The sequence below is a fragment of the Trichocoleus sp. DQ-U1 genome (assembly GCF_039961925.1).
In the GTDB taxonomy this organism is placed as follows: Bacteria; Cyanobacteriota; Cyanobacteriia; order Cyanobacteriales; family FACHB-T130; genus FACHB-T130.
In genome coordinates, this window is sequence record NZ_JAMPKB010000032.1 from 1 (window position 1) to 57,671 (window position 57,671).

The following is a 57,671-nucleotide window of genomic DNA, read 5'->3' on the forward strand; positions in this document are numbered from 1 at the left end:
ATCCCGATTAGTGAGAAAGACATTATCGTTCTCTAAGAAGTTAGAGAATCATATTGGTGCCGTGTGGTACTTTGTCCACTATTACAATGCATCCTTACTTGTTTAGGACTACCATATTTTTTATCGCTTCGTGTTTTTAGCGTTTTTGCGGTCAAATATTTTTTAAACTATTATGCTTTCAATCAAAAAGATAGTTTGTTTTTTAAATAAAGTTGCTACTTATTTTCAGTATTTTAGTTTCCGCCGTTATTTAAAGTGGAATTCAAAGAATAACTATAGTCAGCGTAAGTTCCAACTGCTATTAGTAACAGTTTTAACAATTTGTATCGTTTCTGCCTGTGGGATTAATGCCAAAAAGAATGGGACGAATAACAGTATTAATGTTCCTCTAAACTTGCCTTCTCAAGCTGTACGAGTAGTCAAGCACGCAATGGGAGAAACCAAGGTTCCTGTTAATCCGCAGCGGGTAATTGTGCTGGGAAACTTGGAGAACGTCTTAGCTTTAGGTATCAAACCTATAGGTGCCACAACCTTAGGAGATGGGGAGTTTCTCTCCTATCTCCGGAATCAAACCGAAGGAATTACAAAACTTGGCATAAATGGGCAACCAAGCCTGGAGAAAATTTTGTTCTTGAAGCCAGACTTGATTTTGGGTTGGTCTTGGGATGAAGAAATCTATGAAAAGCTATCAAAAATTGCCCCGACAGTTTTTGTTGAAGGGAGTATTACGTGGAAAGAGTGGGTGAGAACATTTGCCGAAGCGTTGGGTAAGACGCCAGAAGCCGAAAAGCTTTTAAGGAATTATAATCAGCGCGTCGAAACATTTAAAGAGCAAATGGGCGATCGCTTCTCGCAAATTCAGGTATCGGTGGTTAATTTTTGGGCAGATAAAGTCCGAATCTACATGAAGCGTTCCTTCAGCGGACTCATTCTCAATGATATCGGTATGCTTCGTCCATCAGCGCAGAATAAAGATAAAAACTCGGAAAATCTTTCATTAGAGCTAATTCCCAAAATGGAAGGTGATGCGATTTTCTTAGTACTCGGAGAAGGTAAGGAATCTAAGTTAAATCAATTTACAAATCATCCGCTTTGGTTCCAATTGAATGCGGTTAAACAAGGTAAGGTATACCAAGTCAATAGCGATGCGTGGATTAGCAGTTGGGGGATTATCGGAGCCAATCGAGTTCTCGATGACTTGTTTAAATATTTGGTAACAGAGAAATCAAGCAAGGGCAAGGAATTCCCTAAAGTTGCAGCTTTGACTCAATAGTTTAATCCCTAATCAAGATTCATCCAAAACCGCCCACAATCGATAAAACACTACATTCACCAATGGGAGGGATATTCTACTCGGATGGAAACCGCCTTAACAAAACTAATATGCGAACCTTCTTCATCATTTGGATCGGTCAGCTAGTCTCAACGATCGGTAGCTATATGACCAGTTTTGCCATCCAAATCTGGATGTGGGAACTGACTGGTCAGGCGACGGCACTTGCTTTAGTGGGTTTCTTTACCCTGGTGCCGAGTATCTTAATTACACCCATTGCTGGGCTAATTGTAGACCGCTGGAACCGCAAATTCCTGATGATGATTGGCGACACGGTGACAGCTTTGTGTACTGTGGTAATTCTTTGGCTGTACCTGACCAACCAATTGCAAATCTGGCATCTTTACGTCGGTGGCGCGGTTAGCGGTGCTTTTAGCGAAATTCAAGCGCTGGCGTATTCAGTATCGATTGCAATGCTGGTGCCCAAACAGCATTACACCCGTGCCACCAGTCTGGATTCTGCGATTCATTACAGTTCGATTATTATTGCTCCCGCGCTGGCGGGTGTACTTTACTACACGATTGGATTCGCCGGGATCTCGCTCATCGATATCGTCACATTTGCGATCGCGATCGGCACCGTTCTCAAGATCCATATCCCCCAACCCACAAGTAGCGAGACATCCTCTCACGATAAAGGGATCTTCCAGCCGATTATCTTCGGCTTCCAGTATATTCTGGTGCGTCCCGGTCTGCTCGCCATTGTAGTCGCGGCGTCCTTGTTCTGGTTTGCCCACGATCTGGGCGCTGCCTTGTATGCACCGATGATTTTGGCACGCACGGGAAATGATGCCAGGGTCTTAGGCAGCATCGGTTCAGCAGCCGGATTCGGTGGGGTAACGGGAGCGTTTCTTTTGAGTGCCTGGGGCGGTTCTAAGCGCCGCATCCACGGCTTTTTACTGGCAATGGTAGGGGCGGGCCTGAGTAAAACCGTTTTTGGTTTGGGTCAGATGCCAATGATTTGGCTTCCCGCTCAGTTCTGCTCATCGCTGAATTTTCCCTTATTGAGCAGTTCCAACACAGCAATCTTACTCAGCAAGGTAAGACCGGATGTGCAAGGACGGGTTTTTGCTGCTCGGTCGGCGATTAAGCAAGTCGTTAGCGCGATCGCTCTATTAATCGCTGGGCCACTTGCCGACCACGTTTTTGAACCAGCGATGATGCCAGGAGGTGTTCTTGCACCCATCCTCGGCAGGCTATTCGGCACGGGATCGGGTGCAGGGATGGCGCTTTTGTATGTCATCACTTCCATCAGCTTATTGCTGATTGGTTTGGGTGGGTATGGCTTCCGCGTGTTGCGCGACGTGGAAATCAGCTTACCTGACCATGATGTTGAGCCAGAAGTTGAGGACTCCAGATGCGGAGGCTGAGGGTGAGGTTTTTTAGGTGCAAGCCAGGTAAGCGGAAGCGGTTAATGAACGCTTCCGCTCTCAGTATTGCTGCATTATTAGAACTTGTGGCGCTAGTCGCTAGCTGTTTACCTCAGCGCTACCCAGCGATCGGCGCTACTGGTCGCTCTTCCGGTTCTATCGAATTCAGCAACGTCTTCTTAGCTAAATATTTTTTACTTTCTTCAGGATCGAAAAACCACGGAGACAGATTGGGTGGATTGTTGATGCCATTCAAGTAATCCCTGGCAACTTCTGGATTTTGAGCCATTGCGATCGCAATCTCTTGCAGATGAGCTGGAGGCGTCAACAAGCAATCCGTTAAGGCGTGCCCATGCTGACAATATTGCCAGAATTCATCGAAGACTTCCTGCATCCATGACTCATCAAAGCGTTGGTTGCCATGTTCGACAATCCGTTGCGCGACCAGATGTGCCATCTTCGTCGCGTTATTCGCTCCCTGCGCTCCAACGGGATCGTGCAAAATCACTGTATCGCCAATCCCCATCACCGTTGCACCTGATGGCAAACGACCAATCGGCTTACGCACAGTCGGTGTAATTGCCCCACGAACCCATGCTTGCTCGTCGATCAATTCCATATCCTTGACTGTTTCGTAGTTCCACGGGGTCAATTCTTGGATGACTTGTTTGCTGAGTTCCACTAATTCTTGACCGGATTGCACCTTGCCAAACCGATCCATTGCTCCACCAGGGTAGGCTTCAAAGGCAACAGTGTAAGCGGAATCTTTGCTGTTGGTATAAAACGGAAACTGGAGCATCTCTCCAGCGCCGGGTATATTACTGACCTGAAAGGTGCGTCCCTTCATCGGATCTCCCTTGAGTCCGGTGTAAATTCCGCCAGCTAAATGGCGCTTTGGCTGGTCGTATTGGGATTTTTGCTCGTCCCGCTCAAACAAGGTCGAGAAGGAGCCACGACCAGCAGATACCACGACCAGATCGTAGTTTTCAGCAGACTCTTCCAAGTCTTGTAACGTTGTTGCCTGAACAACTAATTCGCCGCCTCTGCGGACAAACTCCTGCATCCAAACGGATAATTTGAGGCGTTGATCCACACCTCGCCAGGGCTTTTCTAGAGTGGAGGAGACAACTAAGGCAACATTGCCCTGTGGGTCGCACAGGTTGTTATGAAATTGGTCGCAACCCAGAAACTGCTCATCCCAGAAATTGAGTCCCAGGTCACGCTCAAGTTGTAGCGCATCTGGAAACAACAATGGCATTGCCATTATTTTGCCATTGAGGATAGCTTCTGGGGTGCGATCGCTAAATAGAGTCACTGCATAGCCTGCATCCACCAGACTAATGCCTAAGTAAAGACCCGCTTGGCCAGCACCAATAATCGCAATTCGTTTCATGGGAGATCCTCCGGAGTTGAGTCGGTCTGAGTTTAAATAGCGATCGCTTTCAAAGAGAACTCAGCAAGTTACTTTAATAAATTAGCCGATACGAATCTATCTAATATCGGGACGCAGGCTTCTAAAACGAAGCGTGGCAAACGCTTCCACTTCCTACGCAGCTAATCGGTTTCAACCAAAACGGTAACAGCCGCAACAGCGATGAGCATTTCGTCATTCTTATCATTGAGTGAGGCAATTGCTCGACCTTGAACGACCATTCCGCCAGACTCAACAGTGAGAGTTTTGCGCCCAAAAGGTAATACAGCTAACACCTCCGCTTCCCGTACTTGCTCTGGGTAAGGCACTGCCACCTGTACTTCAACAATCATTTGATCGGGATCGCTTAAACCTGCAACTTCCCAGACACCCGGCAAAGCATTGTGAGCGATCGCATTCCTGACAGCTCTGGCTGCGGCGACAGTCGGTTCCTGTCCGTGCTGATCGATTCCCATCCCCATCTCGATAATTAAGCGTTTACGAGCCACCGTTACTCCTCTGACGACACTTTATGTTTTCAACTGACCTGCAATATATTCTCTGACTTCTTTGGCTGAATCTAACTGCAAGACAGCAGATGCGATCGCTTCCGCTTCATCCATCCTCAACTTTGAAATTGCTGCTTTTACTGTAGAAATGGCTGGGGAGTTCATACTGAATTCATCAACGCCCAATCCGACTAAAATAGGTGTCGCTAACTCTGATGAAGCTAATTCGCCGCACACTCCCACCCAAATCCCAGCATGATGAGCTGCGGTAACAGTTTGCTGAATCATTCGCAGCACTGCTGGTTCAAAGGGATCAGCGAGAGTCGCAACTTTGGGATTTGTGCGATCGCTTGCCATGACATACTGGCTTAAATCATTGGTGCCAATACTAAAAAAATCTACCTCTGCGGCTAGTTTGTCAGCCATTGTCACCGCTGCTGGTACTTCCACCATGATTCCGACTTCCATTGCTTCATCAAAACTCATCCCCAAAGAGCGCAATTCTGTCTTAGCGGCGGCTAAAATCTCTTTGGCGGCGCGGATTTCTCTCACGGATGCCACCATCGGAAACATAACCTTAATAGAGTGTTGGTGACTGGCGCGTAAAATTGCCCGTAGCTGAGTTTTCAGTAAATCTGGGGAATCTAGTAAATAGCGAATTCCCCGCCATCCGAGGAAGGGATTGGCTTCTGGTGGCAAGTTTAGGTAAGGGAGGGGTTTATCTCCGCCAATATCGAGAGTGCGAATAATTAGGGGATGGGGAGATAGGATAGATGCGATCGCTTCATACGCTTCTCGTTGTTCTTCCTCAGTCGGGACGCTGACTCGATCGAAATACAAAAATTCACTCCGCAGCAATCCCACCCCTTCTGCACCCGTATTTACAGCAATTTTGGCCTCTTGTATTGTCAAAATATTTGCCATCACCTTAATTTGATGTCCATCGTGGGTGATAGCGGGTTGCTGTGCAGCAGCTTGTAAGGCTTGTTGTTGCGCCTGCTGGCGATTGCGTTTTGCTTGTAATTCCCGCAACTGCGTGTCGTCTGGTTGCACCCACACCTCGCCAGTTTCCCCATCCAAGGCGATGAGCGTGCCATTCTGCAAGCGCAGCAACTCAGCACCCACGCCCACAACCGCCGGAATGCCGAGCGATCGCGCTAAAATTCCACTGTGAGAAGTTGCACCGCCAGCAACCGTACAAATTCCCAAAACTTTGCCGGGATCTAATTGTGCCGTTTCAGAAGGAGTCAAGTCAGTCGCCACCAAAATCCCTGGTTCTGGCAAATTTATAGAAGCGGGTGCTGTACCTGTAAGCGATCGCATCACTCGCTGTCCCACGTCAAAGACATCAGCGGCGCGTGCTTGTAAGTACGAGTCTGGCAATGCTTCGTAAGCTGCAACTGTCTCATCAATGACACTCTTCCAAGCTGCGGCGGCACTAAAATTCCGATCGAAAATCAGCTGGCGCGTGCGATCGATTACAAAGGGATCTTCTAAGCAAAGCAAATGAGCATCAAAAATCGCCGCTTGTGCTTCTCCCGCCGTAGCAGATATTTGGTGGCGGAGGGTTTGAATTTGATGACGAGTTTGCTCAATTGCTGTCTGTAACTGTTGCCATTCCGCTTCGGGATTGTCTGCTTGCTGTTGTACGTTGAGAACGGTGGGTTGATAGATCGCAATATTGCCGATGGCAATACCCGCAGAGGCAGGAATCCCAGAAAACTGAGAATTGGAAATAGGGAATTGGGGTTGCTCCGGAAGCGGGGTTTCCCCACCTCGAACGTCTGCGACTGATTCCCCGAAGTTGGCTTCTACTAGCTGTTGCAAGGCTGCCAAGGCGGCTTGGGCATCCGCTCCAGAGGCAGCGATCGCTATCTCATTCCCTTGGCGGATGACCAGCGTAACGACTTGATTGATGCTTTTAGCATTGACCGATCCGCTGCTAGATGTGATGTTTTGTAACATAATCTCAGATTGAAACTGGGAAGCGGTAGCAACAAATTTGGCAGCCGGACGGGCGTGCAAACCCATCTGATTTCGGACGGTGAGATGGATTACCTGACTTTGGGCACTTATTGGGGCACTTACCAATGCCCCGGCGGACTCCGAAGGATTAATACCGGATAACTGGGAGGCTTTCGCTGCTAATGCTCCTCGTGCTTCGCGGATGACTTGCTCAATATTTGCACCGGAGGCTGCTGTTACCGCTGCGGCGATCGCTCCCTCTACCAGCGGTGCCTCGCAGAGTCTCACTTGATGCCGCCGTTCTTCTGGCAGAAACTCCAACGCCATTTCCGCACTCAGTACAGCACTCCCTAAATCCATCAAGATGAGGACGCCATCCTCACTGTAAACCGACTCAATCGCTTGATAAACCTGCATTACATCCGTACCAAAGGGATTTTCCGGATCGTCAATTCCTGCGGCTAGAGCCAGCGACACGGCACCTTGAACCATTTGCTGCACTAACGCTTGCACTCCCTCTGCCAGCTTTCGACTATGCGATACGATGACAATTCCCACCATCTCTCCACCACTTCCTGAGATAACTCGCTCAATTATGTTAAGATTTATTAAAGAGCTTAGGATTTTATGACTCATCCCAGCTTAGAAAATATTGGTGCCCAGCTAGAAAGTCCAAATTCACGCGATCGCATGTTGGCGCTTGCCTCTTTGCGTGAAGTATCGGCAGATGACGCTGTACCCCTGATCAAAAAGGTTTTAGACGACGACAACTTGCAAATTCGCTCGATGGCGGTGTTTGCACTGGGTCTTAAACCGACCGAAGAATGCTTTCCGATTCTCGTGAAATTGCTAGAAACTGACCCCGACTACGGGATTCGCGCTGACGCCGCCGGTGCCTTAGGTTACTTGTGCGATATCAGAGGATTTGAACCCTTGGTGCGGGCGTTCTACGAAGATACCGATTGGCTTGTGCGTTTCAGCGCCGCCGTTAGTTTGGGCAATTTAAAAGATCCCCGCGCTTTCGACGTACTGGTTCGGGCATTAGATAGCGAAGAAGTCGTGTTGCAACAGGCAGCGATCGCGGCACTCGGTGAAATTAAAGCAGTAGGAGCCGTCGATCAAATTCTCCGCTTTGCCCAAGCTGAGGATTGGCTTGTCCGTCAGCGGCTTGCCGAAGCCCTAGGACACTTGCCCAGCGCCAAGAGTATCTCCGCGCTCAATTACCTGGAAAAAGACCGTCATCCCCACGTTGCTACCGCTGCCACCATCTCCCTGAAGCGGCTATCTGAAAACAATTAAAAATTAGAAATTAAAAATGGGGGATTCTCCATTTTTAATTTTTAATGGGAACATTTTTAATTGCTTACAGCCAGTGAGCGACGGAAAACAAGCCATCTTCTACCTGAATATGCTCCACACCGCGCATCTTGACGATGGGCTGACCCTGATAAGATACGCACAGCCAACCACCGATGACGAAATCAACCGTAATCTCATTCGAGAAGATTTCGTCTAATCGTAGGATATCGATTCCCGACTCATCCTCAATGGTGTCAAAACCATCGCCGGGAGCGTAAATATAGACATCATTGCCGGGACCCCCATCTAAGCGATCGTCCCCTTCGCCGCCAACCAAGACATCGTCGCCGTTGCCTCCGAATAAGCGATCGCGCTCCGAACCCCCCAGTAAAAAGTCATCCCCACCTTCGCCATACAGGGAATCCTCGTCCTCTCCCCCTTGAATCAGGTCATTTCCTTGCCCACCGTGGATGATATCGTTGCCTGACTTGCCAACCAGGGTATCGTCGCCAGCATACCCAAAAATAACATCGTCGCACTGGGTGGCTTCAATGTAGTCATCGCTGGGAGTGCCATGAATTCTAGACATGATGCAGGTTTACTCATCCAAAAACTCTTTAACCTTTTATAAAGTAGAGGTCAGCGGTTATCACTCTCTCTAGCGACTGGTCAATCTAAGATATTGAAAGTGATGTTAAAAATTATTAGTCCAGAAGAGTTTGATTCATGGATATTCAAGAGTTTTTCCAGCTGAGTGCAGGCAAATGGTTTTCCCAGCGTACTAGTCACCATCTGGCTTTCAAGCAAGCAGAAAGTGGCAAGTCAGACATCAAGATCGAGATGCTCTCGGCAGAAGATCCGGAAGTGATCAAGCTCTGCGAACAGTACGAAGTTGACCCAGGCTTAGCTTGGGGAGGCGCTCGCGTTAGCTGGGATGGCACGATGGAATGGGATCAAGAAAAGCACGCGGGTTCTAGCGTTCTCGTCCCGATTCCCGACCCGGAGAAGCCGAACGAAGGTCAGTTGCTGCGCGACATGGGCTATGCCGAGAAAGCATCGGTCGCAGGTCGCTATGTCATCGGTAGCGATAATTCATTCACGCTGATTACCGAGTATGAAACGATGTACTCGGAAGAACGCATCTGGTTTGCTAGCGAAAACTTGCGGCTACGAGCCAGTATTTTAAAGCGATTTGGCGGCTTCTCAATGGCTTCTTTTTGCTCGGAAATTCGCATGGGCGTCGCAAAGCCACAAGAAAAAGCCGTTGACACCGTCGCCAACACTTAAAAATTAAAAATGAGGATTGTTCATTTTTAATTTTCCGTTTTCAAGGGCTTAAGTCTCTTCATCACTCTGGGCAACGGCTTTGAGTTTTTGGTAAAACTCAGAATCATCTGCCGTTGGGATGAATTGGTGTATTGGTCGCTTGCTGACATCCCAGCGCGACCAATTTGCTTGATAATTTTTGTGGCTAGAACGCAGCGCAAGGCTGGCGTTGGCGTCTTCTGAATTGGCAACGTCCCTAGGGTTGTCCGTGTTTGTCGGTTCTGACAGGACGGAAGCAGCAGCCTCCTCTGGGGAGGGCGTCTGGGCGATCGCAATTGGGTGGGCGATCGCGATCGCCTCGTCACTGGCACCCACAGATGCTTCCGTTGAGGATGAATAAACTGGATTTATCGCGTCTTTCGCCTTGACTCGCTCTAAACTTGGCTCAGGGTTAGAAGCTAAGGTTGCTGGTAGCGGATCGGCTGCTTCCGTCAAATTTTGGGGAAAATTGCGGCAAACTAAGCGCTCAAAATCATAGTTAAAGTGATACAGGGCTTGACCGCGCCGAGACCAGAAATTTAAGATTTGCTCGACAGAAATCGCTTTGTAACGTCCCTGATAAAGCGCCTCAATCACGGCTAGAGGCACCCAGTCGGCACCAAAGTCGCGAACCCAATGGGCTACCAATTCCTCAGCCGTGTAACCCCTAATCAGTTCAAAACAATAGTAAAGAAGCAGCGTCGTTGCGTAGGCAGTAGCTGAGTCTTGTGTTGACTCTGTCATCAGAAGTTAACTTGGCAGACCAGAAATAATATTAATCGCAGATTAGCGTTTAGCTGTCATCGGTCATTAGTCAGTGGTGATATTTATATCTTGCACTCTCAGCACTCGTTCAGGAGAAGTATTAGACAAAAAGGGCATTTGCCTACGGGCGATATATTTATTGCGATCGCCCAAGATTTTTTGTCCGAAGGCGAAAGCCCCTAGGAAGCAGGCAATCGCCCAGTGGCAACTAATGCTTGATAAACCATAGCAGCTGCCTCGGCTCGTGTGGCTTCTCGATTTGGGTTGAGTTGTGCGGGTGCCGGGTGGTTCACAATGATACCTCTTTGTGTAGCAGCAGCAATAGCAGGGCGGGCATAGGCTGGAATCGCTGCGCGGTCTTCGTACTTGTCTAATAGTTTTTCATCCCCAGAGGCAAAGCCCAATCCACTCACCAGAGAGACAATCAGCTGGACTCTCAGAACCGGCTGCTGAGGGCGGAAGGTTTGGTCGGGAAATCCGGTAATGAAGCCACCGCTATAAGCTTGTTGAATCACCGCCTGCGCCCAGAAAGTCGGGGGGATATCGGTAAACTGAATGGCTGGGCGTTTGGAAGTGGGGTTAAAGGCTTTAACTAATAAAGCCGCGAATCCCGCCCGATTGAGTCGATCGTCTGGCTTGAAAGTGCCATCGGCAAAGCCACCCAGCAGGTTTTGATTTGCCAATCCTCGAATAGAATTCTCTGCCCAGTGTCCCTGAATGTCGCTGAAGCTGGGAAGGGAGGAGTCGGGATTCACTTCCGGATTGACAATATAGGGAGAAGCGATCGCCTTGACTTCCCCAGTGGTGACTAATGCCTGATAGATGAGTGCGGCAACTTCGGCGCGGGTAATGTCTCGCATCGGTTCGAGTTGTTGAACTTGGGGATAATTCACCACCATGCGCCTCGTGGTGGCAACAGCGACGGCATCTGTGGCGTAGCTGGGAATTTGAGCGCGATCGCCATAAACTCCCAAGACGCTAGAATTGCCCCCCGTAAGTGCCAAACCACTGACTAAAGATGCGATCGCCTGTACCCGCGTTAGATTTTGCCCCGGTCGAAAGGTGTTATCTGGAAACCCAGAGATAAAACCCATCGATGCCGCCTTCGCGATCGCCCCCGCCGCCCAAAAATCTGCTGGAATATCCTTGAAACTGCTCTGATTTCCCGGTCGTGGCGGCAAGTTAAAGGTTTTCGCGATCGCTGCGGCATATTGGGCGCGAGTCATTGCCGCTTCTGGCTGAAACGTCCCATCCGGGAAGCCACTCATCAGATTTTTCGCCACTAGCGCCTGAATAAACGCTTCCGCCCAATAACCGGCAACATCGCTAAACTGGGCGGGTCCCATTGTAAAAGTAGCGGCAACCGTCGCCGCCACAAATTCCACCGTTCCCTGCACCCGCACTGGATTCAGCTGATTTCCCGCTGAGACGACCGCGAACCGCGTCAGATTTTGCAGATCGACTTCCCCGTTATCCCGCAAAATATTACCCGCTGGCTCTTGACGGCTCCCTAGCTGTGGTTTTGCCCCATCATTGATAATTAGCCCCGCTTGTGTATTTTTCTCAATGAGATTGCGACGCAGCACCGGGGTCGCGTCACGAGACAGAAAAATCCCCGCCCGATTCGCAAAAATCTTATTATCGGTAATTAGGGGAGCCGCTTGATCTCCAATCAAAATTCCGTAACCCGTTCTCTCTGCCACATTCCGACGCACTTCCCCCTTGGCATTGCGGACGAGAGAAAGACCTGTGGAGGCATTTTGGGTAAATACATTATCTAAAATTGCCGGTTTCGCAGTACCCGTGACAAAGACGCCATCGCGACTGCAACTGGTAAAGGTATTATTCGCCAGCCTTGGCGATGTCGATTCTATCCAAACCCCTGTCCCCTTCGCCCCCCGATTCGTCACTGAGACTCCCCGCAGTTGGGCATCCGTTTCCAGCCGCAGGGTAATATTTTGGGAGCCAAAGCTTGGGCTAATATATTCCCCACTGCCTTCGATTTGAATTCCCTTGCCTTTGCTGGATTCATTCCCTACCACCGTCACCCCAGCCGGGATTACCAGAGGAAATACTTCTCCCCCTGCCGCATTGTAAATCCCAGATGCCAACTGAATCGAAGTTCCGGCTTGAGCCTGCTTCAGGGCACGAGTCAGCGTCTTCAGTGGGGCAGATGAGTTCCCGACACTGTTATCTTTGCCAGTTGCTGGGTTGACATAAAGCATTGGTTGACCCATAAAGTAAAGAGTTTTGAATTTAGTCCTTTGTCATTTGTCCTTAGTTGTTTGCTTTTGACCAATGACCAATAACCAATGACCAATGACTGATGACCCATAATGATCGAAGTTGAAAATTTAAGCAAAATCTATGGCGCGACCCCAGCCATTCAGGATGTCACCTTTAATGTGGAACCTGGGGAAATTTTGGGCTTTTTGGGGCCGAATGGTGCCGGAAAAACGACAACCATGCGGATTTTGGCGGGATATCTACCCGCTTCCAGCGGGACTGCCCGGATTGCTGGGTACGATGTGCATGAAGATTTAATGGCGGTACGGCGGCGGATTGGTTATTTACCGGAGACGCCACCTTTGTATCCTGACATGAGCGTGGAGGGATTTTTGCATTTTGTGGCGCGGCTGAAGGGGGTTCCCGGACGCGATCGCAAATCCCAAGTAAATTCAGCAATGGAACGCTGCAACCTCACCGAAAAACGCAAGGTACTCATCCGCAAGCTTTCTAAAGGCTTTCGCCAACGGGTTGGCATTGCCCAAGCGATCGTCCACGACCCACCCGCGATTATTTTAGATGAACCCACGGTTGGTCTCGATCCTCGCCAAATTATCGAGGTTCGCAACTTAATTAAAAGCCTTGCCGGTAGCCACACAATCATTCTCTCCACCCATATTTTGCCGGAAGTTAGCATGACTTGCAGCCGAGTGGCAATTATCAATCGCGGTCGGCTTGTAGCAACGAATAGCCCGGAAAATCTAGTAGCACAGCTAGCGGGCGGATCGGGCTATGAGTTGGAAATCGACGGGGATGTAGAAGCTGTGCAACATATGCTCTTAGTTTTGCCCGGAGTTCGTTTTGTCGAATCCATCCCCAGCCAGGAATTACCGCCCAATCGCACTCTTATCCGTGTAGTATCAGAACCGGGTACAGAACCGGCGCGTGATATTGCTGCGGTTTTAATTGGGGCGGGGGTGGCATTGTATGAAATGCGACGCACTCGCGCTAGTCTTGAGGACGTGTTTATCGAACTGACAACCCAAGAAAAGGTCGTCGATATGGATACGGATGAAACCGATGGCAATGGGACATCCCCTCCCTCGCCAGCAGAAGCTGCTGCCATTGTTGCCACAGATGAGCAATCTGGAGGAGTTGAATAAATGGGCGTAATTATTAGTAATATTTTGGCGATTTATCGCAAGGAATTGCAGGGCTATTTTGCTTCGCCGCTGGCATATATCGTCGCGGGTGCTTTCTGGTTTTTAGCTGGATTATTCTTCCTCACTGCATTGCAAAGTGAGAGCGATCGCGCTTTGGATATTTATTTTCAAGGGCAGCAAATCGGCGCACCCGTTCCCCCCATCGATGTCGCCTATAACACCCTCCAAAGCTTTCTTGGGGCAATGTTCTTTTTATCGTTATTTATTCTGCCCATTCTCTCAATGGGGCTGTATTCCGAGGAACGCAAGCGAGGGACTTTAGAGCTATTAGCCACTTCGCCAGTCACCAACTGGGCGGTGGCGGTGGGTAAATTGTTGGGGGTAGTGACATTTTTTATCACAATGGTGCTGCCGTTACTGGCATACGAAGCGATCGCTTTTAATGCATCAAGCCCACCCCTACCCCCGGCGGTGCCGCTATTGGGTCATGCAGCATTAATCTTGGTTGCCGCTGCGATTCTTAGCTTGGGAATGTTTATTTCTTCCCTCACCGAAAGCACAATTTTGGCAGCAATTCTTACCTTTGTGCTAATTTTATGCTTCTCGCTGATCGAGCTTTTAGCGAAACTGACCGGCGGCGTGTTAGGAGAAGCATGGAATCATTTATCCTTAGTCAAACATTACAACACCCTAGTACAAGGTGTGGTTGATACCAGCAGTTTGATTATGTTTGCAAGCTACATTATCTTAGGCGTGTTTCTGACTGCTCAATCTATCGATGCCTTGCGCTATCAGCGTTCTTAAATTGACGAATGGCGAATCGCGTATGGAGTGGTTGCGATGGGAAGACTGAATGCATGAGATGCAAGTAGCCCACACCTTAAAGGGTGGGGCTTGCGTCTACAAAGACCGCCTTCGAGGTTTCCTGCATCTCGATTGAACAGATCGGCACCCGCAAACCTACCATTAACGAACTGTTACCTAAGCTAAACACTTACCTAAAATCTATTGGCAGCAATTACCAATTACCAATTACCAATTACTGATTAGCCAACATGAAAACCATTAATTGGAAGTATTTAAAATATCTCTTTTTGCTTGGCCCAGTTCTAACAATTACGGGTCTAGTTGCTGGATTGGTATCCAGTAGCTGGGGTTCTGTGCCCGTAGGTTTAATCGTTGCTGGAGTTGTAATTATTGGGTTATGGCTGCTATCTTTGGGCGGTTCGCCAAATGGCTTTTGGGGACGCCGGTCAACTCAGGCGGGAACCAATGCTCTAGCAGCAACACTGGCGGTTTTGGTGATTTTGGGGCTGATTAATTTTCTGGGTGTTCGCCGTGTTGTGCGAGTGGATTTAACGGAAAATCAGCTATTTACCCTTGCCCCCCAGTCGCAGCAATTAGTGCAAAATTTATCGCAGCCAGTCAAGTTGTGGGTATTTGAAGAAAATCCGAATCCTCAAGACCAACAATTGTTGGAAAATTACCGACGATATGGCTCTCAATTTAGTTTTGAATTTGTCGATCCGCAACTGCGACCCGGACTGGCTCAAAGGTTTAACCTTCAATCTCTAGGGGAAGTTTATCTGGAATCGGAGGGACGACGAAAGCTCATCCAGACAGTGAATCCGCAGCGCGGGGAGAGCCTTTCAGAAACAGTGGTGACGAATGCGATCGCCCAAATTACGAGCGATCGCGTTGGCAAGGTTTACTTCCTCCAAGGTCACGGCGAACGTCCCTTACAAGCGGCGCAAGGAAGCATCTCTCAGGCGGTGAGTAGCCTGGGAGAGAAAAGCTACACCACTCAACCCCTAGATTTGGCGAAAACTCCAGGAATCCCCCAAGATGCTGACCTCATCGTCATTGCTGGCCCCAAACGGGCGCTGTTTGCCGCTGAAGTCACTGCTTTGAGCGATTACCTGAAGCGCGGCGGTAGGCTACTGGTGATGGTAGACCGGAATACCAATCCCGGTCTGGATAACTTGCTCAAAGATTGGGGCGTGAGGCTGGATAATCGTCTTGCCATTGACTTGTCCGGTGGTCAGGCGGGACTGAGTCCGGCGGTGATTATGGTGACGCGCTACGGTCAACATCCGATTACGAAAGATTTTCAGGATGGTCGTTCTTTCTACCCGTTTGCACGACCGATTGAAGTGACTCCCATCGCCGGTATCCAGGCGACGCCTTTGCTGGTGACAAACGACCAGAGTTGGGCTGAGAGCAATCCCGAAAGCGATCGCTTGCAGTTTGATCCCGAAAGCGATCGCCAAGGGCCTTTAATTCTCGGCGTCGCCCTAAGTCGCGTCTATCCTCCCCAAAGTGTGTCTGCACCATCCCCAACTCCAACAGCAACTCCAGGGGCGACTCCAGGAGCAACCGCTAGCCCCACCCCCAGTGCGTCCCCAAGCCCAACAGCGACGACATCAGCTTCTCCCTCCCCATCAGCAACTACTAGCCCCAGCCCGTCCCCAACTCCAACGGCGACGACATCAGCTTCTCCCAGCCCAACCGCAACTACTAGCCCCAGCGCGTCCCCAAGCCCGACGGCGACGACATCAGCTTCTCCCAGCCCAACCGCAACTGCTAGCCCTAGCGCGTCCCCAAGCCCAACCAACTCACCGGCAAAGACGGCAAATGCTGACCAAAAACCAGCAGAATCCCGTCTAGTTGTCCTCGGTAATTCTGATTTTGCTAGCGATGGTTTATTCGAGCAGCAACTCAATGGAGATGTATTCCTCAACTCCGTCAGCTGGTTAAGCAAACAGGATGAGCAACTTTTATCCATCCGTCCCAAAGAAGTAAAAGACCGTCGCATCAACTTGTCCCAAGACCAAGCCAATCTAGTGGGTTGGATAGCTGTGTTGATTATGCCCTTAATCGGGTTCATTACAGCCGGACTGGTTTGGTGGTTCAGACGTTAGTAATTTCAGATTTTGGATTTAATCTAAAATCAACTCGCGTGTTGATTATGAAGCTAAAACGAACAACTTGGATTCTGATACTATTGGCGCTGAGTTTGGGGGGATTCGTTTATTTTTATGAAATTAAAGGTGCCCCCCAGCGAGAAGCAGCACAGGCAAAACAAAAGGAAATCTTTTCTTTTGAAAAAGACCAGATACAGGCTTTGACAGTTAAAAGTCAGGAACAAACGTTGAAGTTTGAGCGAGTCACGCAGGAAGCTGTGGACAAGACGAGTATTTCTCAATGGCAGATGAAATCGCCCAGCGACGTCCCAGCCAGCGATCCCTCTGTTTCATACTTGCTAAATTTACTGGTAGATGGCAAGAGCGATCGCACCCTCTCCATCTTCCCTAACCAGCTACAAGAATATGGACTCGACAAACCCCAAGCGACGGTAGAAGTAAGGCTAAATAATCAGCAAACTCATCAGATAATTTTGGGTAAGCCTAACTTCAATAGTAGTTTCTTGTATGCTCAAGTTGACCCCCCTGCACAGACCCCTCAGCAGCTAGAGGTGCTTTTAGTCCCGATAGACTTTGAGTATGGTGTAAAACGTCCTCTGTCAGAATGGAAAGCCAAGGAAGCGGTTCAAAAAAATAGTCCGGATAAAACCTCTGACAAAGCAACACCCTCTCAGTCACCTCAGCCTAGTCCGTCTTCTTCTCCAGCAAGTAAAAAAGATACTTCCGGCAAAAATTCAGACAAAGCAACACCCTCTCAGTCACCTCAGCCGAGTCCTTCTCCTTCCCCGGAAATTAAGAAAGATACTTCCGGCAAAAATTCAGACAAAGCAACACCCTCTCAGTCAAATAAACCTAGTCCCTCCCCCTCTCCAAAAACTACTAAAAACCAGCCTGCTGAAAAAGCAACACCGTCTAAGTCAGATAAGCCGAGTCCTTCTCCTTCCCCAGCAAGTCAGAAAGATACTTTAGACAAAAAACCAGACAAAGCAATACCCGCTAAGTCACCTCAGCCCAGCCCCTCTCCTTCACCAAAAAATAGTAAAACTGAGACTTCAAAAACCGAAAAGTCACCTCAGCCTAGCCCCTCTCTCTCACCATGAACAGCCCCACCGCAACGCTGCTAGTTTCCTGCCCCGATCGACGAGGATTGGTGGCAAAAATTGCTAATTTTATCTACGCTAATGGCGGTAATATTATTCATGCCGATCAGCACACCGATTTTGCGGCTGGGTTATTTCTCACCCGAATTGAGTGGCAGTTAGAAGATTTTAATCTACCGCGTGAGTTGATTGGCCCAGCATTTAACGCGATCGCGCAACCTCTACAAGCCCACTGGCAGTTGCACTTTTCCGACACAGTACCCCGGATTGCCATCTGGGTAAGCAAACAAGATCATTGTCTCTTTGACCTAATTTGGCGTCATAGAGCAAAAGAATTCTCCGCCGAAATTCCACTAATTATCAGCAACCATCCCGATTTACAAGATGTAGCCGCTCAATTTGACATCGACTATCATCACATTCCGATTACCAAAGAAACAAAATCACAGCAGGAAGCCAAACAATTAGAATTACTGCGGCAATACAACATTGATTTAGTTGTGCTGGCAAAATATATGCAAATCGTCAGCCCTGATTTTATCAGCCAATTTCCGCAAATTATTAATATTCATCACTCATTCTTACCTGCATTTGTAGGAGCTAATCCCTATCACAAAGCCTACGAACGCGGCGTCAAAATTATCGGTGCAACGGCTCACTATGTCACCGCCGACTTGGATGCAGGCCCCATTATTGAGCAAGATGTAGTGCGAGTCAGTCACCGGGATGAGGTTGAAGATTTGATTCGCAAAGGCAAAGATTTAGAGCGAGTGGTATTAGCGAGAGCAGTGCGATCGCATTTGCGAAATCGCGTGCTGGTATACGGGAATCGCACGGTAGTCTTTGAGTAAAAATCAAGAAGCTCTAAGATGATTTTTTGTATGCTAAGAAAATCTAATTAATGCCTTATGACGACTACTATAACTAAAAGTAAAAACAGCGTTTTCCTTAAAGATATTAGCTAGCAAACTTATGAAGCATTATTACCTTATAGCAGTATTTCTACGCATAATTTTATAACAAAGCTGTCAACTTCCACTATATAGCAATCCTAAATAATTCGCTAAAGGGATATCCTCGACTTCTCGAAGAAGTCGGGGATGTAAACCTCTGGCATCTCACAATTCAAATAGGATGGCTATACATAGCATCACAAGAACGAGAAGAGGATTTCTGCTTAAACTGTACTATATTTTTGACCAATTTCTCTAAGTAACGTAGTCAGATTATTCTTTTCATTTTCATCATGTAGCATATTTATAACTTTGTTCAATTGAGATAAGTCCTTCTTGTATTGCTCGTCAAATAACTGCGAACTTAATTGCGGTGTTAAAAATTTTACTAAGTCAGGCTCCCTCGATACAGTATCTACAACATCTTTCAACTTGGATAAATCATTATTTTTTCCATAAAATAAAATTTCTACTACTCTTTTCAATTCTGGTACTTTATTCTTGTACTTATCATTAGAGATAAGCTCGGCTAAATTATAATCATTAGATGCAATAGTTACTAGCTCTTTCATCTTAGACAAATTGGTCGCGTACTTTTCATCTGACAAAATATCTAATACCTTTTTCAACCTATATAATTCCTTCTTCTGTTTTTCTTCAGATAGCAGTGAGGTTAATTTAATTTCCGAATTGAAAAATCTTGCTAAATATTCATATTCATATTCATGATCGAGTGAGTCGATTGTGTCCTTTGTCCAGACGAGCCTGCGGTTAGTAAAAACAACACCCACATTTTTCCAGAAACTGCTAGTATCTATCAAAGCGATTAGCTTTTCGTCAGGATTAACATATAACCAAGTAGACAGCGCATTTGACAACCTATCCAAGGGAATATTAGGAGCAGAAAAACCTTGCTTAAAACTGTATTTCTGACGCACGTTCCTTTGAAGGAATTCTCCCAAAGAGTCTGGTAATGGATCTTCAGTCAAGGTATAAGTTCGAGTTTCTAACTGGCGCAGCACTTCCTGATCTCGTTTCTTTTGCCCTTTCAGAAATGACCAAATCAAAAATGCTGTACCTGATGCCACAAGAGCAGCACCGCCAGTTATTGCACCCAGTCCACCAAGAGCCGATATTGTAGTAGTGATAGCAGCAGCACCGGACAGCGTACCAGTGACTCCCAAAGCGCTGGCAGCAGTCCAAGCCGCTAAAACAGTGGTGGCACCAGCTATTGTTCCTGTACTGATAGCAATCCCCAGATTTTTTTGATCTTCGCTATCCATTTCTGAGACTAAGGCAATAGACAGCATCCCTGCGGCTCCAATTAGTGCCGCTCCTCCTGTTGCTACGGCTAACCCACCCAGCATTCCCAAACCACCAGCCGCAACAGAACCACCACCTAAAACGGCTAAAGTTGCATTTGTTGCAGCTGCTCCAGACAAACTGCTAATACTAACACCCGTTGCTGTTTCTGCTCCAATCGTAGTCAGCACTTTCGTAGCTTGTGGGACAATCGCTGCACCTTGTTTTTTCGCACGCTCCAGTTTACGTCTGAAGTCATCAGCATCTTTTACGAGAGCATCTACTGTTTGAGTAAAATTTTCTTGATTGTCTAAATCCTGAGACCTTGCTAATAAGTAAACAACTTTAGCATTATCTGGGATATCTGCATTGTGGATGAAAAAGTCTAGGGAGTTCAACGTTGCTTCATCGGTTGTTTTTTTGCCATCACGTACCGCCTGATAAATCGACAGGTAATTTGCTTTTTGTTCAGAAGTTAGTTTTTTAGTATCATTAATCTGTTTGATAAGAATCAAATCAACTGTTAATGCTCTTGATTTTGCACTTGCTATCGAGTAAATCCGTTTGATTTCTAAAGGCAGAGAGGAGCTTGCCACAATCGAGTCTAAGTCTGTGAGCGCTTTAAAGTCAGGCACAGGTTCTTCAGCGCGGACGTATGCGTAGGTTCCTACGATTAGTTTCTTCTCTGTCTCAGTCAGTTCAGATTCAGCTAATGTGGATTCAATGGCTTGCTTAATTCCGAGTAAGCGCGAATTAGTACTGGCAAGTTGATAACGCTGTTGAATTCTATTATCTAGTTTTGAGGAATATATCACATAATCAAGAAAATCTAATGCAATCAAATCGTTAATGTACTTGGATTCCTCGATTTTGTCATACACGGATGTGCATTTATCTTTACTTGATTGTTGGATAAATTGCGTGTTTTTATCTATTTCTTGATGAATTTGGTAATTTATGCTAGATTCTCGGTCGTATAAAGTATGAAAAACCACAGTAATATCTTTACCTTTTTGACCACGACCTTTGATAGTAATCTCTTGATTTTCTTGCGTTCGAGGGATAATCTCTACGGAGCAAGTCTCTCCAGAACGCAAAGTAAAGGTTTCCTTTCCCCCGTTCTTAGCTGTTGTATAAGGAACAAAAATATGATATTTCTCTACGATAGAAATATTTTTTCCTACTTCCTTGCTATCAGCCATAGCGCTAGCTGGATAAAGCAAGTCTTTTGCCATCAGACCGAATGTACCTAAAGCCAGATAACTAAGAAAATAACGGCGGCTCAGAGTAGAGAGACTTAGTGGAGGCATGACTAATACTTTTATATTTCTGGAAGTGTTGCACAGTTGTTGCTGACCGAGCTACAACCCACTCATTATTAGCATTTTTAGCCCATCATCACCACATTGGAAACGCCACCCGAAAATTATTAGAAGAATTGACACCAGCCCAGTGCGACCGTACCAAGAATCACAATTGAAGTACCAGAAGAACTATTAGAGTAACTGGCACGAGTAGGCGATAGCGATCGCTAAGTAGCATTGCTGGGTTATGGACGGGATTGGCAAAACTGCGTTGTCTGGAAAGCTAGTAGAACAGATTCAGGATAATTTTGAGTATGTTATGTAGCGATCGCACTGTGCGGTTGTGGGATGTTAGTAGCGGTGAATGTCTCCAAACCTTACAGGGATCTCCCAATTGGGTACTGTCAGTCGCGTTTAGTCCAGATAATCAAATTTTGGCGAGTAGTAGCGATCGCACTGTCAGGTTGTGGGATGTCAGTAGCGGTGAATGTCTCCAAACCTTACAGGTGTCTACCAACTGGGTTTGGTCAGTTGCTTTTAATCCGGAAGCAAAGACTTTGGCGACTGGCAGTGGCGATCGCACTGTGCAGTTGTGGGATGTTTGTTAGTAGCGGTGAATGCCTGAAAGCTTTCCAGGGACATACCAATGGAGTTTGGTCAGTTGTCTTCAGTCCAGATGGACAAATACTCGCGAGTGCTGGGCAAGATGAAATGATTCAGCTTTGGGATGTAGCGACAGGCGAGTGCGTGAACACCTTGAGAAGTGAAAGACCCTACGAAGGTATGAATATTACTGGCGTTACAGGTTTAACAGACGCGCAGAAAGCGACCCTGAAAGCGCTGGGGGCAGTAGCGTTGGAATGATATTTTCCTCATCTTCTGCAATCCTGGGTGTAATTATATTCGCCTGTAACTCCGACTAGAAATGACTTTCTCCTAAATCGCCCTTGCCCCTCTGCCTGGAAAGCTCTGGTTTTCCGGATGGAGTGTCACAAGTTCGTATTTATATGAATAACTCCCGACGTTGATCCTTCGATTCGCTACATTGGTGTAGAACGCCATTTAGCATTCCGCCGCAAGCGGGAACCATTGTCAAAGTGGCAGCGTCTTGGAGGGTTAGGATGTTTTAACCCCTATATCCATCCATGACTCAATCGATTCCTGTATCCTGGTCAACAGCTGAAGCAACGGTTTCTCAAGCGCCGGTGCAACCTGAAAAACTGTCAAACTACGATCTAATTCTGCATTGTCAGGCGGGGCTGCGTCCTGACCGCGCTGCCTTTGCCGAACTTTTGCGCCGGTATCAGTCTCATGTCGATAAGATTTTGTACCATCTGGCTCCAGATTGGCAGGATCGGGCAGATTTAGCTCAAGAAGTCTGGATTCGGGTTTACCGCAATATTAAGCGGTTGCAGGAGCCAGTCAAGTTCCGGGGGTGGTTGAGCCGGATTGCCACGAACCTGTTTTATGATGAGCTGCGTAAACGCAAACGGGTGTCTCATCCGCTGTCGTTAGATGCACCTCGCATGATGGATGACGGCGAAATGGATTGGGAAATTGCATCTGACAATCCAAGTCCCGACGAAGACATGACGACGCGGGAATTTTATGAACAGCTGCATGAAGCGATCGCCGATCTGCCAGAGGTGTTTCGCACTACCATCGTCCTGAGAGAAATCGAAGGCATGGCTTATGAAGAAATTGCCGAAATCACAGGTGTCTCCCTGGGAACGGTAAAATCTAGAATTGCTAGAGCGCGTCAGCGCCTGCAATCTCAGCTGCAAAACTACCTAGACGGAAATTAATCTAACTTAGGGATAGAATCTGGTTTCAGCTATTCGGTGGATTCGTACCTCCGGGGTTGCCGATTATCTTTAAAGCAGTAGGATAGCCTTCCTTGTTCGCTGAAGTGCTGCAAGGTGTGGCTTCCAAGAAACGATTTCAGATAGGTCGTGAAAAAAGGGTAGATTTTTACTGGGTGCGATCGCTTGCTAAAAACTAGACTAAGCGTAAATCGTTAAGTTCACCCTTGGTTGTCACGGATTAAGTCAGCTCCCCATTACTTGTGTTTTACTTCTTGGCAAAACAGTTAAGATTGTAATGAAATACAAGTTTCTACGTATATACTGAATGTGGCAAAGATTAGTGACTGCTCTGCTTTCCTATTGTGTGACTTGCTGGTGATGTGAAAATGACCTCTGATTTGAACAATCGTAAGGATTCTGGACAGCGGTGCCCTGCAAACGCACAAGTCTCTAAGGAGATGGATATTTTGCAACGCGATCGCTTTGAATTGCTCAGTGCCTACTTAGATAGTGAAGTAACTGCTGACGAGCGCAAACAAGTTCAGGAATGGCTTAAAAGTGACCCCAAAATGCAGTGTTTGTATACCAGACTGGTGAAATTACGCCAGGGTTTACAAACAATTCCCGTTCCAGAGTCCGAGCAATCAGCAGAACAGGCTGTTAATCAAGTTTTCGGACGCATCAACCGCCGCCGCTCCCAACGGGTTGCTGCATGGGGTGGCGCAGCGCTCGCAGCTTTGTTTGTCGGCGCTTTGTCAGGAATTCTTCCGGGTAATCACTCCCTGAGTCCCCAACTAGCAAAAGCTCCCATTTCAGAGACAGCAGCAGAGCCTTTGATGGTTGCCCTGAATCATCCCGCAGTGGAGATTCCTAAAGCAGCAGTCGCGGCTCCAGAAAAATTTGTGAAGCCATCAGTAGATGGATCTGACGCCAAGGGATATCAGAATTAATCCGCTTTGACTTAAAAAATATTGAGCAATGAGTGATGAGTTTTGGAATGAACTCATCACTCATTGTTTTTTAAGTGGCTCCACCATCCAGAGGTCAGCAGAATCCCTTTTTGGCGTCTAACCCGATCAACGCTCATCAAGTAAGCCCAAGCTATTGCTAGTGGCTGCCCAGATGGTTTATAGGTCTCAATTTGATGCCGGTTATATTCATTTTGTGCCTCTGGACGGCTAGGGTCATAGCCTTCCAGATTATCCAATTTCTGTAACACAGTTGAATCGGGAAAAGTGAGTATGAACCCGTGAATTTTTGCATTGCCAGGGATCATTGCGGGATACCCTGCTGGGAGGGAAAAAAGTTCGCCGAATGCGATCGCTCTTTTCTCTTCCACCACCTTTCCAGCACAGTATCGCTCGTAATTGCACTCTCCCGGTTTCAAAGTGCCGTAAACAAAAACTTGTAAATTATTCAAAATATACTTGCTATAGATATGTAAAAGATTGCTGCTAAAAAGATATTACTCTTACTTAAGACCGTAATTTCAAATAATTTATTAAATCCTATTCTTACTCTTTCTCCACGTTCTATATCGCTAATACATATAGGCTATCGTCCTTGGAGCATGGCAACGCGATCGCTAGTGGGTTCTAAGGGCAAAGCGCAGGCTCCGCAAACGCAGTTTTTTCAAAAAATATCCACTCACTCAAATAGGATTGCAATAAACACTGATTATCCTTAGTGCAGTTCAGCTCCTATCTGCGTAGGATGTGGATATCTTCAGCGTCAGCAAAAAATAGAAAAATTTAAATCGATAGTGTAGCCTACCGTCCAGACTATGGTGAACAGTTGTGTCAGAATATTGAGGCAAACACGATTACTAATCCAGCAGGAGTTTTTTCCGTGGAGTCCCGTTACAACCCAGCAGCAATCGAGGAAAAGTGGCAACAGACTTGGGCAGAACAAAGCTTAGATCAAACCCCCACAGATAGCACTAAGCCCAAGTTCTATGCTCTGTCCATGTTCCCCTATCCATCGGGCAGCCTGCACATGGGACACGTCCGCAACTACACCATCACGGATGTGATTGCCCGACTCAAGCGGATGCAAGGGTATCGCGTACTCCATCCGATGGGTTGGGATGCCTTTGGTTTGCCAGCTGAAAATGCCGCTATTGACCGGGGTATTGCCCCAGGAAAATGGACTTATCAAAATATTGCTCAGATGCGGCATCAATTGCAGCAGTTAGGGCTTTCAATTGACTGGAACCGCGAAGTTGCTACCTGTTCTCCCGATTATTACAAGTGGACGCAGTGGATCTTCTTGCAGTTTTTAAAAGCCGGACTGGCTTACCAAAAAGAAGCCGCCGTTAATTGGGACCCCATCGACCAGACGGTGCTGGCAAATGAACAAGTCGATAGCGAGGGCAAATCTTGGCGTTCCGGTGCTAAAGTCGAACGGAAAATGTTGCGGCAGTGGTTCCTGAAAATTACCGACTACGCCGAGCAATTGCTCAACGATTTGGACAAATTGAGCGGATGGCCCGATCGAGTCAAGTTGATGCAGGCGAACTGGATTGGTAAATCCACTGGCGCTTACCTAGAATTTCCGATTGTCGGGTTGGATGAGAAAATCGGTGTTTTCACCACCCGTCCCGATACCGTCTATGGCGTGACTTACGTGGTGCTAGCGCCAGAACATCCTTTGACTGCCAAAGTGACGACTCCAGATCAAAAAGAGGCGGTAGAAGTATTTATCCAAGAAGTAGCCCAAGAAAGCGAATTGGAACGCACCGCAGAGGATAAGCCAAAACGCGGTATTCCGACTGGCGGGAAGGCGATGAATCCTTTTACAGGAGAAGAGATTCCCATCTGGATTGCCGATTACGTATTGTACGAGTACGGCACTGGCGCGGTGATGGGTGTTCCAGCCCACGACACGCGGGACTTCCGGTTTGCTAAGGAGCAGAATCTCCCCGTTCAGGTTGTAATTGTGCCGCCAGGAGATGATGTAGAGACGGGAAATATCGCATCTCTACAGGAGGCTTATACCGAACCAGGAATTGTGGTGAATTCAGACCAATTTAATGGGATGGATTCAATTAAAGCGAAGACAGGGATTGTTGAGTACGCGGAAAAAGAGGGTTGGGGGAAAGCGCGGGTGCAGTATCGCCTGCGGGATTGGTTAATTTCGCGGCAACGCTATTGGGGGGCACCCATTCCGGCAATTCACTGTCCCAGCTGCGGTACGGTGCCGGTGCCGGATGAAGACTTGCCGGTTCGATTGCCGGAAGAGGTAGAATTCACGGGTCGCGGGGCGTCTCCGTTGGCTCAGATGGAAGCTTTTGTCAATGTCCCTTGTCCCGCTTGCGGCACCCCAGCTAAGCGGGAGACGGACACGATGGATACATTTATTGATTCGTCGTGGTATTTCTTGCGCTATCCCGATGCGAAGAACGAACAGCAAGTTTTCGACCCAGCAAAAACCAATGACTGGATGCCCGTAGACCAGTATGTGGGCGGGATTGAACACGCGATTTTGCACTTGTTGTACTCGCGGTTTTTTACCAAGGTTTTGAGAGACTGCGGTCTTTTAAACTTTGACGAACCCTTCCAACGCCTGCTAACTCAGGGCATGGTGCAGGGCACTACTTACAAAAATCCTGCCACTGACAAATACATTCCCGCGGCACAGGTAGATCCAGCCGATCCAAAAGACCCAGAAACGGGGGAACCGTTGCAAGTCTTCTATGAAAAGATGTCCAAGTCGAAGTACAACGGCATCGATCCAGAGGAAGTCCTCGCCAAGTACGGGGCAGATACAGCGCGGATGTTTATCTTGTTCAAGGCACCTCCAGAAAAAGATTTGGAATGGGATGATGCCGACGTTGAAGGACAATTTCGCTTCCTCAACCGCGTCTGGCGACTGGTGGCAGAATTTGTCGCTCATCCCTCTAGCCCCCCGGAGAAAGGTGGGGAGATGAATAAGGGCGAAAAAGACTTGCGACGGGCAATTCACGGGGCGATTCAAGCGGTTACGGAAGATTTAGAGGGCGAGTATCAATTCAATACAGCGATTTCCGAGTTAATGAAGTTGAGCAATGCTTTAGCTGATGCCAAATGCAAAGACTCGCCAGTGTATGCCGAAGGGATAGAAACTCTGATTCACCTGATGGCTCCTTTTGCTCCTCACATTGCTGAAGAACTGTGGCACACAATCGGTCACAGCGATTCGGTACACACCCAAACTTGGCCTACCGTCGATCCGGCTGCCTTGGTGGTCGATGAAATCACGCTGGTGATTCAAGTCATGGGCAAAACCCGTGGGGCGATTCAAGTGCCCGCTGATGCGAATCGGGAAGCTTTAGAACAGTATGCCCGCGAGTCAGAAGTTGCTCAGCGGTTCATCGAAGGCAAGGAAATTAAAAAGGTGATTGTAGTGCCTGGAAAGTTAGTGAATTTTGTGGTGGGTTGAAAAGAGAGGCTACGCGATCGCCCTCTTGCCATCTCGGTTCAGAAAAAGAGTGCGATCGCAATTCCATTCAATTATCAAAGCCTCCAGTCTTCTTCAATAATCTTCGTGCTTGAACTGCTCAAAGTCTTTGGGTGAAACTTGTTCTTCAGCAACTGCCTGACCAATCTTGCTCTGGACTAGATTGCTCTGGAATCAGAAGAAAGTTTTGATAACTGGTTGCAAGTCTAAAAATCACCCATTCAGGTGAGTCAGCTGGGTGAAGTACTCGAGTGTCTGGGATAAGAGAATTTGGTGTTACGCAAGGCACGATGTCACATCAAATGTTTTGGTAAGGTTTATTAGGAGTTGGGGTAGCGATCGGGATGAAAAGCGTATGCATTTTTTGCGGTTCCAACAAAGGCTTACGACCCGCCTACGCGGAGGCAGCCCAGCAAATGGGTGAAGCGCTAGCACTCCGAGGAATTAGTCTAGTCTACGGTGGTGGAAATGTTGGATTAATGGGAATAGTTGCCGATGCGGCACTAGCAGCAGGAGGTGAGGTCATTGGTGTGATTCCTAAAGCCTTAGTGGACAAGGAAATTGCTCATAGGGGTCTAACCGATCTGCAAGTTGTTGGTTCAATGCACGAGCGCAAAGCTTTAATGGCAGAACTGTCGGATGCGTTTGTGGCACTACCAGGAGGCTATGGAACGTTTGAGGAATTTTGCGAGGTGCTGACTTGGGCACAACTAGGCATACACCAAAAGCCATGCGGTCTGCTGAATATCGAGGGTTATTATGACCACCTGATTGCGTTCTTCGATCGCGCGGTTGGCGAAGCGTTTTTGCGTCCTCAGCACCGTTCGCTTGTGCTGGAAGAGCAGGAACCGATGCTACTACTTGATACGCTGGCTGGATATCAACCGCTCTTAATCGATAAGTGGATTGGTCTTAACGAGACTTGACCAAGAAGGCGCTAGTGCAGCGACAGCAAAGTAACTGACCACTTCCTGGAAACGAGGGGATGAGGGGATGAGGGGGTGAGGGGGTGATATCAACTGATCGCTTACTTCTGCCGTGATGCACTAGGGAGTGGGACTAGAGCGTTGGAAAGAGAAGAGGACTAGACCAAGGTGGCAGAAATAACCCAGAGGGTGAAATTCTCCTCCTCACCCTCTCACCCTCTCACCCCCTCACCCCCTCATCAGCGCTGGAACTGGGAAACTAAGGCTTCAACTTGATCTACGCAGTCGATAGATGTCACTGAGTTTGGGTCGATGTTTGGCGGTAATTTCAGCTGCTTGAAGCGTTTCTTTGTAAATGAGGTTGTATAGCGGTGATAGGTGAGCAACTTGCGGTTGAGGACTTCAACCGCCTGGGAGGGTGACGTTTCAGGACTTGAGCTACCTGTTTCTAACGGTTGCATTCCGTTAATGGAGGGTACGAAAACATCTGACAGCTCACGATTAATCTGCTCGGATCTAGGTGTATAGCTAATCAGCTTCATTAAAACGTTTTGCTGTACGTTTGTGTCTTCCATTAAGTCTCCGATTGCATAGCCCGCCCAGTTGAGCATCGTATATTTTTTTGCCTCACCTAACTTAATCGACTGGTTACTGAACCCTGTACCAATTGAAATCAGCAAGAGGTTATCGGTACCCGTTTCCCAACCAATTCCATATTCTTTTTGAGTTGCTTCCACAAACAACTGGAATGATGGGTTGTTAAACATACTCACAGCACCATCAACAAATTCATACTCTTGATTGCCGACAGCAAACATATGAGGCGGGAAAAAAGTTGGTGCAGCAGAACTTGCTCAAACGATATGCCAGAGTGGAATTTCGCTATTACTCTTGAAGAATTGGTTATTTGGATGGTTAACGAGGAACCAGGCTCCATCAGTTGTTACATTCTTGGAAACAATCATCAAGAGTGTTTTCAGTTGATCCGATCCAAGGGTGATGTCACCTAGAATAGACTTTATATTTTGCTCTAGCGGCCCTGAATCGTACTTTGACCACAGTTGCCCGAGCAGCCAACGTTTACTAAACATTGTCTGAGCATCGTTATAAAAAATATCACGCAATGCTCACGCTGACATTCCTTTAGCGAGTCCTGCTGCTAAAATTGCACCTGCACTCGTGCCGCCAATGAAGTCGAAGTAATCAGCCAAACACTTCCAAGGCGAATTAGGTTGGTTGTAGAGTATGTCTTCTAACTTAATTAGAATTTCAACCACAATTAGTCCACGAATACCGCCACCATCCATTGACAGTAAGCGCTTGGGTCGTTTTAAATTCAATTTGTTCAAGGTCATTGCTTATTCCTTATTTAAGGATTTTTTTAAAGTCAAGTGAAAAAAATAATATCCCACGGCTTTAGATTGCATATGTATTCGGTTATAATTGGTGTTTTTAGAGCCATTAAATTATCAATTTTCAACGTTTTAACTGAGTCCTAAAAAATATTTTAAATTAAGTTTATCTCGGCTTATACCTTGTCTCTTGTTGCTAAAAAGCATTTCCTCTTGAGCGGTAACTAAACATCACTTCTGGATGTTGGTAATTGAGAATAGGTAATGGGTCATTAAGGAAACCAATTACCTATTACTAGCCACTAAAAGGAGGATTGATTTTAACCACATTGCAGACCTGCTCTGGCTATGCCAGTCAGATTAAAGTTCGTTGAAGTTATCGTGTGACGGCGGCGCGATCGCAATTTCTACCAATAAGGGGACGAGGGGAGAATTGCGTCGCAGGTGGTGTTTGAAATCCTCGTCAAGGCAGGCGATCGCCTGAAAACTCGACCACCGAATCGCCCGTGGGATCGACATATTTGCTTGAGACAAGACCACGGATGAGGTCGGACGTCTGGTATCTGAAATGTGGCACATCGGCGGTGGCAGCTTCGGCAATGACTTTTGCAATATCGTCACCTGTCTGCCCTATTGTGGAAAAGACTTGCTCCGTTGCGGAGAGGTATGCATCGAGCATCTTACTATATGCTTCGGGAACGGGCCGCTGCAAATTTGCTCTAGTCTCTAGGACGGATGCGACGAACTCTGTGTTGATCGCGCCCGGTTCGATGAGGGACACAGAGATACCGAGGCGTTTAACAACGGGAGCAAGACTCTCCATAAAACCCTCGACCGCAAATTTAGCGGCGCAATACGCATCGTTGAATGGGTGCCCGATGAGACCGCCGACGCTGGTAACTGTAATGATTCGCCCCGAACCGGCAGAGCGCATCAGCGGTAGGACAGCTTGGGTGACACGCCAGACGCCGAAAAAATTGACATCCATTGTTTGATTTAGATCGTCAATCGATGTTTGCTCAAGGGTTCCTAGGTAGCCAGCGCCTGCATTATTGACAAGCACATCGATCCGACCGTAATCGCGGACAACAGAGTTTACGCACTCGTCAATGGAGGCTGCGTCCTGAACATCCAGTCTACGCACTTCGAGCGTAACATTTTCCGTCTTTGCTCGCGTTTCAAGAGGATTACGCTTTTCTAGGTTACGCATGGTCGCAACGACGGTGAAGCCTGACTGCGCTAGTAACACCGCCGTACTCAATCCGACGCCCGATGATGTGCCTGTGACGAGTGCGATTCGATTCATTATTTTCCTCCGTAAATCCGTAAGACTGCTGCCCGTTTCGTTTGCCGCCTAACTATTTAATTAAACTGACTAAGTCAAAACTGACTAAGTCAGTCTAACTTCCCCAATGGGGTTCGCCGTAGCTTTATAGCAGAATTTAGTAGTAGGTACAGAAGTATCTACTACTAAGTTGTTGTGGCAGTGTTGTACCAGTTCCCTAAGTCCTAAATATCAGTGCTGTAGGCAATCTGCTTGGGTGACAGGTAGGGATAGGGAATTTTACCTTCCTGTTCCAGCTTTTTGTTCCGTTCCTCAATCTCCACTGCTATCAGATTTAGCTTCGCCATAAAAATAGCGTGGATTGAGGAGAACCGATCGTTTGCTAACGGTAATTGGAACAGTAGATGCAAAGACGGGGTGGTGAGCAGGTAGGAGAAAGAAACTTCAAAGTGAGAAATTGTAATGCTCTGCAAAGCTTCCATCACGTATTCCATTGTGATATCGCCTTCAGTTTCAGGTACTGGCTTATCCAGAACGTTGGGTCGGTTGGGGATATACGCTAGGTATTCCTTTTGGGGGAAGTTGACTGCGGAATGTTGGGCACTGGCTAGAAAAATAATGTTGGTTAGAGTTTTCACCAACAGCTCCCGCGTTTCAATAGCAGCCGGAAAACCAGAAACAGCTCCACGCTCCGGATCGGCAGTTTCCTGCGCCCAAGCTTGGATAACTTTATCTGCTGCCACTGCGGCATCATCCTTATACACAGCCGCTACAATATTGCCGACATAGTCAGTAATTGCATTCCAAATCTTGAACCCATCGTCGCGGAAGTAGTAGTCTTCAACGCCGTCCGAACCCTTCTCATCAAATCCGCGTGATAATAGCTCTTGCGGGAAGCTCATACCAGAAAAGTCCCACTTCTTCAATGCCTTCAGCAATAGCTGCATCGCTCCCGCAGTGCCCGTGGCGAAGGTTTGATTAGTAAAGGGAGCAATGTAAGAAACCAAAGTTTGACGAGCAAAGTAGTTGATGCCGATGGTGTCTTCAAAGTGCGGCTTCAGCAGTTGACCAATTGGGTGATCTTTGGGAAAGGCGTTGTGATGGCTGATGGCAAAAGGTTCTATAACCAAGTGCGTGAAGCCCAAGTGGTAGATAAACTGGTGGTACTGGTTGTCAGCACAGACTGCATGAATCTTCGCTAGTAAATACTTGTTGGGATAGGGTGAGTTAGGAGTGTAAACCTCGTTTTTACGGTCTTTATGGCGCGTTAGTTGGATGCCGAGAATGTTCAGCCGCGACTTTCCATCTTTCAGTAGTTCCCGGTATACCAACACGAATGCGGGATAGAAAACTTTACTGCAAAGTTGAGGGATATCTTCTAGATATCCGTAATCCAGCAAGAACAAGCGTTTTTGGGCGATCAGCTCAGGGATAGTTTTCCCTTGCGCCGTCAGGTGTGCCATGTCTTTGGGGATAACACTTTCGTCTGTGCAGAGTGTAATGCACATCGGGTTAACCCCTTGGATTAGCTGGCGGCAGAATTCCACATCATCCTTCCAAATTTTTGGAAGGTTATATGGCTGGTCGATCCAGCCAGAGAAGAAGGCTGTCCACGGATCGCCGCCCTCCTTCTGGATCTTCTCTAGCCTTTGTAAAAATCCCACCTGTGAGTAGAGGTACTCAGAGGCACGCTGCGAAATTAATCCCAGTTTCTGTGGTGGTAGCACTTCTCCTGGCGGTAGACCTTTCACCATGCGTGGCAAGTCCTCCATTGCCACGTCAGGTGCATCTTTCCGACGAGGATACTTTTGATATTCATACTTTTGGTCTTCACCGCCAGCATACTGCTGCACGATTTGCAAAACTTGCTGCTTAACCTCATCCAAAATCCCAGTCAGGAATGCGATCGCGTGTTGCTGCTGCATCTGTTTGGTGTTGGGCAGTTTTTCCCCTGAATCCAGCAACAGCCGCAAGGAAACGACAATCTCTCCACGCTCGGTACGCTTTAGCGGTAGCGTTTTACGTGTTACTTGACCAGATTTCAACTCGTGCAAATCAACTTCGGCAGTACCCATAAACTCATCTTTGCCGAGGTTGGCGTCCCAAACGCTGAAACGCAGCTTGCCCTCAATGCTCACCAACTCAAAGGTGAACTTTTCATTCCACAAGGGGTTGCAAGTTTGCAAACAAGCCTTCGATTCTTGTGGCTTCGCCTCGTCAAGATCGATTACGACAAAAGGATCGGGATTAAACAAGCCAGTTTTGAGCAAATCCTTGCCGCTAATCACTTCAACTTCCAGCTTGCCAATACTGGGATTAAAGTGTTTATCCAAGGATTTGATCGCTTCGGCGTAAGTCTTTTCCTGACCGCTGGTGATTTGTCCGGCAAAAACCGGGCTGATTTCACTTTCAGAAAACCAATGGATCGCTGTCTCAGTCGGACTCTTGGCTGTCATCTCGATAGTGGTGAGGGCACTCGTGATGGGAAGACTAGGTTTGACTTCGACAAAGGAATATTTCAAGATGTGCTTCTGGTCATCGCGCATCTCCAGACGCTCTTTATATTCGCGCCCTGAGAGACTCTTGAAGGAGCGTATCGCCCCAACTTCGTCTTTGCCTGGGGCATCCAATTTAACCCACTCATAAATAGGCCACCATTTCATAATCTCCTGACCAAAGGGTCTGAAGACCGCCCATACTTTGTCGATAGGGGCGCGAACGATACCTGTGACATTTGCGCGGCTAGTTTTTTTCTGGGTGTCTTTGCGAGTGTCAAATTGCGATTTGACCCACTCAAATCGCTGGTTGAACATCTTTTCAATGTTGGCTTTGAGTTGCTGGGCATCTTGCCCCTCTTCAGGGATGAAGATGTTCTCATAGTTCACTTTGGTGACTTCGGCATTCACCTCCGAAAGCTTGACTGTAGCCCTGTAGAGATTGATCGGCATCGAAGCACTTTTGGTCATTTCATAGGCTAAGGTTCGCTCTTCGTTCGAGCAAGACACGAGGCTCTCCTCGACAACTCCACCGTTCGGGAAGAGGATCTGCCGCTTATTGTCAGGCTCTATTTCCACCCCAGTGGCGTATTGCACCCATGAGACATCCTGCCAATTGCCAACGACAGCCCACAACTTATCTACGGGACAGTGGACATCAAACTCGAATAAACACTTGATTCCGTCTCTTCGGAGGATGAAATTAGTGACTTCAGGGATGCGCGTTGGCAGGAACTTTTCCATAATCTTGAGTGCTTTTGCCCGATCTTCTCGGTTCTCGCTCCGCATCACGACTTCCATCGTCAGCGACACTTCTGGACCAGTCTCCGTGTCGTATACCCGCGCGGTAGCTTCGTAGAACGTGAACAGCACATTCGGCTCTGGTATGTCGATCTTCCACACGTGGTTTTGATCGTCCTTGACGACCAGCCGTTCGCGAGTGATCCCACCCCCGAACTCGAATCGGATGATGGCTCCCACGCCATTTTCCGGTTTTCCATCCCCGGTTTCCAGTTCAGTATTTTCGTGTGCGCCGAGAACTTTCTGCAACGAGAGGTAATCATCGAACCCCGACCAAAACTGGTTTACCGAAATGGGTATTTTTTGGACGTTCGTTCGCGAGACGTGTTTGCCAAACTCCAGATCGTCTGTCGAATTTAAGGTACTTAGTGAGGTCATTCCGAATATCTCCATAAATGAACGCGATGGACTGTTGATGACAATAAAGGTGCTAAATTAAGCCTTTTTGAGGGGAAAACACTATTTGTGCTTAGCTGTAATTTGGTAAAATTTGCATTTTTTACACATTGATTCCAGCGCTCCTATCAGGGGACTTTAAGTATTTTTGACTACTATTTTTCTCTAGGTAAAACAGTAGATTTATCCTGTTATTTCCTAACTCATGATTCTAGGATTTGCAAAAGATAAACATACTCATTTGCGAAGCAAAATATTCTGTTTTACTCCTAATTAATCGCGGATACTGATACAAAAACGAACATGAGAGCGTGCCCTGGAACTAAACCACAATATCCAGTCAATCAATTCCTGAAAATTTTCTCTGACAAAATGTTCGTGCTTGAACGAGTAAAATTTATTGTGGTTTGCATAAATCAAGTTTGCACCGTATCTCAAATATCAGCCGCCGAAGTTTAGGATCTAAACAAAGAACTTAAATATTTTTGCTAATCAATTCTCGGAATCCAGACATTGTCAGCTTTTCGTCTGGAAGAAAATTAAGATGCTAACTTTGCGAAGTTGCTTAAAATCGGAAAAATTTCTTAATCTTCGGATCGAACAGCCTATAGCTTTGCCATAATCGGGGTGATTAAATTCTCTAAGACTCAGGAAATCCGTATCCGAAGTTTGTAGCAGTCTATTTAGTGGGGTGGAACCTATTACCCACAGACCATATACACCGGGTTTTGCCTGCCCCACAGGTTGCTGTGTTTGTTAAACTCAGATATTTCTCTGATGAATTTACAACAACAAAAACGTAGGCGTGGTGTGATTCTCACGCCCCAAGGATTAAAGAAACTCCAGGCTGCAAAATCTGAAGCGGAAAGTTGCGAAAAATCTAACAATCGGTACACTCTGGAAGCGTTAAGCGATCGCACTGGCTTAGATCCAGATACCCTGATGAAGGTATTTGCTTGTGACGCTGGGGTTGATAAGCGCACCCTGAGTCGTTGCTTCAGAGCTTTTAACCTCTTATTGGAACAAAGTGATTACGATTTACCCGCTTCTAAAATTGAGCCGGTTGCGGAGCCAGGAAGTGCCACGACGAAAGCAGGACAGCAAGATTGGGGTGAGGCTCCTGAGTGTGGGATTTTCTCCGGTCGCACAGAAGAACTGGCAACCTTGACGCACTGGATTTTATCGGAACGCTGCCGACTGGTGACGCTCTTAGGCATCGGCGGAATCGGCAAAACCTGTTTGTCGGTGAAACTAGCGCTTCAAATTCAAGATCGATTCGAGTTTGTCATCTGGCGAAGTCTACGCAATGCTCCGCCGCTCAAAGAGCTGCTAGCAGAGCTGATCCGATTTCTATCAAATGAGCGGGAAACTGATTTACCGGCAACGGTAGACGGGAGAATTTCGCTACTGATTCGTTATTTAAAGCTTTCTCGCTGTCTATTGGTATTCGATAATGCTCAGACAGTTCTGCACGGGGGCGATTTGCCAAAGACTTCCTGGCGCTATGGCGCTGGACACTATCGCGAAGGCTATGAGGATTATGGTGAACTTTTGAAACGGGTAGGAGAAACACCCCATCAAAGTTGCTTGGTGCTGACGAGCCGGGAGAAGCCAAAAGGTATTGGATTCCTGGAAGGAGAAACTTTACCCGTTCGAGTCCTGAAACTAAAAGGCTTGGAGGTAGCACCAGTACAGGAAATATTGAGGGGGAAAAGTTCTTTATGGGGTTCGCCGAGCGACTGGAGCCAGCTAAGTGAATACTATGCTGGCAATCCATTGGCATTAAAAATTGTCTCGACGACGATTCATAAGTTATTCCACGGGAATATTTCTGATTTTTTAAGCCAAAAAATTACAGTGTTTGGTGAGATTCGCAATCTTTTAGAGCAACAATTTAAGCGGTTGTCCGAGACGGAAAAGATAATTATTAACTGCCTCGCCCTGAGTAACCAAATCCTTTCATTTTCACAATTGCGGGAGAAGATACCGCCCTCGATCTCACCGCAAAAACTGCTAGAAGCCTTGGAATCATTGGAAGAGCGATCGCTAATCGAAAAAAAGGCTGCATTTTTCTTTTTGCAGCCGGTGGTTATGGAATTTGTAAGCGACCAATTAATCGAAGAAAAAATTACCCAAGTGCCGCTGCGAATCGTGTCTAGCGACGAGTATCCCAGATTTGCGGCTAGGAGCTAAAAGCGCATCGCTAGTCGGCACCACAGAACTTGCGATCGCGGTCTACTTCCGGTTCTTGCCAGGAAAAGGCAAAATGGCTGATTGAATTGACTTGCGGTGCCCCAGCGCGGATCGCTTGCATCTGCTGTTCTAAGGACGGACGAGAATTGAACGACTTGCCCCAAGCCCCCGCTAGTACGGGTGAAACCTGAGTGCCGGGTGGCGCAAGACTCAAAACCCGCTCAACTTGCGGGACAATGCAGCTGGTGTTGCCGCAGGTTGCATAGGACATCGGATGCCATTCCATATAACTGGGAAACCGATCCCACGGTTGCACTCTCGAATCATACCCCCCTTGACCCACGGTTTGATTCCCCTCCGGGAAAAACACTGCCCCCGTGCGGATTCTTTGTCGCTGGGCGGGGAGGCTGGCTAACGCCACAAAGTCCACAACGCCTTGAGCCGCATGGGCAACACTCAGTTGCCACAACTCCCATTGCAGCCGGGCTTGGCGCTGTGAGGCGGTTGCTTTCATTTCATCGGCAACGGGGTTGCGTCCCTGCCAGAGGGGCGATCCCTCATCTGGGTAAAGTTTATCCACCCCTGCAACATCGCCAGCGCTAATGAATCCCTTGGTAATATATCGCTCGATCAGTTCTCGTCCCTTATTGTTGAGGGCGCGGTCATACAAAGCCTGTCGAGAACCATCTCCGTAAATCCATAAATCTTGGACTTTCGTTACCACAGAAGCGCTTCCTGACTGGCGGGGATACCGAATGTAGTCAAACAGCACTCCATCGGGGCGGCGACGAACCACCTCTTGAACCAGCTGGTAATAGTCTCGTTTTGCTTGGGCGTTGTAAGGATCGATGAAGGCTTGAGAACCGTCCTCCGTGACCGACAAACTGGTTTTTCCCATACCATCGCGGGCTAGCGCTTGCTGCCGATCGGGTCGCTGGGAGTAGGAGTAGCCGAAGTTCATGGCGAACATCCACGCATATACTTGCATCCCCCGTTCGCGCCCTTTGTTAATCGCTTGTGCGAGCAAGTCCACTTTCTCAGCGCCTGGAGTTCTGATGACAGAAGGCCAGGGTGTGGAATTTTCTGCCTTAGGCAGTAGCACCTGACCGTCAGAAAAAACTTCGACATAGACCTGGTTATAGCCCCGGTTAACCAAGCGATCCATTAATTCATCTAGTGCCCCAGGACGGATGTCACAGGGATACAGGCGCAGCCAGATTGCCTGTACGCGGGGCCAAGTTTGCTGACGACACTGCTGCAAACTCTCTGCGTGTTTTTTCAAGAGCGTTCTGTAGCGACCTTGGGAATCCGAGTTTCCCTTTACGGCTGAAACACGCAAACTTTCTTTTTGGGCGATCGCATCTGCTGAAAGCTGGCAATATGCCCTTGTTTGAGCTAGAGCAGATTGCGAACCCAAGTAAGGGTTGATAAGACTACTACTGGTCAGAACTGCTGCAACTAAACCGCGATAGACACGCTGCCAAGTTTGCGGCAATCTTAACGATGCCTGACCCACGAACTTCCTCCTAAACACCAATCTCATGGAACTGTTAGATATGTCTACCCCTCAGACGAAAGGATGGAACATAAGGTGTCATCCGAACCGATTTCACTGGTTGAGCATCATATCAGCACTTGTCTGAGTACTTGTCAATTGACTCTATACACAGATTTACCCGCGTTTCCGGCAAATCTCTGCTTTTTAATAGAAATAGGCACCCATAAGATCGACGATACCAACTGCCACGTCTGTTGCCATTTGGGCTTTTCAAACCAAAGCCCAAACAGGATTTCAAGATTTTATCTTCTGAAATTAAAACAAAATGGCGTAATCTGTCATTGCTTTGTCTGCGGCGCTTTGTCTGTAGCGCTTTGTCTGCGGCGCTTTATCTGCGGCGATCGCATCCGCCGTCTGTGCTGCGTGTTGCAGCGGATGCGATCGCTCCACTGGTCACGGTAAATTCACTCCATCTGCCATCATCCCCAACCGGGTCTCAGAGCAGTGGACGCGATCTCCATAAAAGCGATTAGCGATTAGCCAGTGAATGAACAGCTAACAGCTAACAACTCGCCAGCTAGTTCTTCAAGCTTCTCGTCTCAAAGCTGCTTCCACCTGCTGGAACTCTTGCTCTAAGCGAGTCTTCAGTTTTTCCGGCAGCGGACGATTCGGATAAGAGCTGTAATGCCCTGCTATTGAATTCAATGCAGTTCGCATCGTCGTGTAAGAACTCAGCTTAGCGACAGAGCTATCCCGCCGATAGCGAGAGGCAAAATCGTTAATAATCTGACGCGCTTGTGACTGAGCTGCTGCCTTGTCTGCCGAACCCTCTGGCAATTCAATTGCTGTTCTCAAACCTTGCAACAAAGCCAAGGTATCTTGGCGGTAATCTCCACTCAGTCCTAGCGAGCTGCTGGAGGAACAGCCCATCAATCCCATCGTAACTACCAAAACCAGGGCTAGGAGACGTGACCAATAACGCTTCATAAGTATTTTTTTTACCAAACGAGATGGAAATGCAAAATCAGAGTTTATCCTATCTCGAATTGGAACCCTTAGAATTTTAGATTTTTAATTTTAGAGATAAGACGTTTGGTGTAAATAAACGTAGACTCTCGATGGTTCATAGTTTAGGAATTATGGTTTGTAGGAACAATCCATAAACTTTTACCCCTCGTTACATTTATTTGTGCCCCTATATTTCACTATTTTCATCCTTTTAACAGATGCGAAAAAAAATGGAAGTTCCTATTTTTTTGGCTTTGCTAAATCAAATAATCTGATAGGAATACTTCTGACAGGTATCCCACAACGAGTAAGGGCAGAAACCCTGCCCCTACCTTCTTTCAATCAATCGTTTTTCTGGAAAAATTAACCGAAGCGACCGCTTACATATTCCTGTGTTGCTTGCTGCTGAGGGCTTTGGAAGATAACCTCGGTGCGGTCGTACTCGACTAAATAACCAATACGACCTCCTTTTTCGGTTGGTTCGACATTGAAAAAGGCTGTCATATCAGATACTCGCGATGCCTGCTGCATATTGTGCGTCACGATCACGATGGTGTATTGCTCTTTGAGTTGATGGAGCAAATCTTCAACTCGCAGCGTGGAAATGGGGTCGAGAGCGGAGCAGGGTTCATCCATCAGGATCACGTCTGGCTGAACAGCGATTGCTCTGGCAATACACAACCGCTGCTGCTGTCCCCCAGACAAAGATAAACCACTCGCTCGAAGTTTATCTTTCACTTCATCCCACAGAGCCGCTTGCCGCAAACTCCGCTCTACCAATTCATCCAAATCGCCCCGATATCCATTAATCCGGGCACCAAAGGTGATGTTGTCATAAATCGATTTAGGAAATGGGTTTGGTCTTTGGAAGACCATCCCAATCCGTCGCCGCACCTCTACGGGATCGATTTCTGGAGCGTAAAGATCTTGACCGTGGTAAGTGACTTTGCCTTCTGCCCGAAAACTTTTAATTAAATCATTGAGGCGGTTATAGCAGCGCAACAAGGTACTTTTTCCACAACCCGAAGGTCCAATAAAAGCCGTAACCCGGTTTTTGGGAATATCTATCGAAATGTCTCGAAGTGCTAAAAAATTTCCGTAGTATACCTTTAGATTTTCTGTCTGTAAAACAGTCTCAGTTTGATTCTTGGTTTGAGAATTCGACAACATAAATAATCAGATCGGTTTTTGGGTTTAACAGGCTAACAAAAACCCTGTAGGTTTTTGGGCAGATGATTGGGCGAAGGATTGTGTTGCTTGGGAAGTCAAGGGGATTACGGCTTCGTCCTTAAGGTTAAAAACAGCGCCTAGCATACTATTAAACCTCGGTATGTATTCATTGTTGCATTACTTTGTTTAAGTTTCCGTATCATAGCAACACATATTTGAACAATTGTTCATCAATAAACTCGACGAGCCGTTGCTAAACGAGAAATCATGCTGGTTATCAGAACCAGTAAAACTAGGATGAAAGAAGCCGCCCAAGCGAATTCTTGCTGATTTTTAAATGGAGACGTAGCGAAGTTGTAAACTAAAACCGCTAGGGAAGCCGTTGGTTCTTTTAATTGATTGTTCCAATTAGGCCAATATTGGGTGAAAAGGGAAGTAAATAATAGGGGTGCTGTTTCACCAGCAGCACGAGCAACTGCCAGCGTCGTTCCCGTCACAATTGCTGGGAGTGCTGCTGGCAAAATCACGCGAGACACCGTTTGAAAGTTAGTTGCTCCCAGTCCGACCGATGCTTGTCGGATTTCTTGCGGAACCAATCTTAGAGCTTCTTCGGTTGCCCGAATTACAATTGGCAACATCAAGATTGATAAAGCAAATCCTCCCGCCCATGCGGAATAAGTTCCCATTGTAAGAACGACGGCGGCATAAGCGAAGACGCCCACAATGATAGAGGGAACTCCACTCAGGACGTTGGTGGCGAAGCGAATCCAGTAAGAAAACTTACCCGTATTACTAAACTCAGACAAATAAATGGCTGCCATGATGCCAAAGGGAATGCTAATCAGGGCAGCAATTCCGACCATGATGAGGGTTCCCAGAATGGCGTTGCCAAACCCGCCTCCGGGTACTAAGGGAGGGGGCGGCAGTTCCGTGAACGCACTCGCGTTCAGCTGGCTTATACCCTGGATAATTACGTAGGAAAGCACCGCCACCAAAGGCAGGATAGCCAGGACAGCACAAAGAAACGTTAGCGCCGTCATCACGATCCCAAACAGTGTCCGGGGGGAAGTAGGCGATCGCTTCAAACTACGACTGGGAAATCCGGAAACTGGTTGAGCCTGGGGTTTAGACATCATATTTGTGGTCGGTGGTCAGTGGTCGATTATGGAGGGGCGGCTTTCACCAGATATTTGCCAGTAGCTTTCCTATACTGATAAACCCGCCTGTGCAAGTCTGCTGTCATCTCAGAACAAGGAACGGATTAAATTCGCTGGACGCGCTCAATGAGTATCTGAGCCAAGATATTCACTAACAGCGTGAGGACAAATAGAATTAACGCAGCATACATTAGGGCTGCCACTTGCAGACCGCTTGCTTCTGCAAATTGGTTGGCGAGTAGGGAAGCAATCGTGTTGGACGGAGCCAAGATAGAAGGACTGATGTTGTTAGAATTCCCAATCAACATCGTTACAGCCATTGTTTCTCCCAAAGCTCGACCCAGTGCCAGCATCACTGCGCCCACAATTCCAGAGAAAGCGGACGGGAGTAGCACTTTGAGAATGGTCTCCCAACGAGTCGCTCCCAGCCCAACTGACGCCTGCCGCAAGTCTGGAGGTAACGAGATGAGGGCGTCACGAGAAAGGGCTGCGATAGTCGGCAATACCATAATGGCGAGGACGAGCGCTGCCGGGAGCAAGCCTGGGCCACGCAGCGGCGTGCTAAAAATGGGCAGCCAACCCAAAGATGCGTTAAGCCAGTTACCTACGACCTTCAAAAGGGGAATCAGAACAAAAATTCCCCACAAACCATAGACCACACTGGGAATCGCTGCTAGCAGTTCTACGAGGAAAACAATTACCACCTGAATTCGTGGCGGCAAATAATCTTCACTCAGAAAAAGGGCGACGCCAATCCCCACTGGCACGGCAATCAACAGGGCGATCGCTGAGCTAGCGATCGTGCCGTATAGTTGAGGCAGCGCTCCGTACTGATTGCGAACTGGGTCCCAATTGGTGGAGGTAATAAAGCCAAACCCAAATTCTGTAATCGCAGGCCAAGCTTTAATTGCAACTTGTACCGTTATCCAAATCAAGGTTGCAGCAACTGCAAACGCAAAAATTCGAGTTAGCCAAATAAAGCCCCGATCCATCGTCCGATCCCAATCGGAGCGGGGTTTCATAATTTTCTGCGAACCGGAGGTCACGGAACTCACGGGATTATTTTCCTCAGACACTGGTTAGTAAAAGCAATAAACGCTTGTATTCGTTGATGCAAGCTAGACCCGTACCATTTTTTTTACTCAGAATGCAATTTTTTCAATTGCCAGACATTCCAGCTTAGCAGGGGCAGTTTTGCTATTAGCCTACCGTCTAATCGTAAAGGATAGAGTAAAGGTCAGGTTAAGGTATGGCTTTAGTTGTCTGCAAACCAAGTGATAAAATGCCATCGTTTCAATAAATACGATCAAAAGGGCCGAACGTGGTTCAAGCATCGGTGTCAAACGTGGATGTTAACAGCAAGTCTCAGGAGTCACTGCGGCAATGGCTGCAAAACCTGACCTCTCGGATTATTGCTGGCGAGCGGATTGGGAGAGCTGAAGCGATCGCTCTATCCCAAATTGAAGGTGAAGAAAATATTTTGCTGCTATGCGAAGCAGCCGACAAAGTCCGTCAAGCTTGTTGCGGAAACGTAGTCGATTTATGCAGCATTGTCAATGTGAAATCTGGCAATTGCTCGGAAAATTGCGGCTTCTGTTCCCAGTCTGCTCACCACCCCGGTCAAGACTCGCCAATCTATGGCTTGAAATCCACCGAGGAGATTCTTGCCCAAGCCAAAGCAGCTGAAGCAGCCGGGGCAAAGCGGTTTTGTTTAGTTTCTCAAGGACGCGGCATTAAGTACAACAGCCCCAAATCGACGGAATTTGAACAAATTCTGGAAACGGTGAGCCGAATTATTGCCGAAACCCAGATTAAACCTTGCTGTGCGTTGGGAGAAGTGACGCCAGAACAAGCTCAGGCGCTAGCTGAGGCGGGGGTAACGCGGTACAACCATAATTTAGAGGCATCGGAGAACTTCTTTGAGCAAATCGTGACGACTCATACTTGGCGCGATCGCGTCCAAACCATCCAAAATCTCAAAGCTGCGGGAATTCAAGCCTGCACGGGTGGAATTATGGGATTGGGGGAAAGCTGGGAAGACCGAGTGGATCTGGCGTTGGCGTTGCGGGAATTGGAAGTCGAATCCGTACCGCTGAATTTATTAAATCCCAGAGAAGGGACACCCCTAAGCGATCGCCCAAAAATCGATCCTTATGAAGCCCTCAAAGCGATCGCCATTTTCCGCCTCATCCTGCCCGAACAAATTCTGCGCTACGCTGGCGGACGGGAAGCCGTGATGGGAGAACTCCAAGCAATGGGCTTTCAAGCGGGAATGAATGCCATGCTGATTGGACACTACCTCACCACCATCGGGCAACCGCCAGAGCAAGACCATGCTATGCTCGAATCCCTAGGGCTGACGGGCGGCGAAGCACCCATTCCCGGCGAATACACTGCTAAGGTATGAGTGCTTTAGGGGCGGGACTCCCCGCTCCTGGTGAGGACTGAGGACTGAGGACTGAGGACTGAGGACTGAGGACTGAGGACTGAGGACTGAGGACTGAGGACTGAGGACTGAGGACTGAGGACTGAGGACTATTTCTCCCTCGCTCTTTGACGCTTCTGCTCTTTGACGCTTCTGCTTCTTTACTTCCCTGCTCTTTTACTCCCCTGCTTCTTTACCCTTGTGTTTGCTCCCACTGAACTACTGTGGGCCTTGATTGGCTTACTCCTAACGATTGGTGGTACGTTTCTGGAAGCGTATGTCCCCAGCCTTCCTTGGAATTGGTCTCAGCAAGGGATTCAAACTCACTCGCTGGGCGTGACCTATCAAATCGGTGCCGTGCTGCTAGTTGGCTGTATGGGCGGTAAAAATGCCGGGGCACTCTCTCAAATTGCTTACCTGGCGTTGGGTCTCACTCCCTGGTTTCCAGTCTTTTCTCAAGGCGGAGGTCTCGACTATCTCACAGAACCCAGCTTTGGCTACTTACTAGGTTTTATTCCGGGTGCGTGGATATGTGGCTTAGTGGCTTTTAAGGCACCGCAGCGATTGGAGTCTTTGTCCTTCAGCTGTATTTGTGGGTTGCTGGTCATCCATATCACTGGTTTGACTTATCTAATCGTGACCCATTTGTTAACCTTGGGAGCGGTATTACTGCCGTTATGGGAAGCAGTTTTGAAATACTCCGTCTATCCTTTACCAGCCCAAATGGCAATTGTTTGTGCAGTGACAGTCTTGGCTTATTTCTTACGCCAGCTAATGCTTTATTAAGTCGTTGGTTCGGTCATTAGTCAAGCGCTCGTTGGTCATGGGGTAGTGGGTTGATAGTCTACCGATACTGATTACTAAAGAACGATTGACTAATCACTCATCACGAATAACTAATGACTAATGAATAATTACAATGAATTTTAAAAATCACTATTTTTGGCTCGCCGCTTTCGTTAGTCTGATTCTGGATCGGGTAACTAAATATTGGGTGGTGCAGAATTTTGTCTATAAAGAAACGTGGGCGCTGTGGCCTAATGTATTCCACTTTACCTATGAATTGAACCCTGGGGCAGCTTTTAGCTGGTTTCAAGGAGAAGTTTGGTTGCCCTGGCTTTCTTTGGGGGTGAGTCTATTCTTGATCGGATTCGCTTTAGTAAACCCCCATTTGGATCGTTGGGAACAATTAGGCTGTGGCTTTATCTTAGGTGGAGCGGTGGGCAATGGAATTGACCGATTTTTCAACAGTTGCGTTATCAATGACAAATTTTTCAATGGTTGCGTCGTTGATTTCTTGGATTTTCGGCTGATTCACTTTGCAGTATTTAATCTGGCAGATATGTTTATTAATGTAGGCATGGTGTGTTTATTGATTGCCTGGTTTTGGAATCAACCTTCCTCATCTGGCAGACCACGCTGAAGAGATGAGGGCAGAGGAAGCAGAGGGAAGTGGGAGAAAGCTGATTTTTCCGTTGATAATTAATTCCCTTCTTTAGTTTTTTAAAAGACGATTTGTTAAAACCTATCTTTGTAAGCTCTTTCTCTTTTTCACAACGCCTCCCTAGGCAAGAGATTAGAATATTTAGTACAAACCTCTTGCTTGTCGCATTGAGCCTTTTGCCTCTGACATGACCTCACCCCAACAACCGCCTAAAACCATCCTGGGTCAACTAACTCAGGCAGTACAGACCATTCAAGCTAAGGTAAATTTTAATGCGCTGGCGCTGAAGCCCAATGCCAGAGTGCCGGAACTATGGGTGCAGGATGCCGGTGCTGCTAAGGCAGAGGTTTATCCACTATTGGGCGATCGCTATTTACTGGGACGCAGTTCTAAATCTTGCGATATCGTGGTGCGGAACCCAGTTATCAGTCAGATTCATCTTTCATTAAACCGAGAAGGACGGCGCGGGCAGTCCTTTGTCATTAAAGATGAAAACTCTACCAATGGCATCTACCGAGGGAGACGGCGGCTCAATAGCCTCATACTACGCCACGGCGATATCCTCACCCTAGGACCACCGGAATTGGCGGATGCGGTTCGGCTTCAATACCACAATCCGCCCCCCTGGTACGTCCTGGCGACTCGTTACGCCCTCTATGGGGTGGGTGGGCTGACCAGTTTATTGGCATTGTGGATTCTTTTTGAGTGGCGCAATATTCCGATTCGACCTTTGCCCGCTGGCGTACAAGGGCCAGTAGTAATTAATTCTGATGACGGAACGCCGTTACAGCGTCCCCGAACGATAGCGCACCGGGAACTAGGGCGATTATCAGATTTTTCTAAGTATCTGCCTCAAGCGGTGATTGCATCAGAAGACAGTCGCTATTACTGGCACTTCGGGGTCGATCCCGTTGGCACGCTACGGGCGGTGGTGACGAATGTCAAGGGAGGCGGAATTCGTCAAGGCGGTAGCACGATTACGCAACAGTTGGCGCGGAGTTTGTTTCGGGAGTATGTGGGGACAGAAGATAGCGCGGGACGAAAAATTAAGGAAGCGATCGTCGCTCTAAAGCTGGAGACGTTCTACAGTAAGAACGAGATCATGCGGAATTATCTGAACCGCATCTACTTGGGGGTTGGCGCGAACGGGTTTGAGGATGCGGCTCAGTTTTATTTCGACAAATCTGCCAGAGACTTAAATATTTCTGAAGCGGCGACGCTGGTGGCGATTTTGCCAGCACCGAATAGTTTTAATCCGATTCGGGATTATAAAACGGCGATTGGACTACGCGATCGCATTATTAACCGCATGGCAAATTTAGGATTTATCAGTGCGGAAGAAGCTCAACGAGCAAGGCGATCGCGTATTGACGTTAGCCCTAAAGCCAGAGAAGCTTTGGCTAGTATCAAGGCACCCTATTTTTACAGCTACGTTTTCACCGAACTCCAATTCTTGTTGGGAGAGCAACTGGCAAAAGAAGGCAATTTTTTTGTCGAAACCAATCTGGATCTGGAGACTCAGCAAAAGGCGGAAACTGCCCTCCGCAACGGAGTTAATACCATTGGGGGAAGTTACAGGTTCTCCGAGGGAGCAATTGTCACCCTCGACTCCAGCAACGGGTCAATTCGCGCCTTGGTCGGTGGCACAGATTTTCAAAAAAGTCAATTTAATCGCGCGACTCAAGCCAAGCGACAACCGGGTTCCACCTTCAAAATTTTTGCCTACGCTTCAGCACTTGAACAAGGTAACTCGCCGGGAAAGTTTTATTCTTGCGCCCCTATAGTATGGCAGAGTCAACGCTTTCGGGGGTGCGAAAGAGTAGGGGGTAGCGGGACGGATATGTACACCGCGCTTGCCCAGTCTGAGAATGCGATCGCGCTGCGGGTGGCGCAGGATGTCGGTTTAGATCGGGTGGTGGAGATGGCGAGGCGACTGGGCATCACAACGCCGCTTAATCCGGTTCCCGGTTTGGTGTTGGGGCAAAGCGAAACCACTGTCTTGGAGATGACGGGGGCTTTCGGTGCCTTGGAAAATGGCGGCGTCTGGAATCGCGCCCACGCCATTCAGCGGATTCGGGACAGCAGCGATTGCAAAGATTTCAATAATCCGCAAACCTGCCGGGTGATTTACTCTTTCGAGGAGGAAGCCGGGGCGACAAAGCGGGTGCTGTCACAGGGAATCGCAGATACGATGACGAATATGCTTCGGGGCGCAGTGCGAGGGGGTACGGCACGGGCGGCGTCGATTGGATTCGGAGAGGTGGGGAAGACGGGTACTACGAATAGCGGCGTTGACTTGTGGTTTATTGGCTACGTTCCCAGTCAGGATCTCGTCACCGGCATCTGGCTGGGAAATGACGACAATACTCCAACGCGAGGAAGTAGCGGACAAGCTGCCCAAGTTTGGGCAAATTATATGCGGCAAGTAGTGCGTTAAGCTATGTTGCTAGATATTTTCACGGGTGCGATCGCTCTTTGAGATTGAGGAGAATGCGATCGCTCCACTTACTCCTTTTCCTGTTAACCTTATTTTTCGCTACAACAGCCTATTTAACATCTGCTGTTAAATAGGCTGTTGCTTTTCTTTCCACTTTGTTAACTTGTTAGCAAGGAAGGGTTGCTTCAATATTCTTTTGTACCTGGTCAAGTTCCTGACGCTTCTTAGAGAGAAAAGCTTTTTTAGCTTGACGTTGTTCTAGGGTTTCCGTATGAGCTTTCTCCTGCTGCACTAACAAATTTTCAGATAAGGAGATTGCTTGCTCAATTACTTCTGTTGCTACTTTTGAACGTTTGTGGAAAACAGAGGCAATGTATTCGCTAACCTTGTCAAAAACTTCCTGCGTCGATTCATTAAACTTGTCAAAACCTTGCTCAGAAACTTGTTGTTTTATTTGCTGTTCAAGTTCTTCTTCATCTTCACCGAATAACCACCCGGCAACAGCTGCCGCCCCTCCAGCTATGGCTATTGGAACAAGACCAAGACCTGTAAATGCCAGTAACGCCCCAGCTACTGCCCCACCTGTACCTAAACTGCCAAATAAACCAATTCCCTTTGTATCATCATCCAAGTTACTTGATGAAGCAAGGTTCATCTCGACTCCAGCAGCGGAAAGCGAGAGGTCAAACTGGTCACTTAGGTTAGAGCCAATTTTTAAATCAAAGCTTTGGATACTTTCCTGAATTGCTTCTATGTGTTGACGTATTTCCGTATTTAATACTTCTAGGTTTGGTAGTAAAATAGAACCTTTTATACTCTCATCTACCCAAGTGTTAAATTCCTTGGATATATCTGTGGAGAACTGCTTAGCATAGTCCTGAAACAGTTTCTTTTTCTGATTATGGTTAGAAGTCCAGCCTTCACTGTTCTCAGCCATGATATCACCTAATTCTTCACACCATTCATTATAAGAATCAATAGCTTCATCAGTTGATTCCTCTACCAATTGAGCTGCTAAAAGCTTAATTTTGACATCACGACCGCTAGACTCACCCATTTGTTCTAAAAGTTTTTGCTTATTTTCTTCAGAAACTTTTAATTCCCCATTTAAAATTCCCTCAAATTGATTTAGCTCATCACAGCAAGATTGAATAATCCGATTAAGCCCGGTTGTCGATTGCTGAAGTTTTATCAATCCACGCTCAGTTGTTAAAAACTTCTCGATAGACCCGGTAAAATTCTGAAACGCTTTCAGATAATCATCCTCAGTTCCCGCAAAAATTGCATCCAGCGTCGCTTGAGCCGAAATGAAATGAACGCGGTTTTCACCTGCTACGATAGGATTTTGACCCTGAACAAACCTCTCAATTCGTTGTCGAACTTGCTGCCGACCATTTTCACTACGCAACAGATCCATAAAATTCACAACTACAAACAAATTGTTGGCAGCCTCATCTGTCTTCCCACCATTTAATTGAGTCTTCAAATCTTGGATCAAGTCGCGTTCTCCTTGAGTTAGAGGACGTGAGGCATTGATTAGGAAAATCGCGGCATCTGTATCTTTGAGTAGTTGTTGAGTAATCGCAGTTCGGTCAGGATGTTCGTTCAACCCAGGAGAATCCACTATTTCAACACCACTTCGGCATAACTCTAAATCGGGATGTTCAAAAATAATCTCTTCAATATCAGAACGAGCTAATTCATCACTGACGCAATCCAAGGCGGCTTCTTCTGAAATTGCTGCTTTAATTTTGTACTGTTCAAATGGAATTTCTTCCTCTCGTTTATCTTTATAACGGCAAATTACCCGTTTTTGCTCTCCATATCTGAGAACTGTCACCGTACCGCTACAGGGAATCTCTCTAACGGGTTGAATTTCTTCACCTAGTAAAGCATTCAATAATGTTGATTTTCCTTGGCTAAACTCTCCTACAACTGCCACTCGGAAGCGCTGAGAACTCAATTTCTGAGACGCTTGCTCTACTTGTGCTGCTAGATTGTTAAGCAGTACACCCTCATTCGTGCCTTCTTGGATAATCTCGGCAAGTTGCTTAGAAGCGGTTTCTAACTGTTGCCGATACCCTTGAAACCGCTGTAGCTCCTCATAGGGCAAGTTTAGGCGCTGTTGTTGCTTGGCTTGCTGTTTAGATTTAGCAGGTAGAATCGCCAACAGATCATTAGCAGCTTTGATAAATACTGCATCAAGCGCGTGGAAGCGAGCGGGATCTAGTAAAGACTGAACCTCCTCTAAAGCTGCTGGTTCCACAGTACCTTGATGACTGAATCCAGCTTCTAAAACTGCTAAGTGTTGTGGGTTAATCTCTAACCGATTAGCAATTACTTCTAAATACTTTTTCTCACGGGCGTCCATATCCCCATCTGCTGCTGACATTTCATAGCCAAAGCCAATCAACAACAATCTTTCTGATTCTGAAAACGGAGCCGTTAGGATTAGCAACTCATTCAGTTTTTTATAAACTTGATTCTGTCGGACTCCCTTACTCATCAGTTGTGATAACTGACGCGCATCCTCTGAGGGAATAAAACGATTAAGGGTTTGCTGCCAGCGTCGCTTTTCCTCATCTGTGACTGCGCCATCTAAAAGCATCACTCCCAACAGAACGGTTATCAAAGCTGCTAAAAATATCACCGGAGGAGTCAGATCCTGTTTACGCAGCTTTTGTCCAGTAATTCGCGACAACAAATCAACAGCTTCAGAGCTAACCAGTGAAATATCCATAAAGTCTGTGAGCCTATAGCGTATTTGTACTCTAGTATTCCCAGATTCAGCAGAAACTAACTCCGTGGAAATACGGTTATCTTCGCCGAGTAAGACAAGCTAGGCTCGAAAACATTAACTAATAACAACGTAGAAATATGTATTTTCAATTTGCTCCTGCAATTCAGGCTGCTATCGAGGCTGGTAAATATGTGCAAGTTTTTACATCAGCAGGAGTCCCAATAGGCATGGCTAGAGACGCATCTACTGGTCAGTTTGTCGCCCATGCCATCGGTGCTGTAGCCCAAAATAGCCCTCTATCGCCGCTGGTAAGCCCTTTACACTTGGTTACAAGTGGAGTGCAGATGTATCAAACGCACATGGGATTTCAAGCTGTCCAAGCTGGACTGCAAAGTATCCAGACAAGCTTAGGAGTGCTGCAAGCAACTACAGCCTTTATTGGGGTTGGAACGATGGCTGTGGGGGCATTGGCAGCAGTGAACCTGCACCAGACAATGAAACTGAGAAAAGAAGTAGGACAGCTAAGGCTGGAAGTCAAAGAAGGTTTTATTGATTTAAAACAAGCTTTAAAAGACCAAGGTGCAGAAATTAAAGAATTGATTGAGCAAGTTGCTCAGGATGTCGAATTCAGGAACCATCGGACAATTTTAATTCGAGCTTACGGGCTATTTACTCAGGCGCTTCACCGTCTTCGCTCTGCAATGCAAATACAAGATGCGAACCGTAGAAATGCTGAAATTGATGGTGCTAGAGGGATGTTATTTCAGGCTTTAGCTGATTATGGTAGCAGTGAGCTGTTAGAAGCAACCTGTTCGGCTGGCCAGCTTCGCAGGTTGGAATGTGCTTGGGCAATTGAGCAGGCAATTATTACAACTTATCAGGTGCAGAATGAGCCTTCTGCTGTAAGCGATCGCCTGTCGCACCTCCAAAACAAAATCTGTCAAGATTCTCTCAATGTTATTAATAGCTGTGAAACTGAGGATGAGCTGGATTTTCTCTTTCCTGAAATTACCCGTATTCACGATCACGATCTGGCTGTACTAGAATCTTGGCAAAATCAAGTTGATTGGGTGCAAAGCCTCCCACCTTCAGAACTAAAATTACTCCAAAGTGCTGATTTTAGCAATTCAGAAGTCACAGTTAGTACAGATACAACTGCTTTGGCAGTACCTCCAGAACATTTACTCTATGAAAATTTAAAGCAAAAGTCTCATTTCGTATCCCTTTGCAATCAGCTTCAATTTATGATGCAGCCTGAACTACGTCGAGAGCCAGAATCTTATATTAGTCAGCAAGCTGCGATCGCAGGTTATAAAACTTTATTACCCTCAAATTTACAGAAAGCCTCAAATTTAGCTGTTGCTAACCTGTACTGGTATTTCAAAGTCAGAGATGAAGCTGAAGACGAGGCAGTGACGGCGTAAAATTTAAATATACGAAGATGCGATCGCTCAAATTTGACTGAGTGCGATCGCCTTCTCCATTCAAATAACAGTTGATGGTATTCGCTAATTTTTCTATTCGCAATTTTTTTAAGAGTAAATTGCTAAGTGTTAATTTAAAATTGCAATTACCATTACTTGAAAATTTCCTTTATTTTAAACTCTATGCTTAAATAAGGGCTATTGATAGGCTATTGTCTATGCAGTTAGTCATTTTTATCGGCTTGCAGGCTTCTGGGAAAAGTACCTTCTATCACACTCATTTTGCTGAAACGCATAAGCTGGTTAGCAAGAATTTGTTGCGGAACAACAAAAACCGCTCTAGAAGGCAGACACAGCTTATTAAAGAAACACTTGAAATGGGACAATCGGTTGTTGTGGATAATACTAACCCAACCGTAGAAGAACGTGCGCTTCTCATTGAATTGGGCTGTATGTATGGAGCCGAAATTATCGGTTATTACTTTAAATCGTCGGTGAGTCAATGCCGGGAACGTAACCAGCAGCGCTTAGGTAAAAAACGGGTGCCAGACGTAGCGATTTACGCGACAATCAAAAAGCTACAACGCCCCTCTTATAATGAAGGCTTTCACCAACTGTTCTACGTGCGGATAGCTGGTGACTTCGCTTTTGAGGTTCGTGGGTGGACTGAAGATGAGGTTGCTGATGGATAGTGATACGTTTGAGAAACAAATGCGATCGCTCGAATATTTCCACAACCTGCGTCTGTTACCCGGATGCTGGGTGGTAATTCGCCTAGATGGTCGCGGGTTCTCGCGGTTCACTGAGGCACGATTTGAGAAGCCGTTTGACCATCAGTTCCACAAACTGATGGTGCAAACCACCAAGGCGTTGCTAGAAGAACTCCACGGCATCTATGCTTATACGGAAAGCGATGAAATCTCCGTGCTGTTTCGTCCAGACTGGGATTTCTTTGACCGCAGTTTGGAAAAAATTGTCTCTATTTCTGCCAGTATTGCCAGCGCGACCTTTAGCCATGCTGCTCAAACGATCGTAAATTTCGATAGTCGCGTCTGGCTAGCACCCAACAAGTCACAGGTAGTGGATTACTTTAGTTGGCGTCAGGCAGATGCCACGCGCTGCGCCTTGAATGGTTGGTGTTACTGGACGCTACGTAAGGCAGGCAAAAGCGCCGCACAGGCAACGGCGGCGCTGGAAGGGCAATCGGTGGGGTTTAAAAACGAATTGCTCTTTCAATACGGAATTAATTTCAACGAATTACCTACCTGGCAGCGGCGGGGAGTAGGTCTGTATTGGGAAGAATACGAAAAAGAAGGGTACAATCCGATTCAAGACAAAGCGGTTGTGGTTAAGCGACGCCGGATCAAGCTGGATAAGGAACTACCCATGAAAGACGTTTATGGGCAGTTTATTCGCCAGATCCTCGACATTGAACAAATGGCAACGGAAGTTTGAGGCAGGCTTCTGGCACTCTCATATTTAAGAGATATCCTTAGCATGCTTATGCCTCAAATCGAATTAATTCCTCTAGGTTCTGCGATTAATTGAAATCGCCCAACTATGCTGGAGATTCTGAGAAGAATTGTTCCGCCTGTTGGCTGTAGGGATCTCAAAAGACCCGCGCTCAATTTAGGTTTGGTAATCGATCGCTCTAGTTCCATGACTGGACGGAAAATTGAATTTGCACGTCAAGCGGCTTGCAATGAGCCAATATTATCCATCAGATTTAACAAATTTAGCCTGGATATGGAACCGCACTGCACTCAGGCTGGCTAGCAGGAGGGATGCAAGTTCCCCGCCATCTCAAGCCGGAACATTTGAATCGGGTGATTGCCCTCTCAGATGAATTTGCCAGTGTGGGCGAGAGAAATCCTGATGCGATCGCTTCCCACTTTCACTTTCCCACGCTCAGTTGCAACAAACCCTTACCCCTGGCGTTCCTCATGGAACAGGCGCAAGATATAAGCTCCCGCCGAGGTTTCTCGTAACTCTTTAATTGCCACTGCAATCTCATCGGGCAACTCATCTAAGTGAGGCAGACTCGCCCCATACTCGGCAGGCAATACAGCCGGAGCCGCGAGACAGGCAAATGTGAGGTCTGCTGCCGAGAAGCGATCGCCAACTAAGTAGGAACGTCCATCTGCCAACCGCGCGTTAACGTTCTCGAAGATGCGTTTAATCTTGTCGTGGGCGCTGGCTGACGATTCTGCCGTGATATTGTAGCCTCGCCGTGCCGCCTCGCGAATCAACGGAAAGACAATTGGAAATAACGCCCGCTCAATCGGGGGTACACCATCGCACCACAGCCGCCGCATCAACTGGCGACTATCTAGCAAATAAAAGTACGCCCAAAGACGGATACTGGGGCCGAGCTGCTTGTTGAACAAATCTTCGAGTTTTTTCACTTCGCGGCGCAGTTTGGGATCGGCTGGGTAAAACTTTGTACTTTCAGTCGTCATGCCATCTAGATACTGCAAGATGTCCGAAGAATCGCTCAAAGTACCCGATTCCGTCACCAGAACCGGAGTCGTTTGTCCGCCGCCACTTTTGCGGGTGGCTAGCCGATGAAAAAGCGGTATATGGCGTTCTTCAATGTAGGGAACCTCAAGCCGTTCTAATGCCCATCGTGCTTTTTCACAGTAATGGCTGACTGAGATAGTGATGAGTCGGGGAGCCTTTTCTGGCTGCTTTTGCATTTTTGCTAGATGGCGCGATGTGCAACTTTACAGTGTAATTCCCGGCAATTGAACGAGGGACTAGGGGAATCAAACCAACAGAGCCGTTCGAGTTTTGCTCCCCCAATCCCCATTTATCGAAAGGCTAAGAAAAAGCACATCGGATTATATCTGACCTGCGAATACGCGCTCCGCTGGCCCTGTCATGTAAACTCGCTGGTCGATTTCCGACCATTCGATTTCTAAACAGCCGCCGGGTAATTCAACGGTGGCAATGCGATCGCTCTTTCCGGTCAACACTCCAGCGACCACAGTCGCACAAGCACCCGTGCCGCAAGCCAAAGTTATCCCTGCACCGCGTTCCCAGACCCGCATTTTCAGGTAATCCGGGCGCACCACTTGAATAAACTCGGTGTTCGTCCGCTTGGGAAAAACAGGATGATGCTCGAACTGGGGGCCAATCTTTTCTAAAGGAATCGCGGCAACATCCTCCACAAACGTGATGCAGTGAGGATTCCCCATACTGACACAAGTGACCAACCAAGTAGCATCAGCGACTTCTAAAGGTTGAGCGATTACTTTTTCGTTGGGGGCACCAAGCGTCGTGGGAATTTCCTCGGCTAGTAGTCCCGGCATTCCCATATCGACGGTGACTTTCCCATCCGGCTTGATGTGCGGTGTCATGACACCTGCCAGGGTATGAATCCGATATTGAGTTTCTTGAGTAGATTTTCCTTCTAAATCAGCGAGAAATTTGCCTAAACAGCGAATGCCATTGCCGCACATTTCCGGTTCGGAACCATCGGAGTTGAAAATCCGCATGGTGTAGTCGGTGCCATCTTGTCCCGGCATGGCAAAAATCACGCCGTCGGCACCGATACCGAAGTGGCGATCGCAAAACTTGACCGCTTGTTCTGGCGTTACCTTGGGTTCTGATGAGGAACGATTGTCAATCAGAATGAAATCGTTGCCCAGTCCGTGATACTTCGTAAACTCGATTCCCATTTAGCAATCCTTCGATTCGCAATTTTCGATTAGCATAAACTATGGAATGGGTAATGGTTAATGGCAGTCCTTTAATCCTTAAATCTGGCAATTCGCATTAGGAAAAATCTTGCATCATGACAACTGAACTGGAAACAGGCTTACCAAGCACTCGTCTCGTCCAAACATTTGTGAAAGAGGGACAAAGGGTTGAACTGAAACTCCTCACGAACGATGTACTCGTTGGTAAACTGCGTTGGCAAGATCAGAACTGTATTTGTCTACAAGATGAATCGAATCAGCAAACGCTGGTTTGGCGACACGCGATCGCTTATGTGAAGCCAAAATAATTGGTAATCAGGAATCGGCAATCACTTTTTCCCCAATTATCAATTCCCTTTATTCGCCTGTTCGCTGATGATCGGATGGAAGATAATCTGGCATCGCTTCGCTCACTGGCACCTGGAACGTAGGCACCGGGAAAACAGGAGGCTCAGATTCGGGTGCCAACAACTGTTGCACTTGATTGAGGGGAAAACTGCCACCGCATAAGAGCAGCTGATCGCCCGCTTGCAGCTCGGTGTCGCCCCCCGGAAAGCGGATGAACTTGCCATCTCGCCGAATTGCTTGCACTTGCACCCCGTACTGGCGGCGCATATGCAGTTCGGAGAGCGGTTTTCCGGCAGCTGGGCTGGCCTCTGGAACCTGCAACCACTGACAGGGAGCGGTTTGGCTTGGGATTGCCACTTCACCGTTTGCCAGTTGATTAAAAGCAGCTTGTTCGTTGGATTCTCCCACCACCAAGAGGCGATCGCCCACTTCCAGAGAAGTTTGCTTGTCGGGATAGTCCACTTCTTCCCCACCAGTTCGCCGAATTGCCATCAAAGTGACACCCGTCAATCGGCGCATATCCGTCTCCTGTAGCGTCATCCCAATCAGGGGAGAGTTGGGTGGGAGGGAATACCACTTGCTATTCATTTCGGCAGTGGCAATTTGTAAGTCATGAGCAATCTCCGAAGGCGATCGCTCTGGACGCAATGCCAGGTAATGGCTATTGCGAATTTGCTGCATTTCCTTCTGGATCTGCCATGTCGGCAATCCACTACCGGCTAATAGATGCGCCGCCAGTTCCAAACTCGCTTCAAACTCCGGTTGCACCACCTCTCGCGCCCCCAACTGATAAAGCAGTTCGATATCGTTGTTGTGGTTAGCGCGAACGACAATATCCAGATCCGGAGCCAATTCTAAAGCGCGTTTGAGGCAAAGGCGGGTACTCATCGGATCGGGAAGCGCGATCGCCATCCCCTTCGCCTTATCTACCCCCGCAGCTTCCAGTACGTGCAAACTTACCGCATTGCCATAAACATAAGAAACTTCTGCTTCTCTTAACTGCTGAATCCGGCTTTCCGACTGGTCAATCACTACCACTGGATAGTTATGCTCCTGCACCAGTTTGATCAGATTTCGTCCCACCCGTCCATAACCGCAGACCACCACATGATTTTGCAAAGGCGCATCTACCGCCACTTCCATCGGGTCATCCACCGGATCTAGATATGGCTTCAGCCAAGGCAACTCCAACAATTTTGGCACCAGCCGCATCACAAAAGGCGTCAGTACCAGCGTCACCGCAGTCGTGCCCAAAATCAGCAAGTAAACCCGCCGAGAAACCAGCCCCAAAGCTTGTCCTTCACTGGCTAGAACAAACGAAAATTCTCCAATTTGAGCTAACCCCAAACCAGCAATTACCGCAGTTTTCAGCGGATAGCCAAACGCTCTAACAATCGGCGTCACAATCAAAAACTTGCCGACAAAAACCAGTAAAACCAGCCCCAGAATTAACTCTAGGTTGTTCCACAGGAAAATCGGGTCGATGAGCATCCCAATCGCCGCAAAAAACAGTGCCGCAAACACATCCCGCAACGGCTCCACATAAGTCAGGGTTTGGTCGGCGTATTCCACCTCCGAAATCATTAACCCGGCGACAAATGCCCCCATTTCAATCGAAAGACCCAAAGCCTCCGTGAGCAACGCAATCCCCAAACACAGCGCCACCACGCCCAACAGAAACAACTCCCGGCTTTCCGTTC

48 protein-coding genes and 1 pseudogene (1 of these 49 running past the window's edge) are annotated in these 57,671 nt (G+C 47.5%); 26 read left to right on the top strand and 23 right to left on the bottom strand.

Annotated elements, in window-relative coordinates; translation table 11 throughout:
* The 3 genes and pseudogenes from NDI34_RS15010 to NDI34_RS15020 all read left to right on the top strand — a co-directional run.
* Positions 1–106 (top strand): annotated as a pseudogene (locus tag NDI34_RS15010) (IS1 family transposase); the annotation flags it as partial.
* A 66-nt stretch (positions 107–172) separates the two neighbouring features.
* Positions 173–1,273: an iron-siderophore ABC transporter substrate-binding protein gene (locus NDI34_RS15015; RefSeq protein WP_348233051.1), complete on the top strand. Its 1,101-nt coding sequence runs from the start codon at positions 173–175 to the stop codon at positions 1,271–1,273.
* A 110-nt stretch (positions 1,274–1,383) separates the two neighbouring features.
* Positions 1,384–2,703 (top strand): MFS transporter, encoded by a 1,320-nt coding sequence (locus NDI34_RS15020; protein ID WP_348233052.1) that lies wholly within the window; start codon positions 1,384–1,386, stop codon positions 2,701–2,703.
* A 118-nt stretch (positions 2,704–2,821) separates the two neighbouring features.
* Here NDI34_RS15020 and NDI34_RS15025 read toward each other — a convergent pair whose 3' ends face one another.
* The 3 genes from NDI34_RS15025 to ptsP form a co-directional block, all read right to left on the bottom strand.
* On the bottom strand, positions 2,822–4,096 hold the full coding sequence (locus NDI34_RS15025; RefSeq protein ID WP_348233053.1) for a styrene monooxygenase/indole monooxygenase family protein: 1,275 nt from the start codon (positions 4,094–4,096) through the stop codon (positions 2,822–2,824).
* A gap of 161 nt (positions 4,097–4,257) precedes the next feature.
* Positions 4,258–4,623: a Lin0512 family protein gene (locus NDI34_RS15030; RefSeq protein ID WP_190432074.1), complete on the bottom strand. Its 366-nt coding sequence runs from the start codon at positions 4,621–4,623 to the stop codon at positions 4,258–4,260.
* A gap of 21 nt (positions 4,624–4,644) precedes the next feature.
* On the bottom strand, positions 4,645–7,149 hold the full coding sequence (gene ptsP, locus NDI34_RS15035) for a phosphoenolpyruvate--protein phosphotransferase (protein ID WP_348233080.1): 2,505 nt from the start codon (positions 7,147–7,149) through the stop codon (positions 4,645–4,647).
* Positions 7,150–7,215: 66 nt separating this feature from the next.
* Between ptsP and NDI34_RS15040 the strand changes: the two genes are divergently transcribed.
* Positions 7,216–7,887 carry a HEAT repeat domain-containing protein gene (locus NDI34_RS15040; RefSeq protein ID WP_348233054.1) on the top strand — a complete coding sequence of 224 codons (672 nt, stop codon included), beginning with the start codon at positions 7,216–7,218 and terminating at the stop codon, positions 7,885–7,887.
* Positions 7,888–7,951: 64 nt separating this feature from the next.
* Here NDI34_RS15040 and NDI34_RS15045 read toward each other — a convergent pair whose 3' ends face one another.
* Positions 7,952–8,476, bottom strand: coding sequence for a hypothetical protein (locus NDI34_RS15045; RefSeq protein ID WP_190415007.1), 525 nt, complete (start codon positions 8,474–8,476; stop codon positions 7,952–7,954).
* Between the two features lie 137 nt (positions 8,477–8,613).
* Between NDI34_RS15045 and NDI34_RS15050 the strand changes: the two genes are divergently transcribed.
* On the top strand, positions 8,614–9,174 hold the full coding sequence (locus NDI34_RS15050) for a phycobiliprotein lyase (protein ID WP_348233055.1): 561 nt from the start codon (positions 8,614–8,616) through the stop codon (positions 9,172–9,174).
* Positions 9,175–9,222: 48 nt separating this feature from the next.
* On the opposite strand, the gene NDI34_RS15055 is transcribed toward NDI34_RS15050, so the two are convergent.
* Both NDI34_RS15055 and NDI34_RS15060 read right to left on the bottom strand, forming a co-directional pair.
* Positions 9,223–9,936: a hypothetical protein gene (locus NDI34_RS15055; protein ID WP_348233056.1), complete on the bottom strand. Its 714-nt coding sequence runs from the start codon at positions 9,934–9,936 to the stop codon at positions 9,223–9,225.
* Between the two features lie 200 nt (positions 9,937–10,136).
* Entirely contained in the window at positions 10,137–12,194 is a 2,058-nt protein-coding gene (locus NDI34_RS15060; RefSeq protein ID WP_348233057.1) for an S-layer homology domain-containing protein, read from the bottom strand.
* Positions 12,195–12,293: 99 nt separating this feature from the next.
* Between NDI34_RS15060 and NDI34_RS15065 the strand changes: the two genes are divergently transcribed.
* The 5 genes from NDI34_RS15065 to purU all read left to right on the top strand — a co-directional run bounded on the left by NDI34_RS15065 (position 12,294) and on the right by purU (position 18,221).
* Entirely contained in the window at positions 12,294–13,346 is a 1,053-nt protein-coding gene (locus NDI34_RS15065) for an ABC transporter ATP-binding protein (RefSeq protein WP_190415003.1), read from the top strand.
* Positions 13,347–14,150, top strand: a complete 804-nt coding sequence (locus NDI34_RS15070; RefSeq protein ID WP_190415002.1) for an ABC transporter permease — start codon at positions 13,347–13,349, stop codon at positions 14,148–14,150.
* Positions 14,151–14,401: 251 nt separating this feature from the next.
* The gene (locus tag NDI34_RS15075; protein WP_348233058.1) at positions 14,402–16,267 is read left to right on the top strand and encodes a Gldg family protein; all 1,866 of its coding nucleotides are present in this window, start codon (positions 14,402–14,404) and stop codon (positions 16,265–16,267) included.
* Positions 16,268–16,314: 47 nt separating this feature from the next.
* Positions 16,315–17,370 carry a DUF4340 domain-containing protein gene (locus NDI34_RS15080; protein ID WP_348233059.1) on the top strand — a complete coding sequence of 352 codons (1,056 nt, stop codon included), beginning with the start codon at positions 16,315–16,317 and terminating at the stop codon, positions 17,368–17,370.
* Positions 17,367–18,221 (top strand): formyltetrahydrofolate deformylase, encoded by an 855-nt coding sequence (gene purU / locus NDI34_RS15085; RefSeq protein ID WP_348233060.1) that lies wholly within the window; start codon positions 17,367–17,369, stop codon positions 18,219–18,221. Before NDI34_RS15080 ends, purU begins: the two co-directional genes overlap by 4 nt.
* 326 nt (positions 18,222–18,547) lie before the next feature.
* On the opposite strand, the gene NDI34_RS15090 is transcribed toward purU, so the two are convergent.
* A complete protein-coding gene (locus NDI34_RS15090) occupies positions 18,548–20,935 on the bottom strand; it encodes a hypothetical protein (RefSeq protein WP_348233061.1) in 2,388 nt (795 codons plus the stop codon).
* 308 nt (positions 20,936–21,243) lie between these two features.
* Here NDI34_RS15090 and NDI34_RS15095 point away from each other — a divergent pair, with 308 nt between their 5' ends.
* From NDI34_RS15095 to NDI34_RS15110, 4 genes are all read left to right on the top strand, one after another.
* A complete protein-coding gene (locus tag NDI34_RS15095) occupies positions 21,244–21,537 on the top strand; it encodes a hypothetical protein (protein WP_348233081.1) in 294 nt (97 codons plus the stop codon).
* On the top strand, positions 21,527–21,793 hold the full coding sequence (locus NDI34_RS15100; protein ID WP_348233062.1) for a hypothetical protein: 267 nt from the start codon (positions 21,527–21,529) through the stop codon (positions 21,791–21,793). The genes NDI34_RS15095 and NDI34_RS15100 overlap by 11 nt, the downstream gene beginning before the upstream one ends.
* Before the next feature lie 281 nt (positions 21,794–22,074).
* A complete protein-coding gene (locus tag NDI34_RS15105) occupies positions 22,075–22,734 on the top strand; it encodes a sigma-70 family RNA polymerase sigma factor (RefSeq protein ID WP_190414997.1) in 660 nt (219 codons plus the stop codon).
* Positions 22,735–23,120: 386 nt separating this feature from the next.
* Positions 23,121–23,684 (top strand): Fis family transcriptional regulator, encoded by a 564-nt coding sequence (locus NDI34_RS15110; protein ID WP_348233063.1) that lies wholly within the window; start codon positions 23,121–23,123, stop codon positions 23,682–23,684.
* Positions 23,685–23,740: 56 nt separating this feature from the next.
* Here the strand turns inward: NDI34_RS15110 and NDI34_RS15115 are convergent, their stop codons facing one another.
* Positions 23,741–24,154, bottom strand: coding sequence for a gamma-glutamylcyclotransferase (locus tag NDI34_RS15115; RefSeq protein WP_199300287.1), 414 nt, complete (start codon positions 24,152–24,154; stop codon positions 23,741–23,743).
* 428 nt (positions 24,155–24,582) lie between these two features.
* On the opposite strand from NDI34_RS15115, the gene leuS reads away from it, so the two are divergent.
* Entirely contained in the window at positions 24,583–27,153 is a 2,571-nt protein-coding gene (gene leuS / locus NDI34_RS15120; protein WP_348233064.1) for a leucine--tRNA ligase, read from the top strand.
* A gap of 362 nt (positions 27,154–27,515) precedes the next feature.
* Positions 27,516–28,097 (top strand): TIGR00730 family Rossman fold protein, encoded by a 582-nt coding sequence (locus NDI34_RS15125; RefSeq protein ID WP_190985044.1) that lies wholly within the window; start codon positions 27,516–27,518, stop codon positions 28,095–28,097.
* Between the two features lie 239 nt (positions 28,098–28,336).
* Here NDI34_RS15125 and NDI34_RS15130 read toward each other — a convergent pair whose 3' ends face one another.
* From NDI34_RS15130 to NDI34_RS15150, 5 genes are all read right to left on the bottom strand, one after another.
* Complete coding sequence (locus NDI34_RS15130) at positions 28,337–28,915, bottom strand: hypothetical protein (protein WP_348233065.1); 579 nt, start codon at positions 28,913–28,915, stop codon at positions 28,337–28,339.
* 309 nt (positions 28,916–29,224) lie between these two features.
* Complete coding sequence (locus NDI34_RS15135; protein ID WP_190985046.1) at positions 29,225–29,452, bottom strand: patatin-like phospholipase family protein; 228 nt, start codon at positions 29,450–29,452, stop codon at positions 29,225–29,227.
* Between the two features lie 357 nt (positions 29,453–29,809).
* A complete protein-coding gene (locus tag NDI34_RS15140) occupies positions 29,810–29,968 on the bottom strand; it encodes a hypothetical protein (RefSeq protein ID WP_190431998.1) in 159 nt (52 codons plus the stop codon).
* Entirely contained in the window at positions 29,913–30,755 is an 843-nt protein-coding gene (locus NDI34_RS15145; protein ID WP_190985047.1) for an SDR family oxidoreductase, read from the bottom strand. The genes NDI34_RS15140 and NDI34_RS15145 overlap by 56 nt, the downstream gene beginning before the upstream one ends.
* A gap of 203 nt (positions 30,756–30,958) precedes the next feature.
* Positions 30,959–34,408: a lipoxygenase family protein gene (locus NDI34_RS15150; RefSeq protein ID WP_348233066.1), complete on the bottom strand. Its 3,450-nt coding sequence runs from the start codon at positions 34,406–34,408 to the stop codon at positions 30,959–30,961.
* A gap of 795 nt (positions 34,409–35,203) precedes the next feature.
* On the opposite strand from NDI34_RS15150, the gene NDI34_RS15155 reads away from it, so the two are divergent.
* On the top strand, positions 35,204–36,619 hold the full coding sequence (locus tag NDI34_RS15155) for an NB-ARC domain-containing protein (RefSeq protein WP_348233067.1): 1,416 nt from the start codon (positions 35,204–35,206) through the stop codon (positions 36,617–36,619).
* A gap of 10 nt (positions 36,620–36,629) precedes the next feature.
* Here the strand turns inward: NDI34_RS15155 and NDI34_RS15160 are convergent, their stop codons facing one another.
* From NDI34_RS15160 to pstC, 6 genes are all read right to left on the bottom strand, one after another.
* On the bottom strand, positions 36,630–38,162 hold the full coding sequence (locus NDI34_RS15160; RefSeq protein WP_190672116.1) for a family 10 glycosylhydrolase: 1,533 nt from the start codon (positions 38,160–38,162) through the stop codon (positions 36,630–36,632).
* 270 nt (positions 38,163–38,432) lie between these two features.
* Positions 38,433–38,567: a hypothetical protein gene (locus tag NDI34_RS15165; RefSeq protein ID WP_348233068.1), complete on the bottom strand. Its 135-nt coding sequence runs from the start codon at positions 38,565–38,567 to the stop codon at positions 38,433–38,435.
* Between the two features lie 135 nt (positions 38,568–38,702).
* Positions 38,703–39,104, bottom strand: a complete 402-nt coding sequence (gene psb27, locus NDI34_RS15170) for a photosystem II protein Psb27 (protein WP_190414987.1) — start codon at positions 39,102–39,104, stop codon at positions 38,703–38,705.
* Positions 39,105–39,488: 384 nt separating this feature from the next.
* Positions 39,489–40,295 carry a phosphate ABC transporter ATP-binding protein PstB gene (gene pstB / locus NDI34_RS15175; protein WP_190414986.1) on the bottom strand — a complete coding sequence of 269 codons (807 nt, stop codon included), beginning with the start codon at positions 40,293–40,295 and terminating at the stop codon, positions 39,489–39,491.
* A 230-nt stretch (positions 40,296–40,525) separates the two neighbouring features.
* Positions 40,526–41,428, bottom strand: coding sequence for a phosphate ABC transporter permease PstA (gene pstA / locus NDI34_RS15180; RefSeq protein ID WP_190432156.1), 903 nt, complete (start codon positions 41,426–41,428; stop codon positions 40,526–40,528).
* A 128-nt stretch (positions 41,429–41,556) separates the two neighbouring features.
* Positions 41,557–42,474, bottom strand: a complete 918-nt coding sequence (pstC, locus tag NDI34_RS15185) for a phosphate ABC transporter permease subunit PstC (protein WP_190429946.1) — start codon at positions 42,472–42,474, stop codon at positions 41,557–41,559.
* A 299-nt stretch (positions 42,475–42,773) separates the two neighbouring features.
* Here pstC and bioB point away from each other — a divergent pair, with 299 nt between their 5' ends.
* The 4 genes from bioB to NDI34_RS15205 all read left to right on the top strand — a co-directional run bounded on the left by bioB (position 42,774) and on the right by NDI34_RS15205 (position 47,758).
* Positions 42,774–43,859: a biotin synthase BioB gene (gene bioB, locus NDI34_RS15190; RefSeq protein WP_190431981.1), complete on the top strand. Its 1,086-nt coding sequence runs from the start codon at positions 42,774–42,776 to the stop codon at positions 43,857–43,859.
* A 219-nt stretch (positions 43,860–44,078) separates the two neighbouring features.
* On the top strand, positions 44,079–44,663 hold the full coding sequence (locus NDI34_RS15195; RefSeq protein ID WP_190414984.1) for a biotin transporter BioY: 585 nt from the start codon (positions 44,079–44,081) through the stop codon (positions 44,661–44,663).
* Between the two features lie 133 nt (positions 44,664–44,796).
* Positions 44,797–45,300 carry a signal peptidase II gene (lspA, locus tag NDI34_RS15200; protein ID WP_190414983.1) on the top strand — a complete coding sequence of 168 codons (504 nt, stop codon included), beginning with the start codon at positions 44,797–44,799 and terminating at the stop codon, positions 45,298–45,300.
* 208 nt (positions 45,301–45,508) lie between these two features.
* Positions 45,509–47,758, top strand: a complete 2,250-nt coding sequence (locus NDI34_RS15205) for a transglycosylase domain-containing protein (protein ID WP_348233069.1) — start codon at positions 45,509–45,511, stop codon at positions 47,756–47,758.
* 166 nt (positions 47,759–47,924) lie between these two features.
* Here NDI34_RS15205 and NDI34_RS15210 read toward each other — a convergent pair whose 3' ends face one another.
* Positions 47,925–50,498 carry a dynamin family protein gene (locus NDI34_RS15210; protein ID WP_348233070.1) on the bottom strand — a complete coding sequence of 858 codons (2,574 nt, stop codon included), beginning with the start codon at positions 50,496–50,498 and terminating at the stop codon, positions 47,925–47,927.
* A gap of 137 nt (positions 50,499–50,635) precedes the next feature.
* On the opposite strand from NDI34_RS15210, the gene NDI34_RS15215 reads away from it, so the two are divergent.
* The 4 genes from NDI34_RS15215 to NDI34_RS15230 all read left to right on the top strand — a co-directional run bounded on the left by NDI34_RS15215 (position 50,636) and on the right by NDI34_RS15230 (position 53,698).
* Entirely contained in the window at positions 50,636–51,922 is a 1,287-nt protein-coding gene (locus tag NDI34_RS15215) for a hypothetical protein (protein WP_348233071.1), read from the top strand.
* A gap of 218 nt (positions 51,923–52,140) precedes the next feature.
* Complete coding sequence (locus tag NDI34_RS15220; RefSeq protein ID WP_348233072.1) at positions 52,141–52,614, top strand: ATP-binding protein; 474 nt, start codon at positions 52,141–52,143, stop codon at positions 52,612–52,614.
* Entirely contained in the window at positions 52,607–53,377 is a 771-nt protein-coding gene (locus tag NDI34_RS15225) for a tRNA(His) guanylyltransferase Thg1 family protein (RefSeq protein ID WP_348233073.1), read from the top strand. Before NDI34_RS15220 ends, NDI34_RS15225 begins: the two co-directional genes overlap by 8 nt.
* Before the next feature lie 105 nt (positions 53,378–53,482).
* A complete protein-coding gene (locus NDI34_RS15230; RefSeq protein ID WP_348233074.1) occupies positions 53,483–53,698 on the top strand; it encodes a hypothetical protein in 216 nt (71 codons plus the stop codon).
* A 149-nt stretch (positions 53,699–53,847) separates the two neighbouring features.
* On the opposite strand, the gene NDI34_RS15235 is transcribed toward NDI34_RS15230, so the two are convergent.
* Both NDI34_RS15235 and dapF read right to left on the bottom strand, forming a co-directional pair.
* A complete protein-coding gene (locus NDI34_RS15235) occupies positions 53,848–54,618 on the bottom strand; it encodes a glutathione S-transferase family protein (protein WP_348233075.1) in 771 nt (256 codons plus the stop codon).
* 144 nt (positions 54,619–54,762) lie between these two features.
* Complete coding sequence (dapF, locus tag NDI34_RS15240) at positions 54,763–55,602, bottom strand: diaminopimelate epimerase (protein WP_348233076.1); 840 nt, start codon at positions 55,600–55,602, stop codon at positions 54,763–54,765.
* A gap of 116 nt (positions 55,603–55,718) precedes the next feature.
* Here dapF and NDI34_RS15245 point away from each other — a divergent pair, with 116 nt between their 5' ends.
* Complete coding sequence (locus NDI34_RS15245; RefSeq protein WP_190816162.1) at positions 55,719–55,931, top strand: RNA chaperone Hfq; 213 nt, start codon at positions 55,719–55,721, stop codon at positions 55,929–55,931.
* Between the two features lie 49 nt (positions 55,932–55,980).
* Here NDI34_RS15245 and NDI34_RS15250 read toward each other — a convergent pair whose 3' ends face one another.
* Positions 55,981–57,671 carry the 3' portion of a cation:proton antiporter gene (locus tag NDI34_RS15250; protein ID WP_348233077.1) on the bottom strand. Its footprint extends 646 nt past the window's final position, so only the last 1,691 of its 2,337 coding nucleotides appear in the window; its start codon lies beyond the right edge, outside the window; the stop codon is at positions 55,981–55,983.

Bases quoted from the DNA above. Each gene is read 5' to 3' on its own strand.
- NDI34_RS15015 (WP_348233051.1), top strand. From the start codon at position 173: ATGCTTTCAATCAAAAAGATAGTTTGTTTTTTAAATAAAGTTGCTACT.
- NDI34_RS15020 (WP_348233052.1), top strand. From the start codon at position 1,384: ATGCGAACCTTCTTCATCATTTGGATCGGTCAGCTAGTCTCAACGATC.
- NDI34_RS15025 (WP_348233053.1), bottom strand. From the start codon at position 4,096: ATGAAACGAATTGCGATTATTGGTGCTGGCCAAGCGGGTCTTTACTTA.
- ptsP (WP_348233080.1), bottom strand. From the start codon at position 7,149: ATGGTGGGAATTGTCATCGTATCGCATAGTCGAAAGCTGGCAGAGGGA.
- NDI34_RS15040 (WP_348233054.1), top strand. From the start codon at position 7,216: ATGACTCATCCCAGCTTAGAAAATATTGGTGCCCAGCTAGAAAGTCCA.
- NDI34_RS15045 (WP_190415007.1), bottom strand. From the start codon at position 8,476: ATGTCTAGAATTCATGGCACTCCCAGCGATGACTACATTGAAGCCACC.
- NDI34_RS15050 (WP_348233055.1), top strand. From the start codon at position 8,614: ATGGATATTCAAGAGTTTTTCCAGCTGAGTGCAGGCAAATGGTTTTCC.
- NDI34_RS15055 (WP_348233056.1), bottom strand. From the start codon at position 9,936: ATGACAGAGTCAACACAAGACTCAGCTACTGCCTACGCAACGACGCTG.
- NDI34_RS15060 (WP_348233057.1), bottom strand. From the start codon at position 12,194: ATGGGTCAACCAATGCTTTATGTCAACCCAGCAACTGGCAAAGATAAC.
- NDI34_RS15065 (WP_190415003.1), top strand. From the start codon at position 12,294: ATGATCGAAGTTGAAAATTTAAGCAAAATCTATGGCGCGACCCCAGCC.
- NDI34_RS15070 (WP_190415002.1), top strand. From the start codon at position 13,347: ATGGGCGTAATTATTAGTAATATTTTGGCGATTTATCGCAAGGAATTG.
- NDI34_RS15075 (WP_348233058.1), top strand. From the start codon at position 14,402: ATGAAAACCATTAATTGGAAGTATTTAAAATATCTCTTTTTGCTTGGC.
- NDI34_RS15080 (WP_348233059.1), top strand. From the start codon at position 16,315: ATGAAGCTAAAACGAACAACTTGGATTCTGATACTATTGGCGCTGAGT.
- purU (WP_348233060.1), top strand. From the start codon at position 17,367: ATGAACAGCCCCACCGCAACGCTGCTAGTTTCCTGCCCCGATCGACGA.
- NDI34_RS15090 (WP_348233061.1), bottom strand. From the start codon at position 20,935: ATGCCTCCACTAAGTCTCTCTACTCTGAGCCGCCGTTATTTTCTTAGT.
- NDI34_RS15095 (WP_348233081.1), top strand. From the start codon at position 21,244: ATGTTATGTAGCGATCGCACTGTGCGGTTGTGGGATGTTAGTAGCGGT.
- NDI34_RS15100 (WP_348233062.1), top strand. From the start codon at position 21,527: ATGTTTGTTAGTAGCGGTGAATGCCTGAAAGCTTTCCAGGGACATACC.
- NDI34_RS15105 (WP_190414997.1), top strand. From the start codon at position 22,075: ATGACTCAATCGATTCCTGTATCCTGGTCAACAGCTGAAGCAACGGTT.
- NDI34_RS15110 (WP_348233063.1), top strand. From the start codon at position 23,121: ATGACCTCTGATTTGAACAATCGTAAGGATTCTGGACAGCGGTGCCCT.
- NDI34_RS15125 (WP_190985044.1), top strand. From the start codon at position 27,516: ATGAAAAGCGTATGCATTTTTTGCGGTTCCAACAAAGGCTTACGACCC.
- NDI34_RS15130 (WP_348233065.1), bottom strand. From the start codon at position 28,915: ATGTTTGCTGTCGGCAATCAAGAGTATGAATTTGTTGATGGTGCTGTG.
- NDI34_RS15135 (WP_190985046.1), bottom strand. From the start codon at position 29,452: ATGACCTTGAACAAATTGAATTTAAAACGACCCAAGCGCTTACTGTCA.
- NDI34_RS15140 (WP_190431998.1), bottom strand. From the start codon at position 29,968: ATGTCGATCCCACGGGCGATTCGGTGGTCGAGTTTTCAGGCGATCGCC.
- NDI34_RS15145 (WP_190985047.1), bottom strand. From the start codon at position 30,755: ATGAATCGAATCGCACTCGTCACAGGCACATCATCGGGCGTCGGATTG.
- NDI34_RS15150 (WP_348233066.1), bottom strand. From the start codon at position 34,408: ATGACCTCACTAAGTACCTTAAATTCGACAGACGATCTGGAGTTTGGC.
- NDI34_RS15155 (WP_348233067.1), top strand. From the start codon at position 35,204: ATGAATTTACAACAACAAAAACGTAGGCGTGGTGTGATTCTCACGCCC.
- NDI34_RS15160 (WP_190672116.1), bottom strand. From the start codon at position 38,162: ATGAGATTGGTGTTTAGGAGGAAGTTCGTGGGTCAGGCATCGTTAAGA.
- psb27 (WP_190414987.1), bottom strand. From the start codon at position 39,104: ATGAAGCGTTATTGGTCACGTCTCCTAGCCCTGGTTTTGGTAGTTACG.
- pstB (WP_190414986.1), bottom strand. From the start codon at position 40,295: ATGTTGTCGAATTCTCAAACCAAGAATCAAACTGAGACTGTTTTACAG.
- pstA (WP_190432156.1), bottom strand. From the start codon at position 41,428: ATGTCTAAACCCCAGGCTCAACCAGTTTCCGGATTTCCCAGTCGTAGT.
- pstC (WP_190429946.1), bottom strand. From the start codon at position 42,474: ATGAAACCCCGCTCCGATTGGGATCGGACGATGGATCGGGGCTTTATT.
- lspA (WP_190414983.1), top strand. From the start codon at position 44,797: ATGAATTTTAAAAATCACTATTTTTGGCTCGCCGCTTTCGTTAGTCTG.
- NDI34_RS15205 (WP_348233069.1), top strand. From the start codon at position 45,509: ATGACCTCACCCCAACAACCGCCTAAAACCATCCTGGGTCAACTAACT.
- NDI34_RS15210 (WP_348233070.1), bottom strand. From the start codon at position 50,498: ATGGATATTTCACTGGTTAGCTCTGAAGCTGTTGATTTGTTGTCGCGA.
- NDI34_RS15215 (WP_348233071.1), top strand. From the start codon at position 50,636: ATGTATTTTCAATTTGCTCCTGCAATTCAGGCTGCTATCGAGGCTGGT.
- NDI34_RS15220 (WP_348233072.1), top strand. From the start codon at position 52,141: ATGCAGTTAGTCATTTTTATCGGCTTGCAGGCTTCTGGGAAAAGTACC.
- NDI34_RS15225 (WP_348233073.1), top strand. From the start codon at position 52,607: ATGGATAGTGATACGTTTGAGAAACAAATGCGATCGCTCGAATATTTC.
- NDI34_RS15230 (WP_348233074.1), top strand. From the start codon at position 53,483: ATGCTGGAGATTCTGAGAAGAATTGTTCCGCCTGTTGGCTGTAGGGAT.
- NDI34_RS15235 (WP_348233075.1), bottom strand. From the start codon at position 54,618: ATGCAAAAGCAGCCAGAAAAGGCTCCCCGACTCATCACTATCTCAGTC.
- dapF (WP_348233076.1), bottom strand. From the start codon at position 55,602: ATGGGAATCGAGTTTACGAAGTATCACGGACTGGGCAACGATTTCATT.
- NDI34_RS15245 (WP_190816162.1), top strand. From the start codon at position 55,719: ATGACAACTGAACTGGAAACAGGCTTACCAAGCACTCGTCTCGTCCAA.